Genomic DNA, 56761 nt, shown 5'->3' on the forward strand with positions numbered 1-56761 from the left:
CCTTCCCCTGCTGCTGCTGCATTAATTGCAGGTTTGGTTTGGACCTTTGATGTGATTGGTGCAACTGATTATGATCAATATTTAATTTTAGCCAGTTGGATTATTCTAGTTGGCTCTGGTGTGCTAATGGTTAGCAACATTCGTTATAATAATTTTAAAGAGGTTAATTTAAAAGGTAGATCCTCATTTAAATTATTGTTATTTGTCACCTTAATTATTATTGTCATCACTTTAGAACCTAGTGCTATTTTGTTTGTTTTCTTTTTTGTTTATGCATTTTCAGGTCTATTAACAACAATAATTGAAGTGAGAAAAAGGCGTCATTTAAAAAAACGCACTAAAAAGGGTTGAATTTCCTCTATAATTTTTTTTGTATGATTAATCATTCTAAATTTTACTTTCCTATAGAAAGTAGGTCTTTGTTTTCACTACGATTATTGCTCTAAGGCAATCATTATTTTGTGCACAATTAAAAATCTTGTTTCTTACAATTTATAATTAAACAAACCAATAGAGGAGACTTAAGTGTCTAATAAACTAATTATTTTTGATACAACCCTTCGTGATGGTGAACAATCACCTGGTGCGTCCATGACTAAGAATGAGAAAGTACGCATTGCCAAAGTGCTGGAAAAAATGAAAGTAGATGTCATTGAAGCAGGCTTTGCCATTGCATCAGTGGGAGATTTTGAAGCCGTACAAGCTGTGGCTAATGTGGTGCAAGATTCGGTTATTTGCTCATTGGCCAGAGCGCTTGATAAGGATATTGACCGTGCAGGAGAAGCATTAAAAGGTGCTAATGCATCACGTATTCATACCTTTATTGCTACATCTGATATTCATATGAAGATGAAACTACAAATGACACCTAATCAGGTGGTAGAGCAAGCAGTTCGTGCTGTTAAGCGAGCTAAGCGATATACAGACAATGTTGAGTTTTCGCCAGAAGATGCAGGTCGATCAGATGAGGATTTTTTATGTCGTATTATCGAAGCTACGATTAAAGCAGGTGCGACAACCATTAATATTCCTGATACAGTGGGTTACAACATTCCGCATCAATTTGGTGCGACCATTAAATCTTTGATTGAGCGTGTACCAAATTCTGACAAAGCTATTTTTTCAGCGCATTGTCATAATGATTTAGGTTTGGCAGTAGCTAATTCCTTGTCTGCCGTACTAAATGGTGCAAGACAAGTTGAGTGTACCATTAACGCTCTGGGCGAGCGTGCAGGTAATGCATCACTAGAAGAGTTGGTCATGGCAGTGCGAACTCGCCAAGATATTTTTGATTGTGATACCGATATTAACGCCACGCATATTTTGTCAGCCTCACGCTTGGTTTCAAGTGTAACAGGTTTTATTGTACAACTTAATAAGGCAATTGTTGGTGCAAATGCTTTTGCTCATGAGGCAGGTATCCATCAAGATGGCGTGCTTAAACACCGTGAAACTTACGAAATTATGCGCGCTGAAGATGTTGGCTGGAATGCTAATCAGTTGGTATTAGGCAAACATTCAGGTCGTAATGCGTTCAAAGTGAGATTGGCTGAACTAGATGTTGAATTTCATAATGAAGAAAGTCTTAATGATGCTTTTAGACGCTTTAAAGAATTGACAGATAAAAAACACGAAATTTTCGATGAAGATTTGCAAGCTCTAGCATCTGAAACGCAAACAGAGACTTATGGGGCCATCAAACTGGTGTCTTTGAAAGTATGTACGGAAACGGGTGAAGAAAATACAGCAACTGTCGTTCTATCAATTAATGATAAAGAACAAACAGCAACGGCCAATACTTCAGGCGCAGTAGACGCTACTTTTAGTGCGATTGATTCATTGGCAGGTATTAAAATAAATCTACAATTGTATTCTGTTTCAAATGTTACCCAAGGTACAGACGCACTTGGCGAGGTAAATGTGCGCTTAGAATATAATGGTCGTATTGTTAATGGGCAAGGGGTTGATACTGACATCATCACCGCTAGCGCAAAAGCTTATGTCCATGGTTTAAATAAAGTACTGACTGCAACCAATAAGGTGCACCCTCAAATATGAATGCGTCACTAAGATCTCATTATTTAGAGGCGCTTGGCATACCTGAGTTTTTGCACATTCAAGTAAAAATTCAGAGTTTAAATAGGCCAAAAATTGACACACAATGTTTAGTGATTGAGACTAAAAATCTTCATTCATTTTGTCAAATAGGTAAGACTCAAAACTTTTTATTTAAAATGCTAGGTGCCATTGGACTTGAAAAATCTGATATTAAGTGTGTTAGCACCAATATTGATGATTTAAATCAAACACTTAAACAATATAATGCAAAAACAGTATTATTGATGAGTGCAGACTTGAAGCCATCTTTGATGCAGCATTTTGTTGCCCACCACCCAAGTGAGGTTTTGACAAACAAGCAACTCAAGCGTGAAACTTGGGAAGTGTTAAAAAAGGTTAAGCGGTGCTTCAAGTAGATTATAGTCTGTCGGGTTACAAACATCCTAAATTAATCATACCAAATGGTGAAACTAAACTACTTATACATTTTGCTGTACGGGGGGGCCTTCTTGTGCTGGGGAAATTATGGAAGTCTTATCAGAGTATCAAATATCGACACTACTATCTTCTTTTACAATCCGAATATTCACCCAACAGAGGAATAGGAATTACGTAAAGAAGAAAACATCCGATTTGCACAAAAGCTCAACATGCTATTTATTGACGCAGATTATGACCGTGATAATTAGTTTAACGTACTAAGGGTCAAGAAAATGAACCAGAAGGTGGCGAAGCGTTGCACTACCTACTTTGATATGCGTTCTGAAGTAACCGCCAAATACGCTCAAGACCATGGGTTTGATCTAATTTCTTCAACGCTTGGCATTTTAGATTTTAATTGGTGCAAGTAGGGCCGGATCAAGCAGAATGTTAGAATTGTCTAAACGTGAAGTATTCTATCAACAAGAATATTGGTTGGTTGCGTCTATTTACTGCTTACTGCCTGATACTACCGCTGGTGTGTGTCACGCAAGCGAGAAAAAGTGGAACCAGGTGGTTAGTTGCTATCAGCAAGCAAATGGATAGAGCCTTAAAAGCGATTAATTTAATAAATATAACAGCAGTGCTTTTTGCACGTGCAAACGATTTTCAGCTTCAAACCAAACTAAACTTTGATTACCATCAATCACATTAGCAGACACCTCTTCGCCGCGGTGTGCAGGCAAGCAATGCATAAATACAGCACTAGGTTTGGCTTTTGATATTAAGGCTGTATTGACAGAAAAGTCTTTAAAAGCAATTTCACGCTTTGTTTGTTCAGCCTCTTGCCCCATACTTGCCCAGACATCAGTTACCACTAAATCAACTTCTTGGCAGGCTTTTTGTGCATCGGTGAATAAATGAATATGGCGGGTATATTTTTCAATAAAACTTTGATCTGGCTGGTAATTTTTAGGCGTAGCAATATTAAGTTTAAAGTTAAAGCTTTTTGCTGCTTGCATATAAGTGTGGCACATGTTGTTACCATCGCCAACCCAAGCCACGGTTCTATTGGTAATTGAGCCATTGTGTTCTTGGTAAGTCATGATGTCAGCCAATAGTTGGCAAGGATGGGAGTCATCAGACAGGCCGTTGATAATTGGTACGGAAGAATATTTGGCAAAGGTGTGAATATCCTTATGAGAAGAGACGCGCATCATAATAGCATCAACCATTGAACTAATCACAATTGCACTGTCAATAATTGGTTCGCCACGACCTAGCTGAATGTCTTTATTAGACAAGAACAGAGCGCGGCCACCTAGTTGGGTCATACCTGTCTCAAAAGAAACGCGTGTGCGTGTGGAGGATTTGTCAAAAATCATGGCCAATGTTTTATGCTCCAGTGTTTTGTTAATTTCGCCAGATTTATATTGTTTTTTGAGTGCAATTGCTTGTTTAATGATTTGAGTTAAATCATGATTTGATAAGTCATCCAGATTAATAAAGTGTTTTATCATGGGTATCTCCTACTTATAAAGCATTAACCAAATCGCTAACTTTATTAATAAGAATATCAGCGTCAGATTTGTCAATAATCAAGGGCGGCAGTAAGCGTATTGATTGTCCAGTGATGTTAATTAAAAGTTGATTGTCCAGTGCTTTTTGTAAAAGCGTAGAACAGTCTTGGTTTAGTTCAATGGCAATCATTAGACCTTTTGAACGAATTTCAAGCACCTTGTCTGAATCTTTAAGTCTGTTTTTAAAGCCTGATGTGATATATTCACCCATTACTAAAACATTATCTAAAATGTTGTCTTTTTCAATAACATCTAATACGGTTAATGCTGTTTTGCAAACCAATGGGTTGCCACCAAAAGTAGAGCCATGTGTGCCATGTGTGAGTAATTGTGAGGCCTTGCCTTTTGCAAGGCAAGCGCCAATTGGTACGCCATTACCAAGCCCTTTTGCTAAAGTGAGTAAATCTGGTGTTATGTTATTATAAAAATGTGCAAATAGCTTTCCAGTACGGCCTATGCCTGTTTGTACTTCGTCAAGAATTAACAACCAATTGTTATTATTACAAATTTCTTGAACTTGATTTAAGTAATGCTCGTCTGGAATAATAATTCCACTCTCACCTTGGATGGGTTCAAGCATAACTGCAACAATGCTATTGTTATTTTCATGGGCGTTAATGGCGTTAATGTCATTAAAGTCAATGTGAATAAACTCGCTAACTAATGGTGTAAACCCCCTCTGTATTTTAGGGTTTCCAGTGGCTGAGAGTGTTGCCATGGTGCGTCCATGAAAGCTTTGATTAAATGTAAGTATGGTTGGATTGTTAATATTTTGGGAATGAGCATGCAAACGTGCAATTTTAATGGCTGCTTCATTGGCTTCAGCGCCAGAGTTGGCAAAAAAAGCGGTGTCCATATTAGACAATTGGCATAATTTTTTAGCTAAGTCTTCTTGATGTTGAATGTGATACCAATTACTGGTATGTAGTAAATTAGCAGTTTGTGTTTGAATTGCTTTTGTAATATCTTGATGGCAGTGACCAAGACCAACAACGCCAACACCACAAAGTGCATCCAGATATTGCTCGCCTTTGTCATCTATCAGGTAGCAACCTCTACCTTTAACAAAGGTAACTTCAAGTGGTGTATAGTTTGACATTAAATAGGACATTGTGTTTATCTCAAAAAAAACAAAAAGCCCCAAACCGGGGCTTTTATTACCAATCAGAAAGTTATTATGACTGGTAGGTTAATGGTGGTGCCATTTCATCGTTGATTTGATCCAATTCTTTTTTGTAGCCTTCATAAAAAGAACCTACTGGCGGATTAATCCACTCTTCATAAGAAAAGCCATTGGCTTGTGTATGAGCTTTGAACGTGTTTTGTAATGCAATTCTTTTTGCACTTAATTCGTTAGAATGTTGATTTGTTGCGTTCATTTAATCTCCTAAATATTTAAGTAAATAAAGCCGTTATTATATACATTATAATAAGATTGTAAGGATTTTATTTACTTTAAACATACATAAATACCTTACAATTTAGCCAAAGTTATGCTTTAATATAAATTATTTTTCAATAACATTTAAGGAGTGTATATGCAGTTAAATATTTCTGGTCACCATCTTAATATTACCAAGGCAATTAAACAACATTCGCTTGCAAAATTATCCAAAATAAAGCATCATTTTGATCAAGTAATTAACATCAACATGATTTTAGAAGTTGAAAAAGATATACAAAAAGCCGAAGCAATAATCCATGTTAGTGGTGCAGATTTATTTGCAAAAGCAGAAAGTAGCGATATGTACAACTCTATTGATCAAATGGTTAATAAGTTAGATGCTCAAATTAGAAAACATAAAGAAAAATTAAACGACCATAGAAAAAACTAATAATAATCTGAGTAATATTTAAACATTCATATTGCTCAACAGATAAGAATAACGCCCATGTCAGAAGTTGAAAACACTTCTTTTAAAGATTGCCTTCAAAGATTAATGACATCTTTGGAGAGCTTCAAGTATGAAGAAGCCACCTTCCAACTTGCCGCTTTACATCCGGCTGAAATTGCTCGTTTATTAGAAAGTGTACCGCCTAAAGATAGAACCCAACTTTGGTTGAATATTGATTCTGAAACCCAAGGCGATATTCTTAAAGATTTAAATGAAAACGTCCAATCTCAATTGTTAAGTAAAATGGATGTTGATGGTATCGTAAAGGCCACAGAAGGTTTAGACATGGATGATTTAGCTGATATCGTGCCTGTATTGCCTGAATCAGCATTGCACAATTTGTTATTAACATTGGATTATAAACATAAAGATTATTTAAAACGAGTCCTGTCCTATCCTGAGGATTCTGCTGGCGGTTTGATGAATATTGATATTATTACTGTGCGTAATGATGTGACAGTGCGCATAGTAATTCGTTACTTACGTCTGTTAAAAGAAATGCCAATTGATACTGACCAAGTGTTTGTGGTTGATAGAACCTATCAATATTTGGGCTCTATTTACATTTCTACTTTGTTAACCAATGAGGCTGAGCAAAATATTGACCCACTTATCAACAAGGATTTAAAACCTATTTTAGCCACCACTACTGATAATGAAGTCGCTAACCTTTTCGAGCAGCGTAACTTAATATCCGCCCCTGTAGTTGATGAAAATAATCAATTAATTGGCCGTATTACCATTGATGATGTGGTTGATGTTATTCGTGATGAGGCTGAACATTCGGTAATGTCAATGGTGGGTCTGAATGAAGAAGAGGATGTATTTGCATCTGTTATGCAAAGTACTAAACGTCGTAGTATTTGGCTTGGTGTTAATTTGATTACAGTCTTTATCGCTGTCTTCTTTATTGGTCTTTTTGAAGCAACTTTGCAAGCAAAAATTTCTCTAGCAATTTTGATGCCAGTCGTGGCTTCAATGGGCGGTATTGCTGGTATACAAACGCTTATTTTGGTAACGCGCGGCATAGCAACAGGCAGGGTAACCAAATCTAATCTTAAAGTGTTAATGAACAAAGAGGTAGCAATCGGCTTTTTAAATGGCATTATTTGGTCTTTGGTTATCAGTGTGGCAACTTATGTTTGGTTTGCAGATTTGATGTTAAGTTTAGTGATTGCATTGGCAATTATTGTTAACTTAATCTTCGCTACTTTTTCAGGTGTATTTTTACCATTATTATTAATTAAATTCAAAATTGACCCAGCACTTGCTGGTGGCGTTATTTTGACGACGATTACTGATGTGATTGGTTTCGTGGCTTTTTTAGGTTTAGCGGCATTAGTTATTTAAGATTGGCATGTATTAACTAAAAGTCAGTAGCAATATCATTACCCTTTAGCCATACTTTAAATTTTTCTTGAATTTCATTTAAGATTTTCTCATCATCTGCTTCAAAGCGCAACACCAAACATGGTGTAGTGTTAGAAGGACGGACTAGCCCCCAGCCGTTGTCATAATCTACGCGCACGCCATCAATGATAGTAATTTTTGCATTAGGGAAATCAATATTTTCAGCTAATTTATTCATGGCAGCAAATTGCTGACCTTGCCGATTAAAGTGGATATTAATTTCAGGTGTGTTAATGTTATTTGGCAAGTCATCGAATACCTGTGCACAAGTTTTATCAGTTTTTGATAAGATTTCTAGTAGGCGTGAGCCTGTATATAAAGCATCGTCAAACCCATACCAGCGTTCTTTAAAAAAGACATGTCCACTCATTTCACCGCCAAGTGCTGCGCCAGTTTCTTTTAATTTGGCTTTAATAAAACTATGACCTGTGCGTGACATAATTGCTTCGCCACCATACTGAACAATGTCTCTGGGTAGTAGTGATGAGCACTTAACATCAAAGACAATTTTAGCACCTTGATTGCGTTTGAGAATGTCTCTTGAGTACAGTATCATTTGTCTATCAGCCCAAATTACGTTACCTTTATTGTCAATTAAACCTAGTCGGTCGCCATCACCATCAAAGGCAAAACCCATATCTGCATCTGTGCTTTTAACTTCTTTAATAAGATCTTCAAGGTTATGAAGCTTAGAAGGATCAGGGTGATGGTTGGGGAAATTGCCACCAACTAAGCAAAATAATTTTGTTACTTTAGCGCCTAGTTGCTCAAATAGTTTTGGTGCAATGTTACCTACAACACCATTGCCTGCATCAACAACAATATGAAGTGGTTTATCTAATTTAACATCACGAGTGATGTGCTCAATATAATCTTGTTCAATATCCACCTTAGTTGAAGTGCCATGACCTGAAGAGAAATCACCAATCTGAATGCGCTGATAAAGTGCCTGAATACGCTCACCCGAGAGTGTCTCACTTGCAATCATGATTTTAAAGCCGTTATACTCTGGTGGATTGTGTGAGCCTGTAATCATCACGCCTGAGGTACTGGCTTTAGTATGCGTTGCAAAATAGACCAAAGGGGTTGGCACCATGCCAATATCCACAATATGACAACCGCTTTCTTGAAGACCTGCTTTTAAAGCTTGCATCAAATCCACACCACTTAGACGACTATCACGACCAACAACAACACCACGTTCACCTTTGGCAATGGATTCACTACCAATTGCTAGGCCGATGAGTTTGACATTTTCAAGGGTTAAATCTTGCTTAACAGCGCCACGAATGTCGTAAGCTTTAAAGATTGACTGAGGAATGCTCATAATTTGATAAAATAGCGTAAAAGGTTTATTTTAAACACAAAGTTTAATCAAATGAAAGAACAGTTTAAAGTTATTGAAATTGACAATGAGATTATGACGCTTGAAGTTAATCATTCAGGTGGTTGTCATAGTTGTGAAGCAAATAGTGGCTGTGGCACAGGTATATTGGCCAATTATTTTAATCATTATTCTATTTTTAATAAGCCATATCAAAGCGGTGTGTCAGTGGGTGATTTTGTGACATTAGAAATTCCCTTAAGTGAATTATTCTTACGTGCATTTATGCTTTATATTGCTCCGATATTAGCCTTATTTTTAGGTGGTGCTATTGGTATGGTGCTTTTTCCTCAACAAGAGTTCTGGCATATTTTGTTTTCAGGTGCTGGCTTTATTGTAGCGTTATTTGGTTGTCGATGGTTTGTTAAATAAAGATTTTTACATAATTCAAACGGCTATTTTCTTTTTAGAAAAATACTTATGTTTCGTTAATTTATGGATAATTAACCCATTTATTTAATATAAATTCTTAAATTATGCAAGGTCAGGACATCGATCCTTTAGAAACCCAAGAATGGTTAGAAGCTTTTAAATCTGTTGCTCGTATTGAAGGTGATGATCGTGCTAAATTCTTATTAAATCAACTAATGGACATGGCACATCATGAGGGTATGGATTTACCAACGGGTGTTAATACCTCTTATCTCAACAGTATTGCCAAAGAAAAAGAAGTAGCAACAGACATTAATGTAGACATTGAAGAGAGAATTTCAGCCATTATTCGTTGGAATGCAATGGTCATGGTTGTGAGAGCCAATCAATTACCATATGACTTAGGTGGGCATATTGCTTCATTTGCATCAAGTGCGACTTTGTATGAAGTTGGTTTTAACCATTTTTATCGTGGTCCTGACGCTGATCAAGGTGCAGATTTAATTTTTTTTCAAGGACATATTTCGCCAGGTATTTATTCTCGTGCTTATTTAGAAGGTCGCTTGACTGAAGCACAAATGTTGAAGTTCCGTCAAGAGGTTGGAAAGGAGGGATTATCTTCTTATCCACACCCATGGTTAATGCCAGATTTTTGGCAATTCCCAACAGTGTCAATGGGATTAGGGCCGATTATGGCAATTTATCAAGCGCGGTTTATGAAATATCTTCATCACCGTGAAATTAGACAAACTGACAAGCGAACTGTTTGGGCATATTTAGGCGATGGCGAAACTGATGAGCCAGAATCATTAGGTGCTATTTCAATGGCAGGCCGTGAAAAGTTAGACAATCTTATTTTTGTTATTAATTGTAATCTTCAGCGTCTTGATGGGCCTGTGCGTGGTAATGGCAAAATCATTCAAGAGTTGGAAGGCATGTTTCGTGGTGCAGGTTGGCATGTGATTAAGGTTATTTGGGGTGGTAAGTGGGATGCATTATTTACTAAGGATACTCAAGGGCTTTTAAAAAAACGCATGGAAGAAGTCGTGGATGGTGAATATCAGGCTTATAAAGCCAAAGATGGTGCCTATGTACGTAAGCATTTTTTTGGTAAGTATCCTGAATTATTAGCTATGGTTGAGCACATGAGTGATGATGAAATTTATCATCTTAATCGTGGTGGTCATGATCCTTATAAGGTATTTCAAGCTTATCATGCAGCCAAAGCATGTCATGATAAACCAACAGTTATTTTGGCTAAAACTGTTAAAGGTTATGGTATGGGTGAGGCAGGAGAGGGTCAAAATACCACGCATTCTCAGAAGAAACTAGGACTCAAACAAGTTGAAATTTTTGCCAAACGTTTTGATGTGCCAGTTACTGAAGAAGATGTTAAAGCCTTGAATTTTTACAAGCCAGCACCTGATAGTGAAGAAATGGTTTATATGCGGGCTAGACGTGAGAAACTGGGTGGCTCATTGCCAATACGTGCATTTGACTTAGAACAAATAAAAATACCTGAGTTGAGTATGTTTGAAGTACTACTCAAATCTAGTGGTGATCGTGAAATGTCAACCACAATGGTATTTAATAGAGTGATGACGTTACTGGTTCGAGATAAGCAATTAGGCCCTAAAATTGTACCCATTATTCCTGATGAAGCGCGTACTTTTGGTATGGAAGGCTTGTTTAGACAATTGGGTATTTATTCTGCTTCTGGACAACTTTATCAGCCTGAAGATTCAGACAAGGTCATGTGGTACAAGGAAGATAAAAAAGGTCAAGTCTTGCAGGAAGGTATTAATGAAGCTGGCGCAATTTCTAATTGGATTGCTGCAGCTACAGCTTATGCAACGCATAACACCACCATGATTCCGTTTTATATTTATTATTCAAAATTTGGTTTCCAACGCGTGGGGGATTTAGCTTGGGCAGCAGGGGACATGCAAGCCAAAGGCTTTTTAATTGGCGGTACAGCAGGGCGTACAACACTTAATGGTGAGGGTTTGCAGCATCAAGATGGTGATTCTCAATTGCTGGCAAATACAATTCCAAATTGTGTTTCTTATGATCCAACTTATAGCTACGAATTAACGGTTATTATTCGTTCTGGGCTTTATAGAATGTATGAAAAACATGAAAATATTTTCTATTACATCACCACAATGAATGAATTATACACCCATCCAGAAATGCCCAGAAATACTGAAAAAGGTATTATTAAAGGCATGTATAAACTAAGTGTCATTGGTAAAAGCACTACACAAGTACAGTTAATGGGCTCTGGAACCATTTTAAGAGAAGTGGAAAAAGCCGCACAGATGTTGGCTGATGATTGGGATATAAAATCCAGTATTTGGTCGGTGACAAGTTTTAACGAATTAACACGTGAAGCACAAGCCATTGATAGGGTGAATCGTTTTAATACAACCGGTATTGCACAAGTGCCCTATATTACAAAATGTTTAGAAAATGCCAAAGGTCCAGTCATTGTAGCAACTGATTACATGCGCAATTTTGCCGAGCAGGTGCGTAAGTATATACCTCATCGATATGAAGTGTTAGGCACAGATGGTTTTGGACGCTCTGATTCAAGAGCTGCACTTAGAGAATTTTTTGAAGTTGATGCTAGATATGTAACGATAGCAACATTAAAATCACTTGCAGATGAAGGTGAAATTGAAATCTCAATTGTTACAAAAGCGATTGAAAAATATAAGCTCAATATTAACAAACCCAATCCAATGACGGTATAAATTTTAAACTAGGACAGGAGAAATGAGGAAGTACCTAACAGAATTAAAATAAGGTGCAATCATGAAATTTGAAGACTTAATAACGCTAATTAATGATGATTATACACACCTACTGCGTTTACTAATGGTGAATTAAAAAACGCAGTAGGTGAAAATTAAAGCAGTGCCAAGCTGTTCTGCTTCCCTGTCATTCACCAATTAACACTACTAGAAACGTTCTATTGTTTTTCTCAATACTATCAAGAAGTACTTAGCACTCCAAATGGCAACTCACATAGTAATATTCGTAACTTTATTACTTATAGCTGAGGATAGATTGACTTTTTACTCTCCTGTGTTGAATCGCAAATAGACAACACAGGAGAGTTCAAACAACTGAATATTCTTTTATTTTTTGTGTGCTTTGGGATAAGCTAAATGATAGCCGGGTGATTGAACGCTATAGCTTGGGTAAATCCAAATCAATTGGGCAGATGCCAAATTATCAGTCATCAAAACACTTCTAGTAATTGTCACGCCTTGCCTTGTTCCCATGATTGGTGCTTGTAGCACCAAATACGCTTGATTAAAAGTGAGTGATTTGTTGTTACTAATGTCAACATTAAGTAACTCGGAAAAATCTTTCCAGCGTGTTTCAAGTGAGGTGCCATATACTTCAAAATGACAATCAACTGAATTATACAATAAGGTGTAATGTTTAAGGTCATTGATTTTATTAAATCTATATTTCCCATCTAATAGCTTAGGACTGGTAACTAGAAAGATATCTTCATACATTAATAATTTTGCCAATAAACTATTTTTAGACTGGTATCCATAATGAACACTTAAATCATTATGGATAAAATTACTCAAACCCAAATGGGTATTAATATGAATATTAGGGTATTTTTGATTAAAATCATTTAAATACGGAATGAGCTATTTGATTGCTAATGAGGATAATATGCTAATAGTTAAGACGCTTTTTTCATTATTTCGGCTTAACTCAGTTAACGTATTTTGGATTTTACCCAAAGCTAGTCCTTGTAGGGTGAGACGAAGCCCTTGATGTACTCTCACAAATAAATCAAACTCGAAGCGCTGCTTGAGTAATTGAAAGCTCCTATGCAGCATTAGAAATACTCAGATACTTAGCGACAATATTAAAAGTATAAAGATTATTTGAGTAAAGGTATTTTTGACTCCATTTAATATAAGTATATCTTATGTTAGAGATAAGTTTTTATCGTTTGTAAAAATACTACTTGGTTATATAATTATTTTTTTAAATGAATTTATTTGAATAAAAATGTTTTTAAGGGTTCGTTATTGGCTGATTATTTATTAATTGGCGTGTTAATTTTAGCGATTGATGAAGCTCTAGTTGGAAAAATCATTTTTTTCTTTTATGCCTAAAAAAGACAACAATATTACGTATCAATCTAATCGAAAAGACATTATGGTAGTATTGCTGTTGCTTTGCTGTTGCTTTGCTGTTGCTTTGCTGTTGCTTTGCTGTTGCTTTTTATGATGATTTTTTTGGCCCGGGTACAGGTAAGTATGCTAATTTTGATTTTTCATTTTTTAATTCACATGCCGCTAGTGGCAGCATCATCAGCTACTTCGAAAATTTTTAATTTAGCATCCAATATAGGCGCATTCGTGGTGTTTTTTATAGCTGAAAAAATGGCATTTTTGATAGGTCTACTAATGGTTTTGGCAAACAATCACTGATAATTATATCGGTAGCCATATGAGACCTTAAGAGCGGAGATAAAATCATCAAACCACTAATACTGATCTCAATTGCTATTTTGTTTATCTCACTTGATACTAAATATATTAGGTGTTAATAATACAGCGGCTGGCTATTGGTTGTTATATGATGACTCTCTTGAATATGTCATTGGATTGCCTAATTTTCATGGATAAATGTTTAAGTATTTCTTCCAATTCATCAATTTTTTGAGTTTGTCGAAATACCACATTGTTTAACGCTTCAATGATATCTCAAGATGGACTAATTTCTCTTCTAATTCTATTATTTTTTTATCCACAACACTTTCCCGCCATATTCATAAACACCAAGACCAATCAATACAAGAATGATAATACCACTTAATTGCACATTAGTTAAGATTTCATGATTAAGTGTTGAGTTAAGTAATAACACAAATACGCCAGTAATAATTGGCGTTAATCCAAATATAATTGAAATAATGCCAGATGAAATATCTTGTGAGCCATGATAAACCAAGCTCATGGTAATAAATATACCAATTCCAGCATAAAGATAATTGCAAATTGCCAAGCGAGTGAGTGTCAATTTTTGTTTTTTAATCAATAGTAATAATAAACAAATAATTAGTCCAATTAACATTCTTAAGGCGACACTAAAATTAAAGTTTGAACCTAGCATTGACCAAACAATAGCCAAAAGCGTGATTGAACAAATAGCCACCACCGATAAGTAAGAAAGACTAAAATTATTTGCATGATAATACTCTTTTCATAAAAAAAGCCACCCATTGGGGCTCTATGCAACTCATTGGTTTTTAAATTATTTTTCTAATAATACTTTATGAGATAATTTAATGCGGCCTCTGTCTACGCCTAACACCTTGACATCAATTTCGTCACCTTCTTTAAGATGATTTTCTACTTTTTCAACACGCTCATGAGCGATTTCAGAGATATGTAGCAAGCCATCTTGGTTAGGCATGATATTAATAAAAGCACCAAATTCAACAATTTTAACAACTTTGCCCGTATAAACTTTATCTACTTCAGGTGTAGCAGTGACCTCTTTTACCATTTTCACCGCTGTGTCAAAGGATTTTTGATTATTGGCAAAAATATTAACATTGCCACTGCCATCCACATCAACACTAGCGCCAGAAATCGAAATAATATCTTTAATACTTTCCCCACCTTTGCCAATCAAATCACGAATCTTATCAGTTTGAATTTTAATAACGGCAGTTTTAGGTGCATTTTTGTTTGACATATTAGGTTCGCAAATAACTTGATTCATTTGCCCTAAAATATTCAATCTTGCTTCTTTGGCTTGCTTTAAAGAAATCTCCATAATCTCGCGGGTGATGCCTTGGATTTTAATGTCCATTTGTAATGCATTGACACCACGTGATGTGCCTGCTACTTTAAAGTCCATATCACCTAAGTGATCCTCATCGCCTAAAATGTCAGTTAATACGGTAAATCTATCACCTTCTTTAACCAAACCCATGGCGATACCAGCAACTGGCGCTTTGATTGGCACACCTGCATCCATTAATGATAGTGATGAACCACAAACACTGGCCATAGAGCTAGAACCATTAGATTCAGTAATTTCTGATACCACACGAACTGTGTATGGAAACTCTTCAATTGAAGGCAAACAGGCGGCAATACCACGACGTGCTAAACGACCATGGCCGATTTCACGACGTTTGGTGGTGCCTACATGACCAGTTTCACCTACGCAGTATGGTGGGAAGTTGTAATGTAGTAAAAAGTAATCATTTTGACGTTCAGAAGATTCTAATTTTTCAATCAACTGAGCTTCACGTTTAGACCCTAGTGTGGTTACCACTAAAGCTTGCGTTTCACCACGAGTAAACAAAGCAGAACCATGTGTATTTTCTAAAACGCCTGTTTCGATTTTTAACTCGCGAACAGTTTCATTGTCACGACCATCGATGCGTGGATCGTTATTTAAGATACGTTCACGTACAGTTAATCTCTCAATTTTCTTAAAGTATTTACTAACTTCTTCAATAGAATTTCCATTCTCATCTTCATTTGCCAATGCTTCAATTGCAACTGCTTTGATTTCACCAACTTTGGCATAACGGTCAAGTTTTTCCTTAATTTGGTAGGCTTCATTAATCTGCTCACCAAATTGTGATTTGATGTCACTTAATAAAACCTCGTTAGTTATAGGCGCTTCCCAATCCCATTTCTGCATACCAACTTGTGCAACGAACTCAGCAATATTGCTAATGGCAACTTGATATTGTTCATGTGCATACATAATCGCACCTAGCATAATCTCTTCAGAAAGTTCGTTGGCTTCTGATTCAACTATCAGTACCGCCTCATCAGTGCCTGCAACCACCATGTCTAAATCTGAATCAGCCAGTTCAGTGTAAGTTGGATTAAGGATGTATTCACCCCCCTTAGAATAACCAACACGGGCACCACCAATTGGTCCGTTAAATGGCACGCCTGAAATGCTCAATGCAGCAGATACACCTAACATTGAAATAATATCTGGGTCAACCTCGGAGTTTGCAGAGATAACTGTAATAAGCACTTGCACTTCGTTCATGAAGCCATTTGGAAATAAGGGGCGAATAGGGCGGTCAATTAGTCTAGAAGTTAGCGTTTCTTTTTCGCTAGGCCTTGCTTCACGCTTTAGGAAGCCGCCAGGAATTTTGCCAGCTGCATAAGTTTTTTCAACATAATCAACAGACAGCGGGAAAAAATCTTGCCCAGGACTCATTTTTTTAGAACCAACAACGGTTACCAGTACTTGCGTGTCATCCATACTTGCCAGTACTGCACCATGTGCTTGTCTGGCAATACGGCCTGTTTCTAATGTAATTGTGTGCTTGCCCATGACAAAGCTTTTTGTTTTGATATTCATGTCCATGAAAACCTCCAAAGAAAAATTAAGAAGAAGTTTATGCTTTGAATCCAATAAGCTTTATTTGAAATATATTCTAAGTAGTGAAATAAACAAATTTTTCCTTTGCCTAATAGTGAACATATTTTAGATAAAACTTAAACTTAGATTAAACCATAAAATGAGGTCATTATACCCACGACAAAATGTGGCATAATTTAATATTGAACTATTTACTAGTGTTTTTGAATTGAATTATTTTTTATATAACCAAACCCTGAATTTTCTCTTACGAGATGGTGTGAATGAAAAAAATAACATTGATATTTGAGGGGGTGTTGGTGCAAGTACTTAAAAATCAAGCAAAAGTGCTACTAAAAGAGGTGTTAATACAACAACTCAATGAAATTAAACAACTACCAATAGAGTAGAACACGCGAACGCAGATTATCAACATTCAGAGTCGCTTTAGGTATCAATAATGACTTTTTCACGAAGGCAATTTTTATTAAATTTAGCTCGCTCGGCAAAACCAGTACTGCACTCGTTGCTACAGGTCTTGTTAGTTATTCTTTACCAGCAACAGTCATACGTCCATCAGGTTGCTTTGGCTGAGGATGAATTTAATACAGCTTGCATTCGTTGTGGTTTGTGCGTTAATGACTATCCTTATCCTACGTTAAGTTTGGCAATATTAAAAGACAATGTCGCCTTGGCACGCCTTTTTTACTACTAGAAAAGTCGCTTGTGAAATGTATGAGGATATTCTTTGTGTGGTTGCTTGTCCAACAGACGCATTAAGTAAGCAGTTAACCAGTATTAATGACGCCCAAATGAGATTGGCTAGAATTGTAGACACTCAATGATCGTATTGCTTATCAAGGCTTGCCGTTGCGAGGTGTGCTTTAATGTTTATCCTGCCCAAAGTAAGGCCATCACTATTGAGATAAAACACAATGGACGCAGTGGCAAATATGCATTGTTTATGTCCAGTTGTGCACTTATGATAGCTGCACCGGTTATGACAAGTGTGAACAAGCTTGTATCATGGAAGAGGCTGTTATTAAAGTCTTACCAGTCAAACTTGTAATGGGTAACGCCAAGAACATTATAACTTGTCCAAAGGTAAAGAGTATGATTACAACGGCAAAGGCTTGTTTGATATTGATGATTAAGCGTATTTTCAAAAAATCATGAAACAACCCAATATTTGTAAAAAATAGGTCTAGATGCACGAGCCCTCCAAAGACTGATTTGGGGCTAACAAATATCTGATATTGTGCCGTTCTAGTCAAATTGGCATTTTGTTGTTATTTTTACTAGGTCCTTGGTTTGATGTCTGGATTGTTAAGGGTAATTTAAGTTCAAGTTTAACGCTAAATGTTGTGCCATTAACCGACCCTTATGTGTTTTACAATCCTTATTTGTAGGTCATTCACTTGCACCCAATAGGTGCGCTGATTGTGTTATTGTTTTACAGCATTATTGATGCTTAAGAATGCTTGGTGTTCTCGTTTATGTCCAGTTGATGCATTTTATAGTTTGCTTGGCAGAAGATCATTATTACGCGTTAATGCATTGGCAAGAGAAAATTGTACAGATTGTTTGGAGCATTTTGCGGTTTGTCCAGAGTCACAAGTGATTAAGCCTGGGCAATACAAGCAGTATTATATTAAATGGTCATTGTACTAATTGTGGTCGCTGTATTAATATTTGTGAACCTAATGTTTTTGGTTTTACCAGTCGCTTTAAAAACACCATTAAATAAAACATAAAAACAATCTATGTTAATGAAAGTTGATTGCTAATGATTTAAAGCTGCTATCGTCTTTAATTAATATTGGTATTTTTTGAGGAGAGTAAATAAATGAGCATTATAAGGAGAACGTTTATAAAAAATAGCGCAATAACACAGCCACTGCCACAACTGCTGGGGTGACAATACCGGACATTACACTTGCCAACGTAAGTAAAGATGAGGTGAGATGGGAGAAAACCTCTTGTCGTTGTTCAGTTTTGCTTCACAAGGTGACCTTAATGCGCCAGTTAATAAAGGTCTTAATTGCACAACCAAGGGTTATTTTCTTTTAAAAATTATGTACGGTAAGGAGCGTTTAACCCAGCTACTACTCAGAAAAACAAATGGTAAGTATTAAAAACGGCCAATTTGAAGCCGTATCATGAGATGAGACTTTTGACATTATGGCAGATAAATTTAAAGCTGCCATTAAGCAATCCAACAAAGAAAATGATTAACAGGCCAGTCTTCTGCTTGTGGAACAGCAAGAGAAGTGGGTACTTTTGTACATCGTTCGCTTACAGATTATGTCGTTATGAAAAAATCATATAGGTTAGTTTGCTGGAAAGATATGGAAATTATCCGCAGAAATCATTTCTGGTAAAAAAGGCTACCATGCTATTTTGCAAAGCAGAATGCTTAAAGATGGCAAGTTAAATGCGTATTGGGTGATGTGTAATAATAACATGCAAGCAAGTCCAAATATCAATGACGAAATACTACCTGGTTGGCGCAATCCAGCTAATTTTATTGTGGTGTCAGCTCCCTATCATACTGTTTCAACACAAGCGGCTGATTTAATTTTATCTACGGCAATGTGGGTAGAAAAAAAGTGCTTATGGTAATGTTGAAAGGCGCACTCAATTTTAACGTCAACAAGTAGATGCACCGGGTGAGGCATAATCAGATTTATGGCAACTGATTGAATTTTCAAAACGCTTTAAAATAGATGAAGTTTGGAGTAAAGAAGTATTAACAAAAAACCCAAAATACAAAGGTAAAACTTTATATGGAGTGCTGTATGCCAACAATCAGGTGGATAAATTTTCTAAAAAAGACATTAGCGACAGTCAGGAAAACACTTATAAAAATCAAGAAATGAATGACTTTGGTTTTTATATCCAAAAAGGACTGTTTGAGGAGTGTCGTTGTTTTCAATTTAGAAGGTCCAAAGCAATGGTAGAACAAGTATTAAATCTACGCTATTTGTGATTGGATTAGCAGTAGGAACACAGGTAATGGCCATGCCAAATGCGCAAATGTTAAGCTACACTTGTGCAGGTTGTTATGGTGCTAATGGTGCGAGTAATGGCCCTCTAATTCCCTCTTTAGTAGATTTATCAAAAGATTATTTGGTTGAAGCGATGCAGGCTTATAAAAAATGATGAAAGAAGCTCAACCATTATGAATCGAATCGATAAAGGTTATAATGATAAAGAGTTTGAATTAATGGGTGAATTTTTCATCGAGCAAGAAATGCATAGTATTGGCAAGCAGAATTATGATAATACAAAGACAAAAGTGGGTAAAAAGTTGCACAAAAAGTATTGTCTAGTTGTCATTCAGAAGGTGGCACAATCACTGATGATGAGGCTGGATTATTAGCTGGAAATGCAGCACTTTTATGAAATATTCTTTGGTAGATTTTCATGATGATTCACGCGAGATGAAGAAAAAAAATCAAAAAAAATGCTAAGAAGAGATGCTAAAACGTTTGACAAATTAGTGAACTATTATAGCAAAGGAGAATGATAATGAGCAATAAACACAACAGAAGAAATTTCTTAAAAATAGTAGGTGCAAGTGGTGTTGCTACAACAGCTGCTTTATACACCCCGTTTGCTATTGGTGGCGCTTCAAAGAAAGTCGTTATTATTGGTGGTGGCATGGGTGGTGCAACGGCTGCTAAATATATGCGTATGATGGATAAGTCTATTAAAGTTACTTTAATTACAGCAAATAAAAATTACTATACTGGTTTTGCTAGTAATGAAGTGGTGAGTGGTGAAAGACACATGACCTCAATTACTTTTAGCTATAGTGGCTTGCGCAAGCATGGCGTTCAAGTAGTGGTTGATACAGCCACCTCTATTGATGAAAATAAAAGAGGTGTTAGAACGGTAAATGGAAAGAAGTTTGCCTATGATCGTTTAATTGTCTCTCCAGGTATTGATTTTAGATGGGAAGCTATTGATGGCTATAACGCTCAAATGGCTAATACTAGGATTCCACACGCTTGGATAGCTGGCTCACAAACAGAGATGTTGCATAACCAACTACATTCTATGAGAGATGGCGGTACCGTTATTATTGCAGCACCACCTAATCCTTTTCGTTGTCCTCCAGGTCCTTATGAGCGTGCTGCACAGATAGCGCATTATTTAAAGCACAACAAGCCCAAGTCTAAAATTCTAATTCTAGATTCTAAGGATAAATTTTCTAAGTTCGGTTTGTTTACAGGTGGTTGGAAAAGACATTATGGCTATGGCACTGATAACAGTATAATTGAATGGATTCCTGCTTACAAAGGTGGTGCGGTTGAAGCGGTTGATGTGGCTAATATGAGTGTTTCAGGTGAATTTGATGAGTTTAAAGGCGATGTTATTAATATTATTCCAGCGCAAAAGGCAGGAAAGATTGCTTTTACTGCTGGATTAACTAACAGTAGTGGCTGGTGCCCAGTTCAAGGTAATACGTTTGAGTCGACTATTCATAAAAATATTCACGTGATTGGCGATGCATCAATTGCTAGCCCTATGCCTAAATCGGGCTATGCTGCCAATTCAGAGGCAAAAATATGTGCAGCAGCAATAGTGGCATTACTAAGTGGTAATAAAATACCAGATTCTTCTTATGTCAACACTTGTTATAGTGTTATTGCACCAGGAGATGGTATTTCTGTAGCAATGGTGTACAAGTATCAAAATGGTAAAATTGTTAAAGTTAAAGACTCAGATGATTTGATACCAGTTGAGTTTAATCTTAAGCTTCGAGAGCGAGAAGTAGAATATGGACATACTTGGTTTAATAATATTACTAACGATGCGTTTAGTTAATTAGTTTTTGCTTTAGCTTGATTACAAAGAAAAGTATATTTTTACTGTAATTAGATTGAGGCTTTATGTCTTTCCCTTCCTCGGGCGCTTTTTATACTATAGTTCCGCCTGTAATAAACAGGATTATTGATAAAAGGATATGATAACTAAACTTTTAAAAGATACCAGTTGCTCTAGTTATACAGTTAGATCACGTGCTTTGTTTGGCTCAGTTGATGAGAAAAATGTTCGTCTCACCCAAAAATATCGTGATAAGCATTGTTATTTCTCAGCAGGTGAAGTTTTACATCGAGAATAAAATAGAATTGATTACGCTTTTACTTTATATTCTAGCTGCTCTCAACGTTTGCTTAATTTAGGACAAAAAAGCACCATAGAAGGGTTGGCTTATTTGATTATGGAGTTATATTCGCGTATTAGAGTACAATCTCCTAAGGAGTTTAACTTCACTTTTTTCCGCTCAATCAAGCTGATATGGGCGATACTTTAGGGCTAACCAAAATGCACATTAATAGAATTATTGCAACTTTTAAAGATGAAGGTTTAATCAGTTGCGGGCATAGAAAACTTAAGATAATTAATGAAGAACGACTTTCTGAAATTGGGCAATTTGACATTGGTTTAATTAAAGATCCTTTTCACCATTTTAGTTAATTATTTTGTGGCTTTTAGAATCTCCTTAATACAAAGCATCTTGTATAATATCTTCCAAAACATCCTCTACTGCTTTTAAAGCATGAATTGATTTTTGATTATTTTTATCAGCCAATTGGCTTAGGCGTAAGTAACTCACGTGCACCTGATTAGGTTCGCTATTTAGTTGAAAAATAGCAATTGAAAAAGGGCAAAGTAGAATGTTATTAGGATCAGCAGCAGTGGTTTCTGCCGACAAAGAAGCGCTACAAAACTCAATAACTACACCATGCCTGTAAAGTGTTTTTCTAGTATTGAAGGAGTTTCTTAATGGATTCGGCATTGCAAATCTCATCATGCTTATTGCTTGTTGTGCCAAATCTTTACTAATTCGGTTAAGCATAGTAGCAACATCAGAACGATGAGCAATCACCAGACCTTGTCCCGTGATGGCAAAAGTAATATCGTCTCTCACTTCAAAAAAATCATTTTCCACAATGTGTTCAACAAAGATATTAGCACTTATTGTGCCTGACAATAGGATAAATAATACAAATATAAGGTATTTTTTAATCATTGTTAACTTGTTAAATTTTTAGTTTAATTTTATAGTGCTTAATTTAATAAAATTCTTACCAATTATAAACATACGGGGGAGATAAATGTCTGATTCATAAATGACACAAGATCAAATATTACACGCTAAACCTAGTGGAACTTATGCACTATTGTTAGCTTATGCAGTATTCTTTATTGCTGGCTGGCTGGCTTTTCTTTTATTTACTTTTTTAAGTCGTGGATCTATTAATTAGGAGTTTGTTATGCATATAGATAACACAGAAAAAAATGGATTTATCTCTCGGTGGTATGACCATTGGCATTGTTGCTTTATTAACATTTTCAGCAGTTAGCTTCAATATTTATCCACCAAGTAACGTAGAAAAAATTGATTCTAAGCCTCTGCATTTAGGCGGGGAATTTAGTGAGGATAATTTAGGGTTAAACAAAATGCAGATGGTAGCAGCAAGATATGGGTTTTATCCACAACGTATTGAAGTGCCAGTGAATATCACCTTCACTAAAGCAGGTGAATATCCACTATTTTGCAATGAATTTTGTGGTTTGGACCATGACTATATGTGGTCAAAACTGATCATAAGTGAAGCGGAGAAACAATAATGGAAAAGTAATGGGTTATAAAAATGGAGATAAATTAAGTCTTAGCAATTATTGGGTCGGTTTGTTGGCTTTTACTGTTGTTTCTATCTTGGGCGTTTACCAAGTATTCGAACGCGCTAATATACTTCCATAAAGTGCAAAATTGGTTTGGTTTGGTTTTTATTTAACTTTGTTTGGTGTTTTTCTGGCAGCTCATCCTTTGTTAATAGGGGAGGTCTCAGTTATGTTTACGTTCTATCCGTCGTTAGCAGCGTATCCTATTTTTTATCTCGGGTGCCTTAGTCGGTGTTATCCCTTGGAGAGTTTAGTTATGAAATTATTGACAATAGTATTAAGCAGTTTATTTGTTATGATATCTGTACAAGCATAGGTTTCATCTTATGTTGCTTTTGACAGAGAAACACGTGCAATCATTAAGGCGGGCGATGCCATTCAAGGCAAATTAAAAGCTGCTTCAATGAAGTGCGATAAATGCCATGGCGAAAACGGGTAAGATGATGATGTGGGTGTGGCAGGCCATCCTGCAACTTATATATACAAACAATTAAAAGACTTTAAAGATAAAAAGCGTGACGGTACAATGGTTAAAAAAGTTAAAAAACTGACCAATATAGATATGGCATCAAAGGCCGCATCAATTATGACAGTAACGACAGATACTGCCTAGACAGCCAAAGATTCATCGTAATATCCAGCAACAATGGACAAGCTAACTCAGAATACCCTACTGAGATTAACAACTTTAGCAAAGTTAAATACAATAGCAACCACTGGACAGTACAAACCAAATCAAGACAAAACCATTCAGTGAACCAGTTTCAACAAATTCAAAGAAACCAAGCAAATACCGCTGATATCACCAGCAACTACGTGGGAAAACTGTTTCAACAAATCAACAGCTCAATTAAAACCCAAACCAAATACTTCATCTATGCCGATAGCCAACTCATCATCATTCACACCAAAACTCACCAACCGAGGCTTTTCAGGACATGAGCATATTGATAAGATGGGACTTATTCATATGAACGGTCGGGTGTATGACCCGCAGATTGAGCATTTTCTTTCAACAGATTCACATGTACAAGCGCCTTATAATATACAAAGTTACAACAGATAGTTGTGTAAGTTGTTACTGCTGTCATTTCTACCGTATGGTAGGTAGGTTCTGCAATTTTTAATGCAGTAGGTACTATGACAAATTCAATAGGCGATGCTATTGGAGCAATTGGTGAAACACTAACCGCAATTACCCAAGGTGCACAAATAGGCTTTGCTCAAGGGGCAAGTAGTCAAATCTTAGATGGAAATTTTAAAGATGGGTTTAGGGTGAGTGTGTAGGCTCTTTGGTAGGCGACTACACACCTAAAACAGATAATAGAATTACAGATACCATTATTACAGCAACAGCAGGGGGTGTTGCAGCAGACTAGGTGGCGGTAAGTTTGCGAATGGGACGATGAGTGTGGTAGATTTTATAAGTAGTAAATCATCTCCGTCACAAAGTTTACTTAGTTTGATTGAATCAAAAGCCTATCAAGCTTTCCCTTATGAAAAATAGTATTATTTTGAGTTACTTTAAAAAAATTCTATTAAGAGGAAATTTGTATTATTTTATTTGATAATATATGCAGGTATATTAAGGTATTGTATATTACATAATTTTGAATATTGGCCACAAATTGTACTTTCTATTAAAAATGGAACATCTTCTGGATGGATTCTAGAAAGACTATCTCATAACCCTTTGCTACTTATTCTGTATCTGATTTGTATAATTGGTACTCTATATAATTTTAGCTGGTCAAATAACAATTATAACTTTATTATTATCAATTAATATTGATGCTCAAAATTTTGCTTGGGATTTTTTCCAATAATATTGAACCATCTATAAATACTCTTATTGTTTCTTATGTGTTATTTACATTAAGGTTGACTTTTAATAAGTTCAATTTGAATAATTGTTCAAATAATTGTGCATTTTTATTGAAATTTTCTGTTTGAATATCAAGCTAGAAATTTTGTAATATTTGACTATCTAGGATATCAAGTTTGGTGACAAATTTGACGAATTCATGAGTATTTATGTTAAGAATTTTAGAAATATTAGCAAGAAAGCCTGATGATTATTGATGATAGTTTGGTGCTTCTTTTGTAATAGATACATCGTGAACATGGGATTCAACCATACCTGCTGAGGTGACTTGTACAAATTGTGCGTTTGTGCGCATTTTTTCTAACGTATCACAACCAGTGTAGCCCATAGAAGATCTAACACCACCAACCATTTGGTGAATGATAGGGCGCATAGAACCTTTAAATGGAACGCGACCTTCAACGCCTTCTGGTACTAATTTGTCAGCCTTAGGGTCTGATTGGAAATAGCGATCAGATGAGCCATGTGCTTGATTCATTGCGCCTAATGAGCCCATGCCACGGTAGGATTTGTAAGAACGACCTTGATAAAGTTCGACCTCGCCTGGAGATTCTTCAGTGCCCGCTAACATTGAGCCTAGCATAACGCAGTATGCGCCAGCAGCGAATGCTTTGGCAATATCGCCAGAATAGCGAATGCCACCATCGGCAATAATTGGTATGCCCGTGCCTTTGAGTGCATCTGCTATTTCTGAAATAGCACTGATTTGTGGCACACCTACACCAGCAACAATGCGAGTAGTACAAATACTACCTGGACCAATACCCACTTTTACACAGTCTGCACCTGCTTTGACTAAGTCTAGTGCCGCCGCACCTGTGGCGATATTGCCGGCAATAATAGTCAAGTTTGGGTGTTTTCTTTTGGTTTTTGCAACTCTATTAAGCACGCCTTGAGAGTGTCCATGAGCAGTGTCAATAGCAATAACGTCCACATCCGCCTCAACAAGTGCATCAATACGCTTGCTTGTACCAATAGCAACACCAACAGCAGCACCTACGCGCAAACGTTCTTCTGAGTCTTTGCAGGCATTGGGAAAGTCTGTTGATTTTTGAATGTCGCTGACATTAATCATGCCTTTAAGCTTAAAGGTATCATCGGTTATGACAACGCGCTCAATGCGGTGTTTTTGTAATAACGACCTTACCTCGCTCATGTCTGTGCCTTCTTGAACGGTAATTAATTTGTTTTGGGGGGTCATGACGTTTTCAACCAATTCATCCAAACGGGTTTCGAATCTTACATCCCTACCTGTCACTAGGCCGACAATAATATTACCTTCAAGCACAGGCAAGGCAGAAATATTGTGTTGCTGTTGCATTTTAAAGACCTCAGCAATAGTTGCCTTTGATGAGATGGTGATCGGTTCTCTAATAATGCCTGATTCAAAACGTTTGACGCGACGCACTTCATTGGCTTGGTCTGCTATTGACATATTTTTATGAATAATGCCAATACCGCCTTCTTGGGCAATGGCAATAGCCAGTCTGGACTCGGTGACGGTGTCCATTGCTGCTGAAAGAATGGGGGTATTAAGTGTGATATTTTTAGTTAATTGCGTTGTTAGGCTCACTTCTTTTGGCATGGTTTTTGAGTGTGCGGGGACTAGTAATACATCATCAAATGTGTATGCGGTTTTTAGTAAATTCATTAATATCTCCTGCGGTTAACAAAGTTTGGAAAAATGAAACCTATCATCATGCCAAAAAATAACACCAAGCCACCTACAATGAACCAATTGCGAGAACTGGACTCTTGTGTGGCGGTGCTGTTGTTTTCTAACAATTGAATCTCAGTTTTTAGTTGTAATACTTGTGTGGCAAGCCTTTCGTTAGAATGTTCAAGTTTTAGTGCATCTTGATAAATTTGCTCAATGTGTTGCTTTTCAGCTTGAGATTTGCTAACTTGCATAGAAAGCCCAGTATTTTTACTTTTTAGTGTTTTAACTTGTTTCTCAAGTTCTGTGTTTCTTTTACTTTGCTTGGTGGTTAGTAATTGGTTAGCGTTGTGGCTTTGTCTAAGTTTTTCTAGTTGTACTCTTGCGGATGGATTGTTGGATAAGTATCTTGAAATGACCCAACCTGTTGAGTTTTTATACTTAACTTGAGTCCAACCATCTTCAGTAGCTTGCAGGATGGAGAGTTTTGAGCCAGAAGATAAAGAGCGCACTATATTGTTACCAAATGTTTTGTCTTCGCGCATTGGAATGTCCACTTGGTCAGTGATGTAGACAAACAACCTGGCGTTAGCAAGTGTGCCAAGTAGTATGAGTATTAATAATAAATGTTTAATCAAATTCATAAGCTGGATATTTTTTTAAGTTGATTGTTGAAATTATTAATAGTAGATAGTGTTACAGCCAGTCTTTTTTTTTCTATATTGATGATTGTTTCAGGAGCACCTTTTATAAAATTTTCATTGTTTAATTTACCCTCAAACTGACTTTTTTTCTTTTCTAATTTTTCAATTTCTTTATTAAGACGCGCGATTTCTTTATCTTTATCAATTAAACCAGCTAATGGAATGAAAATTTTCATATCTTTAACCAAAGCAGTGGCTGATTTTGGCGCTTGTTTGGCAGTGGTTAGTTTGTCAATACTTTCCATTTTTGCCAGTGAATTTAGAATGCTCATGTTGTTAGCCAGATATTGCTCATCCGTAGCGTTAAAGTTTTGCACAAAACAAAGTAGTGGTTTTAAAGGTGGAATGTTCATTTCACCACGAATTTGGCGAACGCCTAAAATAAAAGTTTGTAGCCATTTAATTTCTGCCTCGGCTTTGGTAGATATTAAATTCTTAATTACTTTCGGATAAGGTTGAGTCATTAAACTCGTGCTATTACGGCTTGTAATGGCATTGCATTGCTCAAAGATTTCCTCAGTGATAAATGGAATGATAGGGTGTAGCAGGGTTACTATTTCGTTTAATACTTTGATTAAAGTGATTTGTGTGCCTGCTTTGGTCGTATCATTTTGTAATAACGACTTAGACAATTCAAGATACCAATCGCAATAGTCGTGCCAAACAAACTCATATAGGGTTTGGCTCATTAAGTCAAGGCGATAATCATTTAAATGTTTTTCAATGTTAATTTTGGTGTTTTGTAAGCGAGATAAAATCCATTCGTCAGCGGTTGATAATTGTGCGTTAGTATCAATGGTTTCCTCTTCAAACTTCATCAACACGAAGCGTGAAGCATTCCAAAGTTTGTTGCAAAAATTACGATAGCCCTCAACTCGCTTTAAATCAAACTTAATATCACGACCAAAAGAAGCTAAAGCAGCAAAAGTAAAGCGTAGCGCATCAGTGCCAAAGGCGGGAACGCCATCAGCAAACTCTTTTTTGGTTTGCTTTTTGATTTTTTCTGCCATTTTGGGCTGCATTAACCCCTGCGTGCGTTTTTTGAGTAAATCTTGCAAAGTAATGCCATCAATTAAATCAATTGGGTCAAGCACATTACCTTTGGATTTGGACATTTTTTTCCCTTCTCCGTCTTTGATTAAGCCAGTGATATAAATGTCTTTGAAGGGTGCTTTACCTGTAAATTTAAGCCCAAACATAATCATGCGAGCTACCCAAAAAAAGATAATATCAAAGCCAGTAATCAACACATCAGTTGGATAAAAACGTGATAAATCAGGTGTTTTTTCAGGCCATCCTAGTGTTGAAAATGGCCATAAGGCGGAGGAAAACCAAGTATCAAGCACATCTTTATCTTGAGTGAGTGTTATACCTTCTCCTGCTTGTTTTTGCGCTTGTTCAAGTGAGTTTGCAACAAAGATATTACCCTTTTCGTCATACCACGCAGGAATGCGATGCCCCCACCAAATTTGGCGAGAGATGCACCAATCTTGAATGTTGCTCATCCAGTTAAAATAAGTTTTATTCCAGTTTTCAGGAATAAAACGAATGTCTCCACTTTTAACCGCATCAATGGCAGGCTGGGCCAACGGTTTGATTTTAACAAACCATTGGTCGGTTAAATAAGGCTCAATAACCGCATTTGTTCTATCACCACGCGGTATCATTAATTTATGTGGCTCAATTTTCTCTAATAAATTCTGATTATCTAAATCTTGAATGATTTGCTTGCGTGCTTTAAATCTATCCATACCTATGTAGGCACTATCAACCACGTCATTAATTTTAGCATCATCAGTTAAGATATTAATAATATCTAAATGATGGCGTAACCCCATTTCATAGTCGTTAAAGTCATGGGCAGGGGTGATTTTAACGCAGCCTGTACCAAATGCCATATCGACATAATCGTCTGTAATGATTGGAATTTTTCGATTGCTTAGGGGCAGGTCAATGGTTTTACCAATCAGATGTGTGTAACGCTTATCATCAGGATGAACAGCAACGGCACTATCGCCTAGCATGGTTTCAGGGCGTGTGGTTGCAACAATCATTACCTTATTAGTATTAGTAATAGGATAACGTATCTGCCAAAGTGAGCCTTGTTCTTCGGTGCTAATGACTTCAAGGTCAGATACAGCAGTGTGTAATATTGGATCCCAATTGACCAAACGCTTACCACGATAAATCAACCCTTCTTCAAAGAGTTGGATGAATACTTTTTTAACAGCATTAGACAAGCCTTTATCCATGGTAAATCGCTCTTTTTTCCAATCAACTGACGAGCCAAGCCTACGCATTTGTGAAGTGATTGTGCCACCAGATTGTGCTTTCCAATCCCAAATCTTGTCAATAAATTTATCCCGACCAAGTTTATGACGAGTCATCTTTTGTACTGCTAATTGACGCTCAACCACCATTTGTGTGGCAATGCCTGCATGGTCTGTACCTGGTTGCCAAAGGGTTTGCTCGCCATTTGCGCGATGATAGCGTGTTAATATGTCCATAATCGTATGTTGGAAAGCATGCCCCATGTGTAGCGAGCCTGTAACGTTTGGGGGTGGTAGCATAATGCAATATGCATTTTTGCTAGTGGTGTTTGAATCAGATGAGAATAGATTTTTATCTTCCCAAAGTGAGCGAAATTTTGCTTCAATTTGTTCGGGATTGTAAGTTTTTTCCATTAAAGTAACGAGATGGATTAAACTTCGTCATTATACTATATCATCAAAATTAAATCGGTTAATAAAGCTCGGTTTGTGTATTTACTTCATTGTGCCAAGAACTCGCTTTATTGTGGTGTTAGCAATGATATTAGCAGACGTATCAGACAACATAATGGTGAGATAAAAGATGAGGTAAATATACACACATGCACACGCGCCTATATGAGTTGATTCATCAAGAAAAAGCAGATAATGAAAGCCAACAGGGTTGTTCAAGTGATTAGGCCAAAAAATATCATCACCAAATCCACAGAAGAATTTTTATTTTTTAGATAGGCAGGGCGTGAAACAAAGATTACGGGTAGATAAAATTACTATAAAAGAGTGATTTTAAAAACAAGGCCACAGTGTTAATTATTTTTTTGAAATAAGAAATAATTAAAATCTTTCGTATTGCCATTTGGGCGAGGGTGAATTTCAGAAGTGGTTTTTATTAACTTAAAGTTGTTGCCTAATAGTTGTATGATTTTTTTTACATCATATTGAACAATATTAAGCTCTGAACACAACTTTGGGACCACGTGGATAGTAAGAAATAACCGTCTTCTTTAACTTGACTGGTTAGCTTTTCAATATAATTTCGGTCTTTTTCATCTGTTAAAAAGTGAAATACAGCGAGATCATGCCAAAGAGAAAATTAATGATTAGATTTAAACTCTAATATATTTTCATGGTAAAAATAAACTTTTTCATCGTGGTCTTTAAGTCGCTTTTAAATGGCGCTTAAGGCGCTACTTGAAAGTTCTAGTAATGATAAATTGTATAACCCTTGTCAATCAAATTATCAGTCAGAACGATACACCACAATCTATATCAATGATGGTATTATTCTTACTTGTAAATTCTAGAATCCAATCAAGCGAAATGCTTGACTGAGCTTGATGCCAGCTTACTTGAGCGTGTTCTTGATTTTGATAAATACCATTCCAATGAGTGGATGTATCTGTCATTAATTTGGTGTTTATAATGAGTGAGTGATTTAGAAAAATCTATTAATTTTTACATAAAAAGTGTTAGATATGAGATATAAAGATATTTTAATCGTACTTCTTACGACCTAATAGTGCGTGAGCAATGGTATTGATATCAGTGTATTCTAATTCACCACCAATTGGGATGCCATGAGCGATTCGGGTAATTTGAATGTCAAATTGTTTAGCCATACTGGCAATATAGTGAGCAGTTACTTCGCCTTCTACTGTGGCATTGGTTGCTAGAATAATTTCTTTTATATTTTGGTTGGTTAGTTTTTGTTCTAGTTCATCTAAGCCTAATTCAGATGCACCAATACCATCAATAGGGGATAGGTAACCGCTAAGGACAAAATATTTACCTTTATAAACCCCACTTTGTTCAATGGCATGTATATTAGTTGGTGTCTCTACAACGCATAATTGTGAAGCATCACGCACTTCACTAGCACAAATATGACATAAGGTTTTTTCACTTAATGTTCGGCATGAGGTACAGTGTTTGACGTGCTCCATAACATCAACTAACGCTTTGGCAAGGCTCATACCACCTTCACGATTGCGTTCTAATAGATGATAAACAAAGCGTTGTGCGGTTTTATTGCCCACGCCAGGCAATGCACAGAAGGCTTTGTTGAGTGATTCAATCATTAGAAAGGCAAGAAGTTCTTCATGCCACTGGGCAGATTCATACCGCCTGTGGCAGTTTTCATTTTGGCAGATGAGACGTCAGAGATTTGTCTAACAGCACCGTTCATTGCTCTAAGGATTAAATCTTCAAGTAGTTCTTTATCATTCATCACTTCATCAAGGATTTTAATATCACTTACTATGTGTTCACTATTTAAGGTGATTTCAACGCAGTTACCAGCAGCTTTTCCAGTGGCGGATAGATTTTTTATTTCTGCTTGTGCTTTTTTCATATTATCTTGCATTTGCTGGGCTTTTTTCATCATTCCAGCCATTCCGCCTTTAAACATGGTTAATCTCCTTAATTGAGTTAATATTAATTTTTGTATCGAATGTTTTTTCTAGTTTTTGCACACCTTTATCATTTAAGAATTCTGCTTGTATTTTTTTCATTTTTTCATTATGTGTTTGAGTTTGTTTTTGTGCCAATGTTTGGACATTGGGTTTGCCAAGGTTGATTACCAAATTTAATGTTGAAAATTTTTCTCTAAGTGTTGTTAACATACTTTTTTGTACATGGTCATTTAGTAAACTAGCAAATTGATTGTCCAGCGTTAGTGTTAACGTTGTGCTACTAACATCGTCAAACAGTGTGTTTTTTACCAACATTTGCGCACCGCCTTTAAATTTTAGCGCTTGGGCAAGTGTTTCCCATTGTTGTTGATTGTGAATATCAAGAGTAGTGGGTTCTACAATGCTTAGTATTTCTTCTGCTTTTGGTTGTAGTTTTTCCTTAATTGGTGCTGGTGTTTTAACTTCAGGGTTGATTCTTAGCGTTTTTTTTTCTGTGTTGAGTTGAGCATCACTGCGAAATGCCAACATTCTAAGTAGTGTCATCTCAAACCCAATTTGCTTGCTAGGGGCTAGTGCCATGTCTTTAGAGCCGTTGATTGACATTTGATAAAAAATTTGTAAATCAAAGTTTGATATTTGTGTGCTAAGGTTTTGAACGGTCTTGTTAGTTTCAATATCAACAATTTGTGCAATAGATATTTTATGAAATAATGAACTTAAATCTTTAAGTGCATTGGTAAGATTTTCGCTACGATGAGACAAATCTTTAATAAAATCAATCACCGCTTTAGCATCTTGGTTAAATAAATGTGTTGCTAGTTTAATAATATCGTTATGATGTACCAAACCCAACATGGCTTTAATGTCAGCATTGGTTACCGTACCTTTACCATAAGAGATTGATTGATCAAGCAAACTCAGTGCATCGCGCATTGAGCCATTGCTAAAATCAGCAATTTGACCAAGGGCTGATTCTTCATAGCTTAACGCTTCGGCATCCATGATAAATTTTAGTTGGCCTAGAATTTCATCATGGGTTAGTTGTTGTAATGTGAATTGCAAGCAACGCGATAAAACAGTTACGGGTAGTTTTTGTGGATCTGTAGTTGCTAATAAGAATTTAACGTGTTCTGGCGGCTCTTCAAGGATTTTTAAAAGGGCATTAAAACTGCTTTTGGACAGCATATGCACCTCATCGATAAGATAAATCTTATAACGATTTTTGCTTGGCATATATTGCGCATTTTCTAAAATATTGCGCATGTTATCAACCCCTGTGTGTGAGGCAGCGTCAAGCTCAATTAAATCAATTGATTGGGCTTTGTCAATTTCAATACAAGTAGGGCATTTGCCACATGGGGTTGAACTAATGCCTTGTTCACAGTTAATAGATTTGGCAAAGATTCTGGCAATTGTGGTTTTACCAACACCATGTGTGCCTGTGAATAAAAAACCGTGATGCAAATTATTAGCATCAAGTACATTGATTAGGGTTTTTTTAGTGTGCGTTTGACCTACCAATTCAGCAAAAGAATGCGGGCGATATTTTCTAGCTAAAACTTGATAGTGTTCACTCATCAAAAATAAGACTGATTATATTAAAAGTGATAGCACCAAGAATATCATCCAACACAAAAAAAAATTATTACCGTTGCTTCCTTCCAGATCTGGCGGGGTTCATAACCATTTATTGTTGGTACACCCTTGATACTATCAGAAGCTATTTTACATTTAGTCTGATTTATTTGTTGGCTAATTCTAAACGTTCTGGTGTGCCTATATCTTGCCAGTAACCAGCATAGTGTTCTGCACTAATTTGATTTTTAGCGATGGTTGCTTTTAGTACCTTTGAGAGTGCTAATTTTTCCTCGAATAAATAAGGTTTAAACAGATCAGGGTGATAAACACCGATACCAGAAAAGGTGTAAGTTTTTTTGTTTGTTAGGGTTAATTGAGTATCGTTTAATGAAAAATCACCTGCTAGATTGTGTTTAGGGTTGTCAATTAGTACAAGATGAGCCAGTGAGTTTGTTGGGAGTGTTAGGTTCGATAAGTCATAATCACAAAACACATCACTATTAATGATAACAAAAGGCTTGATGCCTAATAAGGGCAATGCTCTCATAATACCGCCCGCAGTTTCTAGTGCGCCTTTTGACTCATTGCTGTAGTGAATATTGACACCAAATCTTGAGCCATTGCCAAGATAGGACTTAATTTGCCCGCCTAAATATGAAATGTTAATGACTATTTTTCTGACGCCAGCATTTTTTAAGGCATTAATTGAATGTTCAATGAGTGTTAAACCCTGAACCTTGATTAAGGGTTTTGGTGTATTTTTGGTCAAGGGCATCATACGTTTGCCTCGGCCTGCTGCTAAAATCATACCAAACATAAGACCTCTTTAAGGGGTGCAAATTCTGGGTATTTATTGGCTGTTTGTTGTGCATACTTTTTAACCAATGGTAAGTCATTTAAGTACTGGTGTTTGTTGTCTCTAATTGACAGACGTTTAAAGATGCCTAATATTTTCAAATGACGTTGCAATCCCATCAATTCAAACTGTTTTTCAAATTTAGAAAATTCAGTATCAATATTGGCTTGGTCGTAGTAGTATTGTAAAAGTGTTTGTAATTCAAAGGGTTTCAATTCAAAGTAAGCATCTTTAAGCAGTGAACATAAATCATAAGTATTTGAGCCAATGAGTGTATCTTGAAAATCAATCACAGCTAAATCATTATTTTTTAGCGTCATTAAGTTACGACAATGATAATCACGATGCACAAACACTTGTTTTGAATTAAGTGCATTGTCAGACAACAGCCCAAAAATAGCTTGTAAATTTTGAAGATGGATATTGGATAGCGTTTTAGGAAGGTACCAATCTATCAGTAGTTGCATTTCAGTGTTGAGCAGTTGTTTGTCGTATTTTTTAAGTGCTAGGTTTTGGGTGTTAATGATTTGTATTTTGATGAGTTCGTCAATGGCTATTTTGTATAAATCAAGATTAAAATTCCCATTTAAGGCTTGTAAAAAAGTAGTTGAGCCTAAATCCTCCAACAGTAAAAAACCTTGTTCTAAATCTGTGTTGATGATTTTTGGTGCGTGAATATTATGCTGATTAAGCAGTTTGGCAATTTTGATAAAAGATGCGGTGTTTTCCTTTGAAGGTGGTGCATCCATAGCAATAACAGTTTCTTGCTGATGTTGAACTCTAAAATAACGACGAAAACTGGCATCATCACTTGCACGTGTGAGTGCAAAATTTTGATGACCAAAGAAACTTTCAAGCCAGTTGCCTAGTTTATCTAGGCGATCATCATGCATTTTTTAAACTTTGGTAGTAGCTATAAACACAGCTCCAAGCATTGCCAATATTACCACGGTTGATTAACTTGCCATCAACTTGGGTAATGGGCATGATTTCACGTGTGGAGCTAGAAATCCACAGCTCGTCTGCGGCGTTTAATTCATCCATTGAAAATGAAACTTTTTTAATAGGGATGTGGCACGCTCTTGCGCTTTCTAGTACTAAATCGCGAGTAATGCCAGACAGGATATGAACACCAGTCGGATGGGTAAATAGTGTGCCATCTTTGATTATAAATACATTAGAAGTTGCACCTTCGGTCACTTGATTGTCTCGATAAAGAATAACCTCTTCAACGTTTTTTTCTTTTGCTTGTTGTGAATACATGACATTGGCCAAAAGAGAGATGGATTTAATGTCGCATCGATGCCAGCGAATATCTGGCTGGGTGATGGCTGAAAAGCCTGCTTTGAACGCTTGCTTGGTTTTGGTTAGTAAGGGATTGGATTCGATATAAACCGTTGGCGTTAAATTGCTAAAACTGTGTTTGCGTTTGTTGCTCACACCACGACTTATTTGTAAATAAATTGATTGCTCTTGGTTATTATAAAAGCCGAGAAGTTTGCTTAGAATATCACCCCATTCCTTTAGATTATATGGGTTTTTAATTTTGACTGAATCAAGACCTGTCTGTAAGCGCAATAGATGTGCATTAAGGCGAAATATTTTGTTGTTATAAACAGGAATCACTTCATAAACACCATCGCCAAACAAAAAACCTCTATCCATCACAGAAATATGTGCTTGGTTTTTTTCAATAAATTTGCCGTTTAAAAATACCACTAAAACCCAATAGCTTCAAGCATGCGTGAGAACAAGCCTGCTTGTTGTGCATCTTCAAGCGCAACTAATGGAATACTTACCATAGTTTTACCTTCAAACTGGATGAGTAGTTTGCCAACAACATCACCTTTATTGATAGGTGCTGACAAGGCTGTATCAAGTTGAATCACTTGGTCTGAAAGTTTGAATTGACCACGTGCTAGAGTGAAGTTGACCGCTTTTGACGTGCCTACCTTTAGTGTGTCTTTGATTGAACTGGCAATGGGTACTTCTTTTTTAATGTTTTCAATGGTTTGGGTTTCAAAAAAGCGAAAGCCGTAATCAAGAATTTTTTGTGTTTGTGAGGTCCGAGCATTCACGCTACTAGACCCTAAAATAACAGAAATTAAACGCATACCAACGCGTTTGGCACTGGTTACTAAGTTATAACCTGCTTTTTTAGTAAACCCAGTTTTTAGCCCATCTACCGTATGGTCGCTCCATAGTAATTTATTTCGATTGCGTTGTTTTATACCATGGTAAGTAAATTCTTTTTGTGAATACCACGGGTAGAATTGGGGAAAGTCTCTAATTGTTGCTGTCACTAATAGTGTTATATCAGCCGCAGTGGTGTATTGATTATCATTTGGCAAGCCAGAAGCATTTTCAAACCAAGAATTATTCATATCAAGTTGACGTGCATATTTATTCATATAAGTAGCAAATGTACCCTCAGTCCCTGCAATATGTTCAGCCAAGGCGACAGCAGAATCATTACCAGATTGAATAATCATGCCTTTAAGCAATGTTTCAAGCTTAATGGTTTTGCCCACTTCTACAAAACTTTTTGAGCCGCCTGTTTTCCACGCCTTTTTGCTGATACGCACTTCGTCTTCTAAACTGATACGACCATCGTTAATAAGTTGGAAAACAACATAGGCTGTCATTAGTTTGGTTAGACTTGCTGGTGCGCGCTTATCATGTTGTTTGCTACTTGCAATGATTTTGCCAGAATTGTAATCAGTAATACTATAAGCAGCAGCGGATATTTCTGGTGCTTTAGGGGTGATAAAAATTGCTGCTTGAGTATTTAAGGCAAGAGAGAATATAAGAATGACTAAGGGTTTGACGATTGATTGATATTGCATAAAGTATTAGTTGTTTAGTTGTTTGAATGCTTGTTTTAACTTGATTGATAGTTGGTAAGCTACCATAGCATATCTATTATCGTGATTATAACGCGTTAGCACGTAAAAATTCCAAAAAGTGAGCCAAGTTTCATTGATTTCATCTTGTGGCAGACTGATAAATGCTAATTTGGTTTTATTCTGAATGTCTTGGTAAATATCCAAACCTTTATTGCGCCAGTACTGAGTATTTTTTTTAGGTTTGTTAGTGCTTAATCTGGCGTGTTTTAAGTGACTTGATTGAAGTACAATAGGTCTTGCAAATTCACCTCCATCATGCCACTGGTGCTGATCAAAATAATTAGCAATAGAGCCGATTGCATCAATAGGATTTGAGAATAAATCAATCTTACCATCATGGTTAAAATCAACAGCGTAGTATCTATAAGAGCTGGCAATAAATTGTGGATAGCCCATTGCACCTGCATAAGAGCCTTGTATGGATAAAGGCGGAATAAGGTTTTCACGTGACATAAGCAAGAACTCTTTTAACTCTTTTTGGTAGAATTTTTTTCTTCTATAATTACCAAATGCACGTTTCGCTAGCGTTTCTAAAGTTGGATGCGTGCCCTTTTTATTGCCATAGTTAGTCTCAATACCTAAAATAGCAACTATGATTTCTGCAGGTACATGGTATTTACTTTCAGCGCGTTTAAGCGTTGCTAAGTTATCTTGCCAAAAGTTAATACCATCTTTAATACGCTGCTCAGTAATAAACAAACTTTTGTATTTATCCCAAGACATGATTTTTTCTTTTTTTCTTTTTTTCTTTTTTTGATTTTTATCTGCAAGCGTTAGTTCAATTTTTGAAAAAATAATCATCAATTCATTTTTGTTGAATTGATGATTATTTACCATTTTATTAATAAAATTATGGGTTGTTTGAAAGTTGGTTGCTGGTAAAGTTTTAGCAACAATCGAGTCAGAAAAGCAAATAAGTAAAAGTAAGAATGTGCGCATTAGTTTTGTAAGTATCTTGGTGTTTTGTGTTTGCGAATTGCCATGATAATGCCAAAGCTAGACATTAGAGTAATGAGTGATGAGCCACCATAGCTAATCAGTGGTAATGGCACACCCACCACAGGTAATAGCCCAGACACCATGCCAACATTAACAAAAATATAAGTAAAGAAGATAAGGGTTAAGCTTGCACCTAATAGTTTTGAAAAATTATCTTCTGATTGAAAAGAAATGACCAATAATCGGTAAATAATTAGTCCATATAAGGTGAATAAAAATATAACACCCATAAAGCCCAACTCTTCAGCGATCACAGCAAAGATAAAATCAGTTGCATGCTCAGGTAGGAAATTAAGTTGGGATTGGGAGCCTTGCTCTAAACCCTTGCCAACCAAACCGCCAGAGCCAATCGCAATTTTTGATTGCAAGATATGATAGCCAGAGCCTAACGGGTCAAAACTTGGGTCAATTAAAGTTAGGATACGTTTTTTTTGATAACCCATTAATAGATAGTTCCATGCAACATAAGCACCTGAGGTGATGATTGATGAAATCAGTGCAAAATTTAACCAATTATTTTTAAGAATTTGAACACGAATGCCTGAAAAAAACAACACGTAAAAACCAGAAGCGCCAATTAATAGCGACGTGCCCAAATCTGGTTGTTTGGCAATGAGTATTACAATTGAAACAATGGCAACAATGGATAAAAAAACAAGCAGTGGTTTTGGTGGTAGTGTTTTTTCACTCAGAATTGAGGCAATGGCAATAGGGACGATAACTTTCATAATTTCAGAAGGTTGAAAGCGTATAAAACCTAAATTAAGCCAGCGTTGAGCGCCACCACTACTGGAGCCAAAAATTAAAACCAAAATCAGCAAAAAGATACCAAATAGCATTAAGTAAGGAGAAAAACGCCTAAGTTGATAAGGCGGTATTTGAGCAATTACCAACATTGCACCAATTGCCAGCACAAAGTGAAGCACTTGTTTATAAATGGTTTGCATAGAGCCTGCTGAGGCTGAATAAAGCACAACAAGTCCAAATCCACTGAGTGCCATAATCAGTAAAAATAAAGGCATGTCCATCTTAAAGTAATACCAATAATGGCGTATTTGTGCAATACTTAATAATTTCATAATAACAGCAAACCAACTGATCTAGCGTCAGACAATAGCAAGTTAAAACTTCGACAAGCTGATTTATTGTTCATACTTTCAGTGCCAATACCCATTTTCCGAATGGATACTTGTTGTTTTGGATGTAAAAACTGGTGTGTTGTACCTGTGCCGATAATTAACAAATCAATATCATCTTGATTAGACAGGGGGAATAATGAAACTTTATCAATATCATCAAGATGAGCCATATCAACTTCACAACAATGATGAGAAGAAATAAAACAAGGAATTTTAAGCTGCGTGTGTGCTAAATTAACATGGTATTCTTCAACAGAAACAATACTGTTATGGCTTGCTTCTTGTTGGTTAAATTCCATGGAATTATAGCGACTATTTGGCGAATAAAAAATATATTATAACAGTGTAAGATTAATTACTTTTTTTATATTAAGAGAAAGATATGCTAAATTCAAGCAATATAGACATATATGATGCAGATTTATCCAGTGGCATTACTGCCTTTGATACTAAAAATTTCACTATGGCATATCAATTATTGGCCCCACTTGCCACAAAAAGCAATCCTGAAGCGCTGTGGCGTGTTGGAATGATGCAAATGAATGGTTTAGGCATGGTTGAAAACCAACCTTTAGGATTTGAAAACTTTCTACAAGCAGCAAGTCAAGATCATGCATTTGCTCATCACATGTTAGGTGTGGCATATATGACTGGCGAAGGTGTAGAAAAAGACATTACAAAGTCCATTGAGTGGTTTGAAAAAGGTGCTGAATTTGGCATTCCTGGTCCGATGTATACATTGGGCATGCTGTATGAAGATGGTAAAGAAGTTAAACAAGATTTAGAAAAAGCGCAATATTGGTTTGATAGGGCTGATAAAATCAACCTATAAAAATAAGAAAAATAATAATGAAATCAAGATTTGCCCCGTCCCCCACAGGCTACCTACATATCGGTGGTGCTAGAACTGCATTATTTGTTTGGGCTTGGGCTAAAAAGCAACATGGTAAATTTGTACTACGTATTGAAGATACAGATTTAGAGCGCTCAACCCAAGCATCCGTTGATGCGATTTTACAAGGCATGGATTGGCTTGGACTTGACTACGATGAAGGACCTTTTTACCAAACAGATCGTTTTGACAGGCATAAGCAAGTTGTTCAGCAACTATTAGATGAAAAAAAAGCCTATTATTGCGAATGCTCTAAAGAGCGTTTACAAATTTTGCGTGAAGATTTAACCAAACAAGGCAAAAAAGCCAAGTACGATGGTTGCTGTCGGGATAAAGGCCTAAATGTTGGCGTTGTGCGTTTTAACAACCTAGAAGAAGGGTTGGTGGTTTTTAATGATGTGATTAAGGGGAAAATTTCAATCAATAATAAAGAATTAGACGATTTAATTATTGCTCGCAGCGATGGCACACCAACTTATAATTTAACTGTGGTAGTTGATGACCATGACATGCAAATTGATTGTGTTATTCGCGGTGATGACCATATCAACAACACCCCTAAACAAATTAACCTTTATCAAGCGTTAAACTGGGATTTGCCAGAATTTGCACATTTACCTATGATTTTAGGTAGTGATGGTACGCGCCTTTCAAAACGCCACGGTGCTGTAAGCGTTATGGCTTATCGAGATGCAGGATTTTTGCCTGAAGCCTTGCTTAATTATTTAGCTCGCTTAGGTTGGTCGCATGGTGACCAAGAAATATTTTCTATGGATGAAGTTATTAAACTATTTGAATTAAAAAACATCAACAAGGCGCCTGCAAGTTTTAATCAGGAGAAGCTTTTATGGCTCAATCAAGAAACTATTAAAAATTCCAGTGTTGAGAATTTACTTAATAACCTAACTTGGCATCTTCAAAACCAAGCAATTACCGTTACAGATACACCTGATATTAAAACAATTGTTCAACACTTGCAAGGTAGGTGTAAAACCTTGGTTGGTATGGCAAGCGAAGTGAAAATGTTCTATCAAGATTTTGACATTCTTGATGAAAAACTCGCTAAAAAACACTTTAAAGATAAAGCACCACTCAAGCACTTACTTACAAAACTAAAAGCCCTAAGCACTTGGCAAGCCAACAACATTAAACAAGCTATTAAAGAGGTGTGCTTTGAACTTAACATCAGTTTTAGTAAAGTAGGTCAACCTTTTAGGCTTGCACTAAGTGGTAACGGAAATGCAGGTAGTATCGACATTGTAGCTGAGTTAATTGGCAAAGATAAAGCATTATCACGCTTAAAAATGGCAATTGATTTTTTAAAAAACAGCCGTTACTAAATAAGCACACTCCTTACCACCAATAAAACGAATAGTTGAGATGGTTATTTAAAGCCTATATCAGATTGTCAGCACACATCGCGTAGAAAGAGTCGGCTTAACTAGGATTAAAAAAGAGTATAAATGTAAAACCTATTGATTCTTAGGTCTCAGTTAGCTTGTGAGTCTTCTGCTGATTTGGATAGTAATGACGATGGTATTATTAATCAAGACGATATTAAATTTAATAATCTTAGATTATGGCAAGACACTAACCAAAATGGCATCAGCCAACAAGATGAACTTAATTTTACTAAAAGTGATGGCACTATTGGCAAAGCAAGAGAGTTGTTTGTAGATCAAAATGAATTTTATTCTAAATTTGTTACAGTATAGTGAGCATTGCAAATGCTAAATTCAATCTTAAAGGTTGGTCTATGTGCGTGATTTAGTAGGGGCGATGAGTGAGGATACCATTCTTAGTAGGGTATTTGGTTGATGATGGTGTTGATTTAGATAATCTAAATATTGCGATAACCATCATTTTGAATTAAAGCATAATGATGCTATTACGCTATTAACTAAATTTAACGAAATATATGGTACTAAATTAGCCGATTTGGATTTGATTATCATGCTTTTTTAGAATAAAATTGCATCATTATTTATAGATATGAATAATGATGCAATTGATAATTTTTTAGCTAATAACAACTTTAACAATTTTGTTTTAACGCATGAAGATACAATAACTAAAACTAAAGCCAATGTAGCAACTACATTTTCTGGCTCTAGTATAGTGACGATACAATTATTGGTGGTATTCATAATGACATCCTAAATGCTGGCAGAGGTATAATGACAAACAAAGTCACAGGCGGATACCTATATCTTTAATCTTGGCGATGGTCAGTTAGAAGTGATGGATGTGAATGGTTATGATGTGCTTAAATTTGAGAAAATATCAATATGCAAGATGTAGAGCTATACCAAGATGACACTTATATTATATTTATTTAGAGATTTTAGACACAGGCGATAAAGTAAGGTTTGAAGCCAGTGATTGTATACAGTTTAAAAAATAATCTCCTAAGTGGTTTGATATAAAAATATGGTGGATTTATCAATATTTAAAACGCAATACCAAGCACTACAAGACTCAATTAAGGCGGATTTTTTAAATAATCCGGAGGCGGTTCAAACATTTGTATTGGCTAGAAGTGAAGGGGTTGATCAATTACTTAAGGACATTTGGCAAAGTTTTAATCTTTCAAGCCAGTTATGCTTGGTGGCTGTTGGTGGTTATGGTAGGAAGGAACTACATCCGTATTCGGATATAGATTTGTTGATTTTAATTCCTAATGGTGCACATGACACTTATCATAAAAATATTGCTAGCTTTTTAACATTTTTATGGGATGTTGATTTAGAAGTAGGACATGCAACTCGGGATTTGAAAGATTGCATTAGTATGATTGATGATCTTAGTGTGGTGACTAATTTATTAGAATCTCGCGTTATCTTAGGTAAAAAGTCTTTGTTTTTTAAGATGAAGGCTGTGATTAAATCTAGTGTTTGGTCAAGCCAATCATTTTTAGCTGGAAAGCAAAAAGAGCAGCACAATCGCCACCAAAACCTCTCCAATACTGCTTATAACTTAGAGCCAAATATCAAGCAAAGTCCTGGCGGTCTTAGAGATATCCAAACAGTTGTTTGGGTAGCAAAGTGGTATTTTAATGTTAATACTTTGTTTGAACTGATCGATAAGCAATATTTAACAACCACTGAGTATGAGTTATTAAAAACATCTCAATTATTTTTATTCAAGGTTAGATTTGCACTGCATATTATCGCTAATCGGCGTGAAGACAGGCTTGCATTCCAATACCAAAAATCTGTGGCAACCATGCTGGGTTATGTTGATGGGGATTCTTTGGCGGTTGAGGCTTTCATGAAGGATTACTATCAAACTGTGACTAGGGTGTCGCGTCTTAATGATATTTTGTTGCAATTATTAGAAGATGAAATTTTAAACATGCAACATTTGAATAGCCGTTTTATGATTAGTCATGGTTATATTCATTCAATTGATACGCAAATTTTTATCCAAACATCATCTGCTTTTATTGAAATTTTTTTACTCATTGCTAAACATAATTATGTGCGCGGCATTAGTGCAAAAACGCTTAGACAAATGCAAAATAGCATTGACTTAATTGATTTTGATTATTACAAAAAGCGCGAGAATAACCGTCTATTTATTGAACTATTACAGCAAAATCAAGGGGTTAATAAGGCGTTAAAACTCATGAATCGTTATGGTATTCTAGAGCACTACATTCCTGCTTTTGGTAAGATTATAGGGCTGATGCAGTACGATTTATTTCATGCTTATACAGTGGATCAGCATACATTGTTTGTGATTCGCAATCTGAGGCGTTTTTTCGTACCTGAGTTTGCCAAGGAGTTTACACTTTGTAGTGAGATAGCACAAGGCATCCAAAAACCAGAATTACTATTATTGGCAGGGCTTTTTCATGATATCGCTAAAGGCAGGGATGGGGAGCATGCTCAGTTAGGTGCAATTGATGCGCGTGAATTTTGCCAGCACCATCAATTAAAAACAAGCGATACTGACCTAGTTTCAAAATTAGTTGAAAAACATTTACTTATGTCAGTGGTTGCGCAAAAGCAAGATATTGGTGATTTTGAAGTGATTGAGCGTTTTGCTAAGCAAGTGGGCACGGTTGAATTTTTAGAATTTTTGTATTTATTAACAAATGCTGATATTCGTGCAACAAAAGATGATTTGTGGAATAGTTGGAAAGATTCTTTACTAAAAAAATTATTTTACAATACCAAAAAACACCTAGAAAGTAGCAATAGTCAGTACCCAAGTGTAGACCAAAGAATACAAGATATTAAGCAAACTATTATTAAGGATTCTATTGCTCAGGGTTATCAAATGAGTGATGTTGAGAAGATATTATCAACTCTGCCTAAAGACTATTATTTACGTTATGAAGTTGACGATATTTTATGGCATTTGAGTTTTGCCACTAAAACAATCTTGGATAAAATTATTGTTAGCTCTAAAATTTCACAACATAATGTGGTTGATATTTTTGTGCTATGTGATGATTTTAGAGGTTTATTCTTTAAATTAATTAGTATTCTTGAAAGACTAGGTCTTGATATTGTGGATGCTAAAATCCTAACCACAAGGGATAGGAAAGTTTATAACACGATTAGTGTTTTGCAAGATGCAGTACTTGAGCATATCAATATAAATCAAGAAATCGAAAATGAATTGAATGATTTGAATGTGAGCGTAAGAACAACCCATGATATATACACGCATCGACACTTTGATCATAAAATGAAAGTCAGTTTTAGTGTGAATGAACAGTGGAACTTAACCCAATTAGAAATTAATGTGATCGACAAGCAGGGCATACTTTCTAATATTGCCTATGTTTTCTTTGAATTAGATATCTCATTAATTAATGCCAGAATTGCCACTATGGGGGAAAGGGTTGAAGATGTGTTCTTTATTAACAACGCTAAAAATCAGCCATTGAACATGGCAGAACAATCAGTGCTTAAAGAAGCTTTGGAAGAAAGATTGTAAAAAGATATTGTACGAGTTAAATGATGATATAATTTCACGCAATCAGCAGTCCTGCCTGTTTCTTTTTTTCATTTCAGATTAACATTACAAAAAATATGAACGATAAAATTAAAGTAGTGACTGACGCCTCTTTTGAAACAGATGTTGTTAACTCATCACAAGTGATATTGGTAGATTTTTGGGCTGAATGGTGTGGGCCATGCAAGGCATTAGCACCTGTATTAGATGAAATTGCTGACGAATATGATGGTAAAGTCATTATTGCCAAAGTTAATATAGACGAGAATAACCAAACACCGCCAAAGTACGGTATTCGTGGCATTCCAACGATATTATTATTTTCTGACGGTGCCGTTCAAGCAACCAAAATGGGTGCGCTTTCAAAAGCAGAACTTAGTGCGTTTATTGACGCCAATATTTAAAAAACTAAATAACTGATTGTTTTTATCTTAAATAGTCAGTTTAACAAAATCTTCTAGCGCTTTAGGCACGTATCTCTAGTTAAGTGAAAAATGCTTAACCCTTAATATGGACACATTTATGAAATTATCAGAACTTAAAAAATTTAGCCCAGAAGAGTTATTAGAATTAGCACAATCTCTAGGTGCAGAAAATATTTCTAGAGCTAAAAAGCAAACCTTAATTTTCATTATTCTTAAAGCTAAAGCGGCTAATGATGAGGAGGTGTTGGGCGATGGTGTTTTGGAAGTGTTGCAAGATGGCTATGGATTTTTAAGATCAAGTGATGATTCTTACACCTCGGGTGCAGATGATATTTATATTTCACCTAATCAGATTAGACGTTTTAATTTATCAACTGGTGATTTGGTTGCAGGAAAAATTAGAGCACCTAAAAAAGGTGAAAAGTATTTTGCTTTAATTAAAGTATTAGAAGTGAACGGCGAAGATCCAGATAATGTTAGAAACAGGGTGCCATTCGTCTCTCTAACACCTATTCATCCTAATGAAAGACTCAATTTAGAAATCGGTAATGGCGGCACTGAAGATATTACTGCCAGAGTGATTGATCTTGTTTCACCTTTTGGCAAAGGTCAAAGGGGCTTGTTAGTTGCACCACCTAAGGCAGGCAAAACCATGATTATGCAAAATATTGCCACGTCTATTTCAGTCAATCATCCAGAATGTGAACTGATTGTACTTTTGATTGATGAGCGCCCTGAAGAAGTGACAGAAATGGCTCGCACTGTTCGTGGTGAAGTGATTGCTTCAACATTTGATGAATCAGCAAAACGCCATGTACAAGTAGCTGAAATGGTGATTCAAAAAGCCAAACGACGTGCAGAACAACGCAAAGAGGTGATTATTTTACTAGATTCAATCACACGCTTGGCACGCGCTTATAATACAATTGCCCCTTCATCAGGTAAGGTATTAACAGGCGGTGTTGATGCTAATGCACTACAACGCCCCAAACGTTTTTTTGGTGCAGCTAGAAATATTGAAAATGGTGGAAGTATTACCATTATTGCCACTGCATTGATTGATACTGGTTCAAAAATGGATGAAGTTATTTATCAAGAGTTTAAAGGAACGGGCAATATGGAGCTTCATTTAGAAAAACGTTTGAGTGAAAAGCGAATTTTTCCAGCAATTAATATTAATGCTTCCGGCACGCGCCGCGAAGAGCTAATTACTGATGAAAAAGAATTACAAAAAATGTGGATTTTACGCAAAATTCTCCATCCTATGGATACCGTTGAGGCGGCTGAATTCTTAATTGATCGCTTAAAATTAACCAAAACCAATGATGAGTTTTTTGCTTCAATGTCGCAAAAGAAGTAATAAATTGATTTTAAAAAATCATTGTTTAATTATTCCGCGCACTTATCAATTGCTTTAAGTATACTCAAGGAGACTAGCACACCAATACAATTTATGAAGTTCATAGAACAGCATTTTTTCCTGAGAAATGTACTCTTTCTCACCTCTCAAGGAGGCACTGAAAAGAGCGAATTTCCTAGACTACACTGGGTTACTCTTAAAATATGAAACTTCCTTTTATAGTAGCTAGGGCGTTTAAATTACAAAATAGCATTCTGGCTAGGTATTTAATGCGCAATGTATTGGTACTTTTGAGTGCGGTATTTATTGTGATTGGTCTGGTTGTTTTTGGCAACCAATTGGTATTAGTAGTTAAAGAAAGTTTAAAAGAAGGCATACCTGTTGCAGATTTATTGCCACTGGTTGGCTTTAATATGATTAGAGATGTTGTACTAATTTTGTCCTTATCTTTGTTATTGGCTATTATTTTAAGTGTTAGCAAACTTTACAAGGATTCAGAAGCCATTGTGATGAATTCATTGGGTTTGGGTGATAAGCATTTTATGATGTTCATTCAACCGCTTGTTATTTTTATTTTTATCTTTGTTTTGCTTTTAACGACAGTTGTGGTACCTTGGTCTAAGCAACAAAAAGGCTTGATTATAGCGCGTAGTGAAAATGCATCTGAATTTTCTTTTATTAAAGAGGGTGAATTTCAAGAGTTTAAAAATGGTGATATTATTTTTTACGCATCAAAGGTCAGCGATACTGATAATGCTAAAGAGCAAAATATGGAAGAGATTTTTATTTATACATTAGTCAATAATGAGCCAGTTATAACCTTGGCAAAACAAGCTCAAAAATATACCAACTTAAACACTAATAGTGTGTATTTGCGCCTTAAAAATGGTACGCGTTATCACGGCTTTCCTTCGGATAAAAATAAAAAAATCTTAAAATTTAAATTATATGATTTGCAAATTATTGATGGTGAGGTGCAAAAAGCCATTAACACAGTTACGAAGGTAGAATCAAAATCAACGTCTGAATTGTTATTCTCTAACAAACTGACAGAAATAGCAGAGTTTCAATGGAGAACATCTCAGCCTTTGAGTATTTTAATATTATCAGTACTTGGTGTATTGCTTGGTAAAACCTCTCCGAGAAGTGGTAAAAATTTAGGCGTATTGGTTGGCGTTGTTGCATTTATTGTGTATAACAATGTTTTATTAATTGCTAAATCAGCCTTAGAACGAGGAGAGTCTTCGCCAATTGTTGGGCTGTGGTGGGTACATTTGACAATGTTGTTGCTAATTTTTATTTTTTATTCAATTAGGCATAGAAAATTTACCCAATTTGTTTGACGCTATCTAATGCTCTTTATAAAAAATTATCAGCACTTTTTTAGTTGAGTTATTTTTTATAAAGAGCATTAGACCTTTTGAAGTGTAAAATAGCCATGTTTTTTAAAGGAAAAAGTTTAATGTTATCTCAACCCAGGAAAGCCTTAGAGGTTTTTGATAATCCTAATATTGAGCGCGATTTTGTCATTCAAATTGATATGCCAGAGTTTACGTGCCTGTGTCCAAAAACAGGGCAGCCTGATTTTGGACACATTGCATCTTGAATACATTGCTGATAAAGTATGTATAGAATTAAAATCATTGAAAATGTATATTTGGTCGTATCGAAACGAGGATGCATTCCATGAGGTGGTTAGTAATCAAATTCTTGATGATTTAGGCTCGCGAGCAACCCAAGATTTATGCGTCTAAAGGCAATTTCTAATGTTCGTGGCGGTGTTTACACAATCATAATTGCTGAACATAAACAAAAAAACTGGGCACCTAAGCCAAAGTTGATTTACAGCATTTGGGCTAGTATTTTTTATGAAAGTCATTCGTCAAAGCATTAAATTTGATAGAAAACTTCTAGACAAAGATGCTTTAAAAGTTATTAATGTTATTAATAAAGCAGGGTTTAAAGCCTATCTAGTAGGTGGTTGCGTTAGAGATTTACTCTTAAATTTAGAGCCAAAAGATTTTGATATTGCAACCAATGCCAAGCCAGAACAAGTGCATAAATTATTCAAACGTTCGCGTTTAATTGGTAGGCGATTTCGTTTAGTGCACGTTATGTTTTCAGCACGTAAATTTATCGAAGTGGCTACCTTTAGATCAGGCAAAGTGCAAACCGCTAACAATGGTATTGTTGTTCGTGATAATTTCTATGGCAGTATCGAAGATGATGTTGTGCGTAGGGATTTTAATATTAATGCACTTTATTATGACATTAAAACACAAGAAGTCATTGATTATCTAGGTGGACTCGAGGATATAAAAGCACAAAAAGTGCATATTATTGGCAATCCAAAACTAAGATTTGAGCAAGACCCAGTGCGCATGATTAGAGCTATTAGGTTTCAAACCAAGTTAGGACTTCAATTGAGTGATGAGATTAAATCGGCTATTTTTGAACAAGCACCACTTCTTGGTAATATTTCTGCAGCACGCTTGTATGAAGAGTGCATTAAGTTGTTTCACAATGAATATGGGTTTGAAGTGTATGAACGTTTAGAAAAATATGGTTTATTAAAATATTTATTTAAACAAACCCATAAAAATGAATTTATTAAAAAGGCCTTGTTAAACACCTCGGATAGAATTAGAAAAAAACAATCGGTCACACCTGTGTTTTTATTTGCTGTGTTTTTATGGCAAGCTTATAACGAGCGTTTTATTGCACTTGAAAACAAACAAAGTTGTTCCTCTTTAGCAATGACTCAGGCTTCTGAAGAGGTGATTATTAATCAAATTAAGCAAGTCTCGTTACCCAGATGGTTATGCACTAAAATTAAGGATATTTGGCTAATGCAACCAAGACTAGAAAAGATGCAACCAAAAAAAGTCAAAGCATTACTAAGCAATCCACGTTTTAGAATGGCATACGATTTCTTATTATTACGCTCTATGAGTATCAATCCAGAATTATCTGAAGTGGCTAAATTTTGGATCAAGGCTCAACAGTGAAATCAGTTTTAATTACAGGCTGTTTAAGTGGTATTGCCCTGTGTTCGTAGGAAGGATTAAAGCAAAAGGGTTATCAAGTGTTTGCTACTGCTAGAAATAACGTCGATGTTGAGAAGTTAAAAAACTTAAACTTTGATACTTATCAACTTGATTTATCCTCTTCTGAATCCATTCAACGTGCCATTAGTGCTAGTGATTATCAGCATAGCTACGAACAAATGATTAAACATTTGAATACTGATAAATTAGCCGCCTATACTTTGCTTGCAAAAGCAATACTGAAATACATCATTCATGCTTTAGAAACAAAAAATGCCAAAATTCATTATTAGGTTATCTTTCCAACTAAACTGTTTGCTCTGCTTAAAAGAATACTACCAGCAAGAATAATGGATAAAATACTAAGCAAAGCAAGCAATGGGAGAAAAACATAAAATGGCAAAAAAATTTGATTTTAATCAGGGTTTAATCGATTTAGAAAAAATTGTAAAGACCATGGAATCTGGCGATTTAAGCCTTGAAGGTTCACTTGATTACTTTTCTAAAGGAGTGACTTTAACCAAGCAATGCCAAAGTGCATTAAATGAAGCAGAACAAAAAATCTCCATGCTAACTGAGCAAGACAGTTATACAAACGAAAAACCATTAAAGGATTTGTAAGATTTTGCACCACTCTAAGCATTAAATATCGAATTAAGACTTTTAAGCAATGGATTTTAATGTCTATATCACAAGGGTTAATGCTAAATTAGACCAATACTTGTCAGCACAGGGCTCTTTGGCTAAAGCAATGCGTTATAGTGCATTAACTAATGGCAAGCGCTTTAGACCTATTCTTACTTATTCTGTTGCTAATATTTTTGGTACAAACTTAAATTTAATTGATTCTAGTAGTTGCGCTGTTGAATTTATTCATGCCTATTCTTTAATTCATGATGATTTACCGGCTATGGATGATGATGATGTGCGCCATAATCAGCCAGCTTGTCACAAACGTTTTGGCGAAGCTCAAGCAATTTTGGCAGGTGATGGTTTGCAAGCATTAGCATTTGAAGTACTGGTTAATGATGATTTAATTAATGCTGATATCAAAATTGAGTTGCTAAAGTCTTTGACCCACGCCTCATTTGAAATGGCAGAGGGTCAAGCAATTGATTTATCTATTATTGCAAAGCAAGTGGATATTGCAACACTAGAAACCATGCACCGAAAAAAAACAGGTGTGCTATTGAGCTGTGCAGTTAACTTAGGTGCAATTGTTTCTAAAGCGTGCAATAATAAGGATAGAATTACTTTAAATAGTTTCTCTAAAGATATCGGTTTGGCGTATCAAATTCAAGATGATGTGCTTGATATTGAAACGCCTGATGCATTATTAGGTAAGAAGCAATTTTCTGATGAGCACAAAAATAAACCTACTTATCCATCTCTATTAGGCTTGGATAAATCAAAGCTTGCTTATAAGAACTTATATGAAAAAGCCAGTGACGAGTTAGATTTATTAAGTGTAAATGTGGCAGAGTTGCAACAATTAACGGCTAATCTACAAGCAAGATTGTTTTAAAATTGAACTAAAACACTGCCCCAACTAAAGCCAGCACCAATCCCTTCAAATAACAGATTGTCACCTTTTTTAATGCGACCATCCCTAACCGCTGTATCAAGTGCCAATGGAATAGAGGCAGCAGAAGTATTACCATGGTTTTCAAGGGTAACAATGACCTTGTTCATTGGGATCTTGATACGTTTAGCTACGGCTGATATAATGCGAATATTAGCCTGATGTGGCACCATCCAATCTAGTTTGTTTGAGCTTAAATTAGCCTCTTTAAGTGTTTCTTCTGCTAAAGAAGATAAGCGGTTGACGGCAATTTTAAAAACTTCATTACCAGACATTTTAATAAAACCCACTTCATTAATGTAATTATTGCTCACTTGAAGTGAGGATAGATAGTTGCCATCACTGAATAGTTTTGAGTGTAAAATGCCAGTATCATTACTGCCACTTAGCACCACCGCCCCTGCACCATCACCAAATAAAACCGCAGTAGAGCGGTCTTTCCAATTAACAATTCTTGATAAAGTTTCACTACCAACAACCAATACTTTATTAGCAGCGCCAGTTTTGATATATTGCTGCGCTGTGGTTAGGGCAAAAATAAAGCCTGCGCAGACAGATTGTAAATCAAATGCAGGACATGAAGCGCCAATTGCAGTTTGTAGCATGGTTGCTGTTGCAGGAAAAATTTTATCAGGTGTGGTGGTCGCTAGGATAATCAAGTCTAAATCTTTGGCATTAATACCAGCCATCTCAAGTGCATGATTGGCTGCTTTTCCGGCTAAATCACAAGTTGTTTCATCAGTAACTTTATGCCTTTGTTTAATACCTGTACGCGTGGTAATCCATTCATTTGTTGTATCAATAGTTTTTGATAAATCGTCGTTGGTGACAATAGTGAGTGGCAGGTAACTACCCGTACCAATAATTCTTGCAAATTTATTCATTGTGTTCTAATTCTTTTGAAATTTGAAGTGATATTTTGTCGCTGATTTTAGCATGAGCCTCAACATAGGCCTCAGTAATTGCTACTAAAAATGAATCAACGTTTGCACTACCATGACTTTTAACAACAATACCACGAAGCCCCAACAAGGAGGCGCCATTGTACTTACCAGAGTTTAGACTAGATTTAAAATCTTTAAGTACAGGGGTTGCGATTAAGGCAATCAATTTGGTTAGTAAGTTTCGAGTAAATGCTTGTTTTAGGTAGTACCCCATCATTGAAGCCACACCTTCACTGGCTTTTAGTGCAATATTGCCTTCAAAGCCATCGCAAACAATTAAGTCTACTGTGCCCTTATAAATATCATCACCCTCAACAAATCCTACATAATTTAGATTGGAGGTTTTTAATAACTCGGCAGTTTTTTTGATTTTTTCACTACCTTTCATATCTTCTTCACCAATATTAAGAAGGCCGATGGTGGGTGCTGTAATATTTTCAGTGTGCTTGACAGCAATTGAGCCCATTGTTGCAAATTCAACCAAAGCTTTTGGTTTTGAATCAACATTAGCACCCAAATCAAGCATGTGCGTATGCCCAGTCATGGTTGGCATTCGACCCATAATGGCAGGACGATCAATGCCTTTGATGGTTTTTAGTACAAAGCGAGAAATGGCCATGAGCGCACCAGTATTACCTGCACTAATACAGGCGTCTGCCTCAAGTGTTTTGACTAGATTAATTGCAACGCGCATAGAAGAATCTTTCTTTTTGCGTAATGCAATTGCTGGAGATTCATTCATTGATACAACTTCACTTGCGTGAATAATTGCATATCTTGAACTAAGTGTATTTGATGGGTGTTTATCTAATTCAGTTCTGATGCTAGATTCATCACCCACAAAATATAAATACAAATCTTGAAATACGCTTAGTGCTTTAATACCTGCTTCAATAGTAACAAGTATGCCATAATCTCCCCCTGAGGCATCAATTGATACCCTTATTGTCATGGGGTTTAAGCGTCTATCTCTTGAATATCTTGCGTTTTATTGACTACTCTTTTGCCACGGTAATAACCGTCAGCTGTAATGTGGTGACGCAAGTGAATTTCACCTGTTTCTTGATCTTCTGACAATGCAGGACTTGTTAGTGCGTTATGTGAGCGACGCATGCCTCTTTTTGAAGGGGTTTTTCTACTTTTTTGTACAGCCATTTTCTTATTCCTTATTTTTTATATTGAGTTTTGTGTGTTTTAATATTGCAAAAGGATTGTGTTTCTCTTGCTTTATCTGCTCTTTATCTTGGTACGATTGACATTTGTGTGAATGCATTGGACTCATTGGAATGGATATTAGCACCTCATCTGTTATAAATTCAATGGTTAAAAACGCTTCATCGGTACTAAGAATTGCCTCAAAGCTTGAATCTAGTGCTTTTCCCTGTTGTTCATTTTTCAAAAAGCCAAGTTTAAAACTAGGGCTTAAACGAAGATTCATTTCATTTAAACAGCGTTGGCAATCAACTACAGCACTTAGCTTAACGACCCCTTCAATGCAAGGAATTGAATTGTTTTCAATGTAGAAACTTAGTTCAACTTTCACTTCATCATCAATATTGCTAAGTAGTTTTTTTATTCTAGGAAAATCTTTCACTTGGTATATATGTGAAAAATTCAATTCTTTTTTAGCAAAACTAAATAACTTTATAGTGTCTGGTATTCCTTGCATTAACCTTTACCAAGAAAATAACTTGGTAATTTTACCAAAAGAATAGCTAATAATATTATTAATAATATTATTCTTTATAGAAAAAATAATTATTCAACAGATTGTTGGTTTAGCTATGTTTTCCTTTTGAAGGTGTGTTAGTTAGCTTATCTAACAAATTGTTGTAATTGATTACATTGATTTGATAAGCGCTTCCAGCATCAATATAATCCAACTGAGATTGTTTTTGCTTATCGAGTATGTTAATTAGATTTTTTATTTTGTCATTTTTGTGAGTATAGTTATTAAGCGTTTTCTGATCTTGACAATTGATGTTTTGTATTTTTTATAGCTCAAGTCAGTATATTTCGATGGTAAGTTTTTAAACTTACAGCATTGCTATCATGCTTTAATAGTGGATATTTCCAGTTAAGATAATAATAAAGGTGATTACTTGCTGATTAAATTCTTCTATGTTCAAGCTTAATGTTTCAAAAGGTACTAGTAGGGCTCTTAGTCCAATAATGTGATTTTTACAATATTTCTTTATAAAAAGTAGACGAAAAGCGGCGGTGGGCAGGACGCGGGGATAATGTTGAGTTAAAATTTTTCACTTTGTTTTTTTGTCCAATTTCTAATATTTTGAGTTAATTCTTTGACAGATTTTTCTTTGATATTAATTGGCTTGCCAATAATCACAGTGATGGTGCCTGGGTGTTTTATGAAACTACCTTTAGGCCATGCTGAACCAGCATTGTGATAAACAGGCATGACATCACAAGATGCTTTTTTAGCAATGGCTATAGCGCCATTTTGATATCTTCCCAGTTTTTTGTAAGGTTGGCGAGTACCTTCTGGGAAAATCACCACAAAAATACCCCTTTTTAGTCGAGCCTCTCCTTGCTTTATAATTGTTTTTAGCGCTTTTAATTTCTCACCACGATTAATAACAATAGGTTTGAGTAATGCCAATCCCCAGCCAAAAAATGGTATCCATAATAGGGTTTGTTTAAGTACCCAAGTTTGCGGTGGGAATATTTGCTGAAATCCGAGTGTTTCCCAGGTGGATTGATGATTAGAAACAATCACACAAGGCTTAAAAGGAATGTTCTCTTTGCCAATCACCTGAAGTTTAATATCAAGCGTGAATGCCAACCACCACAAACAAAACATTGACCACTTAGATAAAATAGCGTAGCGAAACTTAAATGGCAAGAAGAATAAGACTAGCGCAATAGTTACTAAAATTATCAAGGCAACAAATGAGCCTAAAAAATACAATAATGATTTTAAAAACAGCATAAGAAATTGCGAACATAAACATTATAATATTATAAACTTAGAATTTTAACTGATAGAAATTGCTACATGAGTATTAACACCATTTTATTTGACTTAGATGGCACACTGATTGACACCGCGCCCGATTTGGCTTATGCGTTAAATACACTACTTAAATATAGTGGCTTAAGTGAAAAATCTTATGAAAAAATCAAGCCTCTAGTCGCGTTAGGAGGTAAGGCGTTAATCAAGTTTGGCTTTGATTGTGATGAGCTCCACCCTGATTTTATTGACAGGCACCAAAAAATATTAAATATTTACAGGGATAATATTAGTCAATTTTCTAAAATGTTTTCAGGCATTGATGCGCTTATTAAAACCATTAAAACTAAAGGAATGTTTTTTGGGGTGGTTACTAATAAGCCTGAAAATTTGACTCATTTGTTGTTAGAAAAATTTGATATAAATCCTGATGTGGTGGTTTGTGGTGATACATTGGCATTTAATAAGCCACATCCAGCTCCGTTATTGTATGCTTGTGCACAATTGGCAATTAACCCGAGTCAGTGTTTATTTGTGGGTGATGATAAGAATGACATGTTGGCAGGTCAAAATGCTCATATTAAAACTGTAGCCGTTACTTATGGTTATTCGAAGGTGAAAAAAGATTGGCATTATGATTATTTAATTAACCAAGCAAAAGGACTAGTGGAATTAATATAGTGGACATACTAAGCTTACTATTAGGATTAGTTGCTGGCGCAGTGGTCGTTTATTTTTATTTAAACATCCAATTGCAAACCCTAAAATCTGACAAAATTCATCTTGAAGTGCGTTTGGATGAAAAAATCAAGTCTTATGAAAATCAAATTAATTTAATTAATATCGCCAAAGTGCAAATGAGTAAAGATTTTAAAGCAGTGGCGAGCGATATTTTGGCAAAAGACCGTCATGATTTGAGCATTAAAAATTCTGAATTATTAACCCCTTTGCAGATACAAC

64 protein-coding genes, 1 other RNA gene and 3 pseudogenes (2 of these 68 cut by a window edge) are annotated in these 56761 nt (G+C 35.8%); 39 read left to right on the top strand and 29 right to left on the bottom strand.

Features of this window, described 5'->3' with window-relative positions:
• The 4 genes and pseudogenes from pssA to HUE58_RS01835 form a co-directional block, all read left to right on the top strand.
• Positions 1-351 carry the end of a CDP-diacylglycerol--serine O-phosphatidyltransferase gene (gene pssA / locus HUE58_RS01820; RefSeq protein ID WP_174605373.1) on the top strand. Its footprint begins 396 nt before the window's first position, so 351 of the gene's 747 nt are visible here — the last part of the coding sequence; its start codon lies beyond the left edge, outside the window; its stop codon occupies positions 349-351.
• Between the two features lie 174 nt (positions 352-525).
• On the top strand, positions 526-2058 hold the full coding sequence (locus HUE58_RS01825) for a 2-isopropylmalate synthase (protein WP_174605374.1): 1533 nt from the start codon (positions 526-528) through the stop codon (positions 2056-2058).
• The gene (locus tag HUE58_RS01830; RefSeq protein WP_174605375.1) at positions 2055-2474 is read left to right on the top strand and encodes a hypothetical protein; all 420 of its coding nucleotides are present in this window, start codon (positions 2055-2057) and stop codon (positions 2472-2474) included. Before HUE58_RS01825 ends, HUE58_RS01830 begins: the two co-directional genes overlap by 4 nt.
• Positions 2462-2993: pseudogene (locus HUE58_RS01835) on the top strand (epoxyqueuosine reductase QueH); the annotation flags it as partial. The gene HUE58_RS01830 and the pseudogene HUE58_RS01835, both read left to right, overlap by 13 nt.
• A 105-nt stretch (positions 2994-3098) precedes the next feature.
• Here HUE58_RS01835 and argF read toward each other — a convergent pair.
• The 3 genes from argF to HUE58_RS01850 all read right to left on the bottom strand — a co-directional run bounded on the left by argF (position 3099) and on the right by HUE58_RS01850 (position 5437).
• The gene (gene argF, locus HUE58_RS01840) at positions 3099-3998 is read right to left on the bottom strand and encodes an ornithine carbamoyltransferase (RefSeq protein WP_174605376.1); all 900 of its coding nucleotides are present in this window, start codon (positions 3996-3998) and stop codon (positions 3099-3101) included.
• Positions 3999-4011: 13 nt separating this feature from the next.
• On the bottom strand, positions 4012-5169 hold the full coding sequence (locus tag HUE58_RS01845; RefSeq protein ID WP_174605377.1) for an aspartate aminotransferase family protein: 1158 nt from the start codon (positions 5167-5169) through the stop codon (positions 4012-4014).
• 64 nt (positions 5170-5233) lie between these two features.
• Entirely contained in the window at positions 5234-5437 is a 204-nt protein-coding gene (locus tag HUE58_RS01850; RefSeq protein WP_174605378.1) for a hypothetical protein, read from the bottom strand.
• Between the two features lie 159 nt (positions 5438-5596).
• On the opposite strand from HUE58_RS01850, the gene hpf reads away from it, so the two are divergent.
• Positions 5597-5893, top strand: coding sequence for a ribosome hibernation-promoting factor, HPF/YfiA family (gene hpf, locus HUE58_RS01855; RefSeq protein ID WP_174605379.1), 297 nt, complete (start codon positions 5597-5599; stop codon positions 5891-5893).
• 57 nt (positions 5894-5950) lie between these two features.
• A complete protein-coding gene (gene mgtE / locus HUE58_RS01860) occupies positions 5951-7303 on the top strand; it encodes a magnesium transporter (protein WP_174605380.1) in 1353 nt (450 codons plus the stop codon).
• Positions 7304-7319: 16 nt separating this feature from the next.
• Here mgtE and HUE58_RS01865 read toward each other — a convergent pair whose 3' ends face one another.
• Positions 7320-8690 carry a phosphomannomutase/phosphoglucomutase gene (locus HUE58_RS01865; protein WP_174605381.1) on the bottom strand — a complete coding sequence of 457 codons (1371 nt, stop codon included), beginning with the start codon at positions 8688-8690 and terminating at the stop codon, positions 7320-7322.
• A 51-nt stretch (positions 8691-8741) separates the two neighbouring features.
• Here HUE58_RS01865 and HUE58_RS01870 point away from each other — a divergent pair, with 51 nt between their 5' ends.
• From HUE58_RS01870 to HUE58_RS07295, 3 genes are all read left to right on the top strand, one after another.
• Positions 8742-9119, top strand: coding sequence for a SoxR reducing system RseC family protein (locus HUE58_RS01870; protein WP_174605382.1), 378 nt, complete (start codon positions 8742-8744; stop codon positions 9117-9119).
• Positions 9120-9223: 104 nt separating this feature from the next.
• Positions 9224-11875, top strand: a complete 2652-nt coding sequence (gene aceE, locus HUE58_RS01875; RefSeq protein ID WP_174605383.1) for a pyruvate dehydrogenase (acetyl-transferring), homodimeric type — start codon at positions 9224-9226, stop codon at positions 11873-11875.
• A 189-nt stretch (positions 11876-12064) separates the two neighbouring features.
• The gene (locus HUE58_RS07295) at positions 12065-12184 is read left to right on the top strand and encodes a HopJ type III effector protein (protein ID WP_422851480.1); all 120 of its coding nucleotides are present in this window, start codon (positions 12065-12067) and stop codon (positions 12182-12184) included.
• A gap of 78 nt (positions 12185-12262) precedes the next feature.
• Here HUE58_RS07295 and HUE58_RS01885 read toward each other — a convergent pair whose 3' ends face one another.
• The 4 genes from HUE58_RS01885 to pnp all read right to left on the bottom strand — a co-directional run bounded on the left by HUE58_RS01885 (position 12263) and on the right by pnp (position 16514).
• Positions 12263-12736, bottom strand: a complete 474-nt coding sequence (locus HUE58_RS01885; protein WP_340689625.1) for a LysR family transcriptional regulator — start codon at positions 12734-12736, stop codon at positions 12263-12265.
• Between the two features lie 999 nt (positions 12737-13735).
• Positions 13736-13843, bottom strand: coding sequence for a hypothetical protein (locus HUE58_RS07300; protein WP_422851476.1), 108 nt, complete (start codon positions 13841-13843; stop codon positions 13736-13738).
• Between the two features lie 55 nt (positions 13844-13898).
• The gene (locus tag HUE58_RS01890; RefSeq protein WP_246260834.1) at positions 13899-14276 is read right to left on the bottom strand and encodes an EamA family transporter; all 378 of its coding nucleotides are present in this window, start codon (positions 14274-14276) and stop codon (positions 13899-13901) included.
• A gap of 141 nt (positions 14277-14417) precedes the next feature.
• Positions 14418-16514, bottom strand: a complete 2097-nt coding sequence (gene pnp / locus HUE58_RS01895; protein ID WP_174605385.1) for a polyribonucleotide nucleotidyltransferase — start codon at positions 16512-16514, stop codon at positions 14418-14420.
• Positions 16515-16792: 278 nt separating this feature from the next.
• Between pnp and HUE58_RS07085 the strand changes: the two genes are divergently transcribed.
• From HUE58_RS07085 to HUE58_RS01940, 11 genes and pseudogenes are all read left to right on the top strand, one after another.
• Positions 16793-16918, top strand: coding sequence for a hypothetical protein (locus HUE58_RS07085; protein ID WP_277998014.1), 126 nt, complete (start codon positions 16793-16795; stop codon positions 16916-16918).
• A 273-nt stretch (positions 16919-17191) separates the two neighbouring features.
• The gene (locus tag HUE58_RS01900; RefSeq protein WP_174605386.1) at positions 17192-17353 is read left to right on the top strand and encodes a hypothetical protein; all 162 of its coding nucleotides are present in this window, start codon (positions 17192-17194) and stop codon (positions 17351-17353) included.
• Between the two features lie 411 nt (positions 17354-17764).
• Positions 17765-17917, top strand: coding sequence for a hypothetical protein (locus HUE58_RS06780; RefSeq protein ID WP_246260835.1), 153 nt, complete (start codon positions 17765-17767; stop codon positions 17915-17917).
• Between the two features lie 58 nt (positions 17918-17975).
• The gene (locus HUE58_RS06785; protein ID WP_246260836.1) at positions 17976-18179 is read left to right on the top strand and encodes a hypothetical protein; all 204 of its coding nucleotides are present in this window, start codon (positions 17976-17978) and stop codon (positions 18177-18179) included.
• A gap of 293 nt (positions 18180-18472) precedes the next feature.
• Entirely contained in the window at positions 18473-18643 is a 171-nt protein-coding gene (locus tag HUE58_RS01910; RefSeq protein ID WP_174605387.1) for a hypothetical protein, read from the top strand.
• A 96-nt stretch (positions 18644-18739) separates the two neighbouring features.
• Positions 18740-19440: pseudogene (locus tag HUE58_RS01915) on the top strand (molybdopterin-dependent oxidoreductase); the annotation flags it as partial.
• A 53-nt stretch (positions 19441-19493) separates the two neighbouring features.
• Entirely contained in the window at positions 19494-19670 is a 177-nt protein-coding gene (locus HUE58_RS01920; protein ID WP_174605388.1) for a c-type cytochrome, read from the top strand.
• A gap of 19 nt (positions 19671-19689) precedes the next feature.
• Complete coding sequence (locus HUE58_RS01925) at positions 19690-19890, top strand: hypothetical protein (protein ID WP_174605389.1); 201 nt, start codon at positions 19690-19692, stop codon at positions 19888-19890.
• 149 nt (positions 19891-20039) lie between these two features.
• Positions 20040-21341 (top strand): NAD(P)/FAD-dependent oxidoreductase, encoded by a 1302-nt coding sequence (locus HUE58_RS01930; protein ID WP_174605390.1) that lies wholly within the window; start codon positions 20040-20042, stop codon positions 21339-21341.
• A 139-nt stretch (positions 21342-21480) separates the two neighbouring features.
• Positions 21481-21639: a hypothetical protein gene (locus HUE58_RS01935; RefSeq protein ID WP_174605391.1), complete on the top strand. Its 159-nt coding sequence runs from the start codon at positions 21481-21483 to the stop codon at positions 21637-21639.
• Positions 21640-21815: 176 nt separating this feature from the next.
• Positions 21816-21995, top strand: a complete 180-nt coding sequence (locus tag HUE58_RS01940) for a helix-turn-helix domain-containing protein (protein ID WP_174605392.1) — start codon at positions 21816-21818, stop codon at positions 21993-21995.
• A 25-nt stretch (positions 21996-22020) separates the two neighbouring features.
• On the opposite strand, the gene HUE58_RS01945 is transcribed toward HUE58_RS01940, so the two are convergent.
• Positions 22021-22551, bottom strand: coding sequence for a DUF302 domain-containing protein (locus tag HUE58_RS01945; protein WP_174605393.1), 531 nt, complete (start codon positions 22549-22551; stop codon positions 22021-22023).
• A gap of 269 nt (positions 22552-22820) precedes the next feature.
• Here HUE58_RS01945 and HUE58_RS01950 point away from each other — a divergent pair, with 269 nt between their 5' ends.
• The 4 genes from HUE58_RS01950 (at position 22821) to HUE58_RS01965 (ending at position 24494) form a co-directional block, all read left to right on the top strand.
• Complete coding sequence (locus HUE58_RS01950) at positions 22821-23153, top strand: cupredoxin domain-containing protein (RefSeq protein ID WP_174605394.1); 333 nt, start codon at positions 22821-22823, stop codon at positions 23151-23153.
• 508 nt (positions 23154-23661) lie between these two features.
• A complete protein-coding gene (locus HUE58_RS01955) occupies positions 23662-23820 on the top strand; it encodes a c-type cytochrome (protein ID WP_174605395.1) in 159 nt (52 codons plus the stop codon).
• Between the two features lie 264 nt (positions 23821-24084).
• Positions 24085-24273, top strand: coding sequence for an RHS repeat-associated core domain-containing protein (locus HUE58_RS01960; protein ID WP_174605396.1), 189 nt, complete (start codon positions 24085-24087; stop codon positions 24271-24273).
• 74 nt (positions 24274-24347) lie between these two features.
• Positions 24348-24494, top strand: a complete 147-nt coding sequence (locus HUE58_RS01965) for a hypothetical protein (protein ID WP_174605397.1) — start codon at positions 24348-24350, stop codon at positions 24492-24494.
• A 788-nt stretch (positions 24495-25282) separates the two neighbouring features.
• Here the strand turns inward: HUE58_RS01965 and guaB are convergent.
• Genes guaB through HUE58_RS01980 form a run of 3 tightly spaced genes read right to left on the bottom strand, consistent with a single transcriptional unit; the run spans position 25283 to position 30137 of the window.
• Complete coding sequence (gene guaB, locus HUE58_RS01970; protein WP_174605398.1) at positions 25283-26743, bottom strand: IMP dehydrogenase; 1461 nt, start codon at positions 26741-26743, stop codon at positions 25283-25285.
• The gene (locus HUE58_RS01975; RefSeq protein WP_174605399.1) at positions 26743-27393 is read right to left on the bottom strand and encodes a TIGR04211 family SH3 domain-containing protein; all 651 of its coding nucleotides are present in this window, start codon (positions 27391-27393) and stop codon (positions 26743-26745) included. The genes guaB and HUE58_RS01975 overlap by 1 nt, the downstream gene beginning before the upstream one ends.
• The gene (locus tag HUE58_RS01980; RefSeq protein ID WP_174605400.1) at positions 27390-30137 is read right to left on the bottom strand and encodes a valine--tRNA ligase; all 2748 of its coding nucleotides are present in this window, start codon (positions 30135-30137) and stop codon (positions 27390-27392) included. Before HUE58_RS01980 ends, HUE58_RS01975 begins: the two co-directional genes overlap by 4 nt.
• A gap of 75 nt (positions 30138-30212) precedes the next feature.
• On the opposite strand from HUE58_RS01980, the gene HUE58_RS01985 reads away from it, so the two are divergent.
• On the top strand, positions 30213-30350 hold the full coding sequence (locus tag HUE58_RS01985; RefSeq protein ID WP_340689626.1) for a GIY-YIG nuclease family protein: 138 nt from the start codon (positions 30213-30215) through the stop codon (positions 30348-30350).
• Positions 30351-30967: 617 nt separating this feature from the next.
• Here the strand turns inward: HUE58_RS01985 and HUE58_RS01990 are convergent.
• From HUE58_RS01990 to HUE58_RS02045, 12 genes are all read right to left on the bottom strand, one after another.
• On the bottom strand, positions 30968-31129 hold the full coding sequence (locus HUE58_RS01990; protein ID WP_174605401.1) for a hypothetical protein: 162 nt from the start codon (positions 31127-31129) through the stop codon (positions 30968-30970).
• A gap of 87 nt (positions 31130-31216) precedes the next feature.
• On the bottom strand, positions 31217-31801 hold the full coding sequence (gene recR, locus HUE58_RS01995) for a recombination mediator RecR (RefSeq protein WP_174605402.1): 585 nt from the start codon (positions 31799-31801) through the stop codon (positions 31217-31219).
• Positions 31801-32130 carry a YbaB/EbfC family nucleoid-associated protein gene (locus HUE58_RS02000; RefSeq protein ID WP_174605403.1) on the bottom strand — a complete coding sequence of 110 codons (330 nt, stop codon included), beginning with the start codon at positions 32128-32130 and terminating at the stop codon, positions 31801-31803. The genes recR and HUE58_RS02000 overlap by 1 nt, the downstream gene beginning before the upstream one ends.
• Entirely contained in the window at positions 32123-33712 is a 1590-nt protein-coding gene (gene dnaX, locus HUE58_RS02005) for a DNA polymerase III subunit gamma/tau (protein ID WP_174605404.1), read from the bottom strand. The genes HUE58_RS02000 and dnaX overlap by 8 nt, the downstream gene beginning before the upstream one ends.
• Positions 33713-33745: 33 nt before the next feature.
• An RNA gene (ffs, locus tag HUE58_RS02010) (signal recognition particle sRNA small type) lies at positions 33746-33841 on the bottom strand.
• A 34-nt stretch (positions 33842-33875) separates the two neighbouring features.
• Positions 33876-34529, bottom strand: coding sequence for an N-acetylmuramate alpha-1-phosphate uridylyltransferase MurU (murU, locus tag HUE58_RS02015; protein ID WP_174605405.1), 654 nt, complete (start codon positions 34527-34529; stop codon positions 33876-33878).
• Positions 34517-35461 carry an aminoglycoside phosphotransferase family protein gene (locus HUE58_RS02020; RefSeq protein WP_174605406.1) on the bottom strand — a complete coding sequence of 315 codons (945 nt, stop codon included), beginning with the start codon at positions 35459-35461 and terminating at the stop codon, positions 34517-34519. The genes murU and HUE58_RS02020 overlap by 13 nt, the downstream gene beginning before the upstream one ends.
• Positions 35454-36287, bottom strand: a complete 834-nt coding sequence (locus HUE58_RS02025; protein ID WP_174605407.1) for an aminotransferase class IV — start codon at positions 36285-36287, stop codon at positions 35454-35456. The genes HUE58_RS02020 and HUE58_RS02025 overlap by 8 nt, the downstream gene beginning before the upstream one ends.
• Positions 36287-37414, bottom strand: a complete 1128-nt coding sequence (locus HUE58_RS02030) for a D-alanyl-D-alanine carboxypeptidase family protein (RefSeq protein WP_174605408.1) — start codon at positions 37412-37414, stop codon at positions 36287-36289. The genes HUE58_RS02025 and HUE58_RS02030 overlap by 1 nt, the downstream gene beginning before the upstream one ends.
• Positions 37415-37420: 6 nt before the next feature.
• Positions 37421-38413: a lytic murein transglycosylase B gene (mltB, locus tag HUE58_RS02035; protein ID WP_174605409.1), complete on the bottom strand. Its 993-nt coding sequence runs from the start codon at positions 38411-38413 to the stop codon at positions 37421-37423.
• Positions 38413-39552, bottom strand: a complete 1140-nt coding sequence (gene rodA, locus HUE58_RS02040; RefSeq protein WP_174605410.1) for a rod shape-determining protein RodA — start codon at positions 39550-39552, stop codon at positions 38413-38415. Before rodA ends, mltB begins: the two co-directional genes overlap by 1 nt.
• Entirely contained in the window at positions 39549-39911 is a 363-nt protein-coding gene (locus tag HUE58_RS02045) for an Mth938-like domain-containing protein (RefSeq protein ID WP_174605411.1), read from the bottom strand. The genes rodA and HUE58_RS02045 overlap by 4 nt, the downstream gene beginning before the upstream one ends.
• Positions 39912-39994: 83 nt before the next feature.
• Between HUE58_RS02045 and HUE58_RS02050 the strand changes: the two genes are divergently transcribed.
• From HUE58_RS02050 to HUE58_RS02105, 12 genes and pseudogenes are all read left to right on the top strand, one after another.
• Positions 39995-40444 (top strand): tetratricopeptide repeat protein, encoded by a 450-nt coding sequence (locus tag HUE58_RS02050; RefSeq protein ID WP_174605412.1) that lies wholly within the window; start codon positions 39995-39997, stop codon positions 40442-40444.
• Between the two features lie 17 nt (positions 40445-40461).
• Positions 40462-41844 (top strand): glutamate--tRNA ligase, encoded by a 1383-nt coding sequence (gene gltX, locus HUE58_RS02055; RefSeq protein ID WP_174605413.1) that lies wholly within the window; start codon positions 40462-40464, stop codon positions 41842-41844.
• 135 nt (positions 41845-41979) lie between these two features.
• A complete protein-coding gene (locus HUE58_RS02060) occupies positions 41980-42219 on the top strand; it encodes an SPM autocatalytic domain-containing protein (RefSeq protein WP_174605414.1) in 240 nt (79 codons plus the stop codon).
• A gap of 715 nt (positions 42220-42934) precedes the next feature.
• Complete coding sequence (gene glnD, locus HUE58_RS02065) at positions 42935-45454, top strand: [protein-PII] uridylyltransferase (RefSeq protein WP_174605415.1); 2520 nt, start codon at positions 42935-42937, stop codon at positions 45452-45454.
• Positions 45455-45549: 95 nt separating this feature from the next.
• A complete protein-coding gene (gene trxA / locus HUE58_RS02070) occupies positions 45550-45876 on the top strand; it encodes a thioredoxin TrxA (protein WP_174605416.1) in 327 nt (108 codons plus the stop codon).
• Positions 45877-45994: 118 nt separating this feature from the next.
• Positions 45995-47257: a transcription termination factor Rho gene (gene rho, locus HUE58_RS02075; protein WP_174605417.1), complete on the top strand. Its 1263-nt coding sequence runs from the start codon at positions 45995-45997 to the stop codon at positions 47255-47257.
• A 203-nt stretch (positions 47258-47460) separates the two neighbouring features.
• Positions 47461-48600 (top strand): LPS export ABC transporter permease LptF, encoded by a 1140-nt coding sequence (lptF, locus tag HUE58_RS02080; RefSeq protein ID WP_174605418.1) that lies wholly within the window; start codon positions 47461-47463, stop codon positions 48598-48600.
• Between the two features lie 119 nt (positions 48601-48719).
• A pseudogene (gene queF, locus HUE58_RS02085) lies at positions 48720-49151 on the top strand (preQ(1) synthase).
• Complete coding sequence (gene pcnB, locus HUE58_RS02090; protein WP_174605419.1) at positions 49126-50265, top strand: polynucleotide adenylyltransferase PcnB; 1140 nt, start codon at positions 49126-49128, stop codon at positions 50263-50265. The pseudogene queF and the gene pcnB overlap by 26 nt, the downstream one beginning before the upstream one ends.
• A gap of 77 nt (positions 50266-50342) precedes the next feature.
• A complete protein-coding gene (locus HUE58_RS06790; RefSeq protein WP_246260837.1) occupies positions 50343-50597 on the top strand; it encodes a hypothetical protein in 255 nt (84 codons plus the stop codon).
• Positions 50598-50700: 103 nt separating this feature from the next.
• Positions 50701-50925, top strand: a complete 225-nt coding sequence (locus HUE58_RS02100; protein ID WP_174606218.1) for an exodeoxyribonuclease VII small subunit — start codon at positions 50701-50703, stop codon at positions 50923-50925.
• A gap of 49 nt (positions 50926-50974) precedes the next feature.
• Positions 50975-51829, top strand: a complete 855-nt coding sequence (locus HUE58_RS02105) for a polyprenyl synthetase family protein (protein WP_174605420.1) — start codon at positions 50975-50977, stop codon at positions 51827-51829.
• Here HUE58_RS02105 and HUE58_RS02110 read toward each other — a convergent pair.
• From HUE58_RS02110 to HUE58_RS02130, 5 genes are all read right to left on the bottom strand, one after another.
• The gene (locus HUE58_RS02110; protein ID WP_174605421.1) at positions 51826-52770 is read right to left on the bottom strand and encodes a beta-ketoacyl-ACP synthase III; all 945 of its coding nucleotides are present in this window, start codon (positions 52768-52770) and stop codon (positions 51826-51828) included. The two genes, HUE58_RS02105 and HUE58_RS02110, sit on opposite strands and share 4 nt — an antisense overlap.
• Positions 52763-53782, bottom strand: a complete 1020-nt coding sequence (gene plsX / locus HUE58_RS02115) for a phosphate acyltransferase PlsX (protein ID WP_174605422.1) — start codon at positions 53780-53782, stop codon at positions 52763-52765. Before plsX ends, HUE58_RS02110 begins: the two co-directional genes overlap by 8 nt.
• 5 nt (positions 53783-53787) lie before the next feature.
• Positions 53788-53985, bottom strand: a complete 198-nt coding sequence (rpmF, locus tag HUE58_RS02120) for a 50S ribosomal protein L32 (protein ID WP_174605423.1) — start codon at positions 53983-53985, stop codon at positions 53788-53790.
• A gap of 4 nt (positions 53986-53989) precedes the next feature.
• Positions 53990-54499, bottom strand: a complete 510-nt coding sequence (locus tag HUE58_RS02125; protein WP_174605424.1) for a YceD family protein — start codon at positions 54497-54499, stop codon at positions 53990-53992.
• A gap of 579 nt (positions 54500-55078) precedes the next feature.
• Complete coding sequence (locus HUE58_RS02130) at positions 55079-55780, bottom strand: lysophospholipid acyltransferase family protein (RefSeq protein ID WP_174605425.1); 702 nt, start codon at positions 55778-55780, stop codon at positions 55079-55081.
• A 66-nt stretch (positions 55781-55846) separates the two neighbouring features.
• Here HUE58_RS02130 and HUE58_RS02135 point away from each other — a divergent pair, with 66 nt between their 5' ends.
• Together HUE58_RS02135 and HUE58_RS02140 are read left to right on the top strand one after the other, a co-directional pair.
• Positions 55847-56482 carry an HAD family hydrolase gene (locus tag HUE58_RS02135; RefSeq protein ID WP_174605426.1) on the top strand — a complete coding sequence of 212 codons (636 nt, stop codon included), beginning with the start codon at positions 55847-55849 and terminating at the stop codon, positions 56480-56482.
• A protein-coding gene (locus HUE58_RS02140; protein ID WP_174605427.1) for a DNA recombination protein RmuC crosses the window boundary here: on the top strand, positions 56482-56761 show its 5' end (the start). Its footprint extends 857 nt past the window's final position; 280 of the gene's 1137 nt are visible here — the first part of the coding sequence; the start codon lies at positions 56482-56484; the stop codon falls past the right edge of the window. The genes HUE58_RS02135 and HUE58_RS02140 overlap by 1 nt, the downstream gene beginning before the upstream one ends.

Source organism: Candidatus Ruthia endofausta, assembly GCF_013342985.1.
In the GTDB taxonomy this organism is placed as follows: domain Bacteria; phylum Pseudomonadota; class Gammaproteobacteria; order PS1; family Pseudothioglobaceae; genus Ruthia; species Ruthia endofausta.

Excerpts from the sequence above, each read along its gene's own strand:
- HUE58_RS01830 (WP_174605375.1), top strand. The coding sequence starts at position 2,055 with ATGAATGCGTCACTAAGATCTCATTATTTAGAGGCGCTTGGCATACCT.
- argF (WP_174605376.1), bottom strand. The coding sequence starts at position 3,998 with ATGATAAAACACTTTATTAATCTGGATGACTTATCAAATCATGATTTA.
- HUE58_RS01845 (WP_174605377.1), bottom strand. The coding sequence starts at position 5,169 with ATGTCCTATTTAATGTCAAACTATACACCACTTGAAGTTACCTTTGTT.
- HUE58_RS01850 (WP_174605378.1), bottom strand. The coding sequence starts at position 5,437 with ATGAACGCAACAAATCAACATTCTAACGAATTAAGTGCAAAAAGAATT.
- hpf (WP_174605379.1), top strand. The coding sequence starts at position 5,597 with ATGCAGTTAAATATTTCTGGTCACCATCTTAATATTACCAAGGCAATT.
- mgtE (WP_174605380.1), top strand. The coding sequence starts at position 5,951 with ATGTCAGAAGTTGAAAACACTTCTTTTAAAGATTGCCTTCAAAGATTA.
- HUE58_RS01865 (WP_174605381.1), bottom strand. The coding sequence starts at position 8,690 with ATGAGCATTCCTCAGTCAATCTTTAAAGCTTACGACATTCGTGGCGCT.
- HUE58_RS01870 (WP_174605382.1), top strand. The coding sequence starts at position 8,742 with ATGAAAGAACAGTTTAAAGTTATTGAAATTGACAATGAGATTATGACG.
- aceE (WP_174605383.1), top strand. The coding sequence starts at position 9,224 with ATGCAAGGTCAGGACATCGATCCTTTAGAAACCCAAGAATGGTTAGAA.
- HUE58_RS01890 (WP_246260834.1), bottom strand. The coding sequence starts at position 14,276 with ATGCTAGGTTCAAACTTTAATTTTAGTGTCGCCTTAAGAATGTTAATT.
- pnp (WP_174605385.1), bottom strand. The coding sequence starts at position 16,514 with ATGGACATGAATATCAAAACAAAAAGCTTTGTCATGGGCAAGCACACA.
- HUE58_RS07085 (WP_277998014.1), top strand. The coding sequence starts at position 16,793 with ATGAAAAAAATAACATTGATATTTGAGGGGGTGTTGGTGCAAGTACTT.
- HUE58_RS01900 (WP_174605386.1), top strand. The coding sequence starts at position 17,192 with ATGTCGCCTTGGCACGCCTTTTTTACTACTAGAAAAGTCGCTTGTGAA.
- HUE58_RS06785 (WP_246260836.1), top strand. The coding sequence starts at position 17,976 with ATGCTTAAGAATGCTTGGTGTTCTCGTTTATGTCCAGTTGATGCATTT.
- HUE58_RS01910 (WP_174605387.1), top strand. The coding sequence starts at position 18,473 with ATGGGAGAAAACCTCTTGTCGTTGTTCAGTTTTGCTTCACAAGGTGAC.
- HUE58_RS01925 (WP_174605389.1), top strand. The coding sequence starts at position 19,690 with ATGAATCGAATCGATAAAGGTTATAATGATAAAGAGTTTGAATTAATG.
- HUE58_RS01930 (WP_174605390.1), top strand. The coding sequence starts at position 20,040 with ATGAGCAATAAACACAACAGAAGAAATTTCTTAAAAATAGTAGGTGCA.
- HUE58_RS01935 (WP_174605391.1), top strand. The coding sequence starts at position 21,481 with ATGATAACTAAACTTTTAAAAGATACCAGTTGCTCTAGTTATACAGTT.
- HUE58_RS01940 (WP_174605392.1), top strand. The coding sequence starts at position 21,816 with ATGGGCGATACTTTAGGGCTAACCAAAATGCACATTAATAGAATTATT.
- HUE58_RS01945 (WP_174605393.1), bottom strand. The coding sequence starts at position 22,551 with ATGATTAAAAAATACCTTATATTTGTATTATTTATCCTATTGTCAGGC.
- HUE58_RS01950 (WP_174605394.1), top strand. The coding sequence starts at position 22,821 with ATGGATTTATCTCTCGGTGGTATGACCATTGGCATTGTTGCTTTATTA.
- HUE58_RS01960 (WP_174605396.1), top strand. The coding sequence starts at position 24,085 with ATGCCGATAGCCAACTCATCATCATTCACACCAAAACTCACCAACCGA.
- HUE58_RS01965 (WP_174605397.1), top strand. The coding sequence starts at position 24,348 with ATGACAAATTCAATAGGCGATGCTATTGGAGCAATTGGTGAAACACTA.
- guaB (WP_174605398.1), bottom strand. The coding sequence starts at position 26,743 with ATGAATTTACTAAAAACCGCATACACATTTGATGATGTATTACTAGTC.
- HUE58_RS01975 (WP_174605399.1), bottom strand. The coding sequence starts at position 27,393 with ATGAATTTGATTAAACATTTATTATTAATACTCATACTACTTGGCACA.
- HUE58_RS01980 (WP_174605400.1), bottom strand. The coding sequence starts at position 30,137 with ATGGAAAAAACTTACAATCCCGAACAAATTGAAGCAAAATTTCGCTCA.
- HUE58_RS01990 (WP_174605401.1), bottom strand. The coding sequence starts at position 31,129 with ATGACAGATACATCCACTCATTGGAATGGTATTTATCAAAATCAAGAA.
- recR (WP_174605402.1), bottom strand. The coding sequence starts at position 31,801 with ATGATTGAATCACTCAACAAAGCCTTCTGTGCATTGCCTGGCGTGGGC.
- HUE58_RS02000 (WP_174605403.1), bottom strand. The coding sequence starts at position 32,130 with ATGTTTAAAGGCGGAATGGCTGGAATGATGAAAAAAGCCCAGCAAATG.
- dnaX (WP_174605404.1), bottom strand. The coding sequence starts at position 33,712 with ATGAGTGAACACTATCAAGTTTTAGCTAGAAAATATCGCCCGCATTCT.
- murU (WP_174605405.1), bottom strand. The coding sequence starts at position 34,529 with ATGTTTGGTATGATTTTAGCAGCAGGCCGAGGCAAACGTATGATGCCC.
- HUE58_RS02020 (WP_174605406.1), bottom strand. The coding sequence starts at position 35,461 with ATGCATGATGATCGCCTAGATAAACTAGGCAACTGGCTTGAAAGTTTC.
- HUE58_RS02030 (WP_174605408.1), bottom strand. The coding sequence starts at position 37,414 with ATGCAATATCAATCAATCGTCAAACCCTTAGTCATTCTTATATTCTCT.
- mltB (WP_174605409.1), bottom strand. The coding sequence starts at position 38,413 with ATGCGCACATTCTTACTTTTACTTATTTGCTTTTCTGACTCGATTGTT.
- rodA (WP_174605410.1), bottom strand. The coding sequence starts at position 39,552 with ATGAAATTATTAAGTATTGCACAAATACGCCATTATTGGTATTACTTT.
- HUE58_RS02045 (WP_174605411.1), bottom strand. The coding sequence starts at position 39,911 with ATGGAATTTAACCAACAAGAAGCAAGCCATAACAGTATTGTTTCTGTT.
- HUE58_RS02050 (WP_174605412.1), top strand. The coding sequence starts at position 39,995 with ATGCTAAATTCAAGCAATATAGACATATATGATGCAGATTTATCCAGT.
- gltX (WP_174605413.1), top strand. The coding sequence starts at position 40,462 with ATGAAATCAAGATTTGCCCCGTCCCCCACAGGCTACCTACATATCGGT.
- glnD (WP_174605415.1), top strand. The coding sequence starts at position 42,935 with ATGGTGGATTTATCAATATTTAAAACGCAATACCAAGCACTACAAGAC.
- trxA (WP_174605416.1), top strand. The coding sequence starts at position 45,550 with ATGAACGATAAAATTAAAGTAGTGACTGACGCCTCTTTTGAAACAGAT.
- rho (WP_174605417.1), top strand. The coding sequence starts at position 45,995 with ATGAAATTATCAGAACTTAAAAAATTTAGCCCAGAAGAGTTATTAGAA.
- lptF (WP_174605418.1), top strand. The coding sequence starts at position 47,461 with ATGAAACTTCCTTTTATAGTAGCTAGGGCGTTTAAATTACAAAATAGC.
- pcnB (WP_174605419.1), top strand. The coding sequence starts at position 49,126 with ATGAAAGTCATTCGTCAAAGCATTAAATTTGATAGAAAACTTCTAGAC.
- HUE58_RS02100 (WP_174606218.1), top strand. The coding sequence starts at position 50,701 with ATGGCAAAAAAATTTGATTTTAATCAGGGTTTAATCGATTTAGAAAAA.
- HUE58_RS02105 (WP_174605420.1), top strand. The coding sequence starts at position 50,975 with ATGGATTTTAATGTCTATATCACAAGGGTTAATGCTAAATTAGACCAA.
- HUE58_RS02110 (WP_174605421.1), bottom strand. The coding sequence starts at position 52,770 with ATGAATAAATTTGCAAGAATTATTGGTACGGGTAGTTACCTGCCACTC.
- plsX (WP_174605422.1), bottom strand. The coding sequence starts at position 53,782 with ATGACAATAAGGGTATCAATTGATGCCTCAGGGGGAGATTATGGCATA.
- rpmF (WP_174605423.1), bottom strand. The coding sequence starts at position 53,985 with ATGGCTGTACAAAAAAGTAGAAAAACCCCTTCAAAAAGAGGCATGCGT.
- HUE58_RS02125 (WP_174605424.1), bottom strand. The coding sequence starts at position 54,499 with ATGCAAGGAATACCAGACACTATAAAGTTATTTAGTTTTGCTAAAAAA.
- HUE58_RS02130 (WP_174605425.1), bottom strand. The coding sequence starts at position 55,780 with ATGCTGTTTTTAAAATCATTATTGTATTTTTTAGGCTCATTTGTTGCC.
- HUE58_RS02135 (WP_174605426.1), top strand. The coding sequence starts at position 55,847 with ATGAGTATTAACACCATTTTATTTGACTTAGATGGCACACTGATTGAC.